This window comes from Hydrogenophaga taeniospiralis, assembly GCF_020510445.1.
Taxonomy (GTDB): domain Bacteria; phylum Pseudomonadota; class Gammaproteobacteria; order Burkholderiales; family Burkholderiaceae_C; genus Hydrogenophaga.
The window spans coordinates 2,063,382-2,116,898 of record NZ_JAHBAG010000001.1; the positions used below are offsets into that span (position 1 = coordinate 2,063,382).

63 protein-coding genes and 2 tRNA genes (2 of these 65 running past the window's edge) are annotated in these 53,517 nt (G+C 63.5%); 42 read left to right on the forward strand and 23 right to left on the reverse strand.

The features are described from left to right. The 14 genes from KIH07_RS09855 to hisF all read left to right on the forward strand — a co-directional run. Positions 1–527, forward strand: the 3' portion of a protein-coding gene (locus KIH07_RS09855; RefSeq protein ID WP_226491802.1) for a VacJ family lipoprotein. 229 nt of this gene lie to the left of the window's left edge; only the last 527 of its 756 coding nucleotides appear in the window; its start codon lies off the left edge, out of view; its stop codon occupies positions 525–527. A 121-nt stretch (positions 528–648) separates the two neighbouring features. Further along, on the forward strand, positions 649–1,272 hold the full coding sequence (locus KIH07_RS09860; protein ID WP_226491803.1) for a phospholipid-binding protein MlaC: 624 nt from the start codon (positions 649–651) through the stop codon (positions 1,270–1,272). Positions 1,273–1,276: 4 nt separating this feature from the next. Beyond that, positions 1,277–1,567, forward strand: coding sequence for a lipid asymmetry maintenance protein MlaB (locus KIH07_RS09865; protein ID WP_226491804.1), 291 nt, complete (start codon positions 1,277–1,279; stop codon positions 1,565–1,567). Between the two features lie 156 nt (positions 1,568–1,723). Beyond that, positions 1,724–2,653: an ABC transporter ATP-binding protein gene (locus tag KIH07_RS09870; protein WP_226491805.1), complete on the forward strand. Its 930-nt coding sequence runs from the start codon at positions 1,724–1,726 to the stop codon at positions 2,651–2,653. After that, positions 2,650–3,405, forward strand: coding sequence for an ABC transporter permease (locus tag KIH07_RS09875; RefSeq protein ID WP_226491806.1), 756 nt, complete (start codon positions 2,650–2,652; stop codon positions 3,403–3,405). The genes KIH07_RS09870 and KIH07_RS09875 overlap by 4 nt, the downstream gene beginning before the upstream one ends. Before the next feature lie 89 nt (positions 3,406–3,494). Beyond that, the gene (locus KIH07_RS09880; RefSeq protein ID WP_068174411.1) at positions 3,495–3,731 is read left to right on the forward strand and encodes a BolA family protein; all 237 of its coding nucleotides are present in this window, start codon (positions 3,495–3,497) and stop codon (positions 3,729–3,731) included. Positions 3,732–3,852: 121 nt separating this feature from the next. Beyond that, positions 3,853–5,133: a UDP-N-acetylglucosamine 1-carboxyvinyltransferase gene (gene murA, locus KIH07_RS09885; protein ID WP_226491807.1), complete on the forward strand. Its 1,281-nt coding sequence runs from the start codon at positions 3,853–3,855 to the stop codon at positions 5,131–5,133. Positions 5,134–5,248: 115 nt separating this feature from the next. Further along, entirely contained in the window at positions 5,249–5,902 is a 654-nt protein-coding gene (gene hisG, locus KIH07_RS09890; RefSeq protein WP_226491808.1) for an ATP phosphoribosyltransferase, read from the forward strand. Then, positions 5,899–7,242 (forward strand): histidinol dehydrogenase, encoded by a 1,344-nt coding sequence (gene hisD / locus KIH07_RS09895; RefSeq protein ID WP_226491809.1) that lies wholly within the window; start codon positions 5,899–5,901, stop codon positions 7,240–7,242. Before hisG ends, hisD begins: the two co-directional genes overlap by 4 nt. Further along, positions 7,239–8,339, forward strand: coding sequence for a histidinol-phosphate transaminase (hisC, locus tag KIH07_RS09900; RefSeq protein WP_226491810.1), 1,101 nt, complete (start codon positions 7,239–7,241; stop codon positions 8,337–8,339). The genes hisD and hisC overlap by 4 nt, the downstream gene beginning before the upstream one ends. 5 nt (positions 8,340–8,344) lie before the next feature. Continuing rightward, a complete protein-coding gene (gene hisB / locus KIH07_RS09905) occupies positions 8,345–8,959 on the forward strand; it encodes an imidazoleglycerol-phosphate dehydratase HisB (protein WP_226491811.1) in 615 nt (204 codons plus the stop codon). A gap of 13 nt (positions 8,960–8,972) precedes the next feature. Then, the gene (gene hisH / locus KIH07_RS09910; protein ID WP_226491812.1) at positions 8,973–9,635 is read left to right on the forward strand and encodes an imidazole glycerol phosphate synthase subunit HisH; all 663 of its coding nucleotides are present in this window, start codon (positions 8,973–8,975) and stop codon (positions 9,633–9,635) included. A 27-nt stretch (positions 9,636–9,662) separates the two neighbouring features. Beyond that, positions 9,663–10,403 (forward strand): 1-(5-phosphoribosyl)-5-[(5-phosphoribosylamino)methylideneamino]imidazole-4-carboxamide isomerase, encoded by a 741-nt coding sequence (gene hisA, locus KIH07_RS09915; RefSeq protein ID WP_068174404.1) that lies wholly within the window; start codon positions 9,663–9,665, stop codon positions 10,401–10,403. Between the two features lie 113 nt (positions 10,404–10,516). Next, a complete protein-coding gene (gene hisF, locus KIH07_RS09920; RefSeq protein WP_226491813.1) occupies positions 10,517–11,296 on the forward strand; it encodes an imidazole glycerol phosphate synthase subunit HisF in 780 nt (259 codons plus the stop codon). 16 nt (positions 11,297–11,312) lie between these two features. Here hisF and KIH07_RS09925 read toward each other — a convergent pair whose 3' ends face one another. Then, on the reverse strand, positions 11,313–11,807 hold the full coding sequence (locus KIH07_RS09925; protein WP_226491814.1) for a LapA family protein: 495 nt from the start codon (positions 11,805–11,807) through the stop codon (positions 11,313–11,315). 103 nt (positions 11,808–11,910) lie between these two features. Here KIH07_RS09925 and hisI point away from each other — a divergent pair, with 103 nt between their 5' ends. The 7 genes from hisI (at position 11,911) to tatC (ending at position 15,221) form a co-directional block, all read left to right on the forward strand. After that, positions 11,911–12,309, forward strand: coding sequence for a phosphoribosyl-AMP cyclohydrolase (gene hisI / locus KIH07_RS09930; protein ID WP_226494670.1), 399 nt, complete (start codon positions 11,911–11,913; stop codon positions 12,307–12,309). Between the two features lie 8 nt (positions 12,310–12,317). Further along, positions 12,318–12,704 carry a phosphoribosyl-ATP diphosphatase gene (locus KIH07_RS09935; protein WP_226491815.1) on the forward strand — a complete coding sequence of 129 codons (387 nt, stop codon included), beginning with the start codon at positions 12,318–12,320 and terminating at the stop codon, positions 12,702–12,704. Beyond that, the gene (locus KIH07_RS09940) at positions 12,701–13,090 is read left to right on the forward strand and encodes a DUF4870 family protein (RefSeq protein WP_226491816.1); all 390 of its coding nucleotides are present in this window, start codon (positions 12,701–12,703) and stop codon (positions 13,088–13,090) included. The genes KIH07_RS09935 and KIH07_RS09940 overlap by 4 nt, the downstream gene beginning before the upstream one ends. A 15-nt stretch (positions 13,091–13,105) precedes the next feature. Then, positions 13,106–13,468: a histidine triad nucleotide-binding protein gene (locus KIH07_RS09945; RefSeq protein ID WP_226491817.1), complete on the forward strand. Its 363-nt coding sequence runs from the start codon at positions 13,106–13,108 to the stop codon at positions 13,466–13,468. 125 nt (positions 13,469–13,593) lie between these two features. Continuing rightward, positions 13,594–13,836, forward strand: coding sequence for a Sec-independent protein translocase subunit TatA (gene tatA, locus KIH07_RS09950; RefSeq protein ID WP_226491818.1), 243 nt, complete (start codon positions 13,594–13,596; stop codon positions 13,834–13,836). A 93-nt stretch (positions 13,837–13,929) separates the two neighbouring features. After that, positions 13,930–14,430: a Sec-independent protein translocase protein TatB gene (gene tatB / locus KIH07_RS09955; protein ID WP_226491819.1), complete on the forward strand. Its 501-nt coding sequence runs from the start codon at positions 13,930–13,932 to the stop codon at positions 14,428–14,430. Further along, positions 14,430–15,221 carry a twin-arginine translocase subunit TatC gene (tatC, locus tag KIH07_RS09960; protein ID WP_226491820.1) on the forward strand — a complete coding sequence of 264 codons (792 nt, stop codon included), beginning with the start codon at positions 14,430–14,432 and terminating at the stop codon, positions 15,219–15,221. The genes tatB and tatC overlap by 1 nt, the downstream gene beginning before the upstream one ends. Before the next feature lie 59 nt (positions 15,222–15,280). On the opposite strand, the gene KIH07_RS09965 is transcribed toward tatC, so the two are convergent. Further along, positions 15,281–16,438, reverse strand: coding sequence for a Do family serine endopeptidase (locus tag KIH07_RS09965; RefSeq protein WP_226491821.1), 1,158 nt, complete (start codon positions 16,436–16,438; stop codon positions 15,281–15,283). Positions 16,439–16,631: 193 nt separating this feature from the next. On the opposite strand from KIH07_RS09965, the gene KIH07_RS09970 reads away from it, so the two are divergent. The 3 genes from KIH07_RS09970 to pdxA all read left to right on the forward strand — a co-directional run bounded on the left by KIH07_RS09970 (position 16,632) and on the right by pdxA (position 18,824). After that, positions 16,632–16,772, forward strand: coding sequence for a DUF3149 domain-containing protein (locus KIH07_RS09970; RefSeq protein WP_226491822.1), 141 nt, complete (start codon positions 16,632–16,634; stop codon positions 16,770–16,772). 160 nt (positions 16,773–16,932) lie between these two features. Then, positions 16,933–17,739, forward strand: coding sequence for a Nif3-like dinuclear metal center hexameric protein (locus KIH07_RS09975; protein WP_226491823.1), 807 nt, complete (start codon positions 16,933–16,935; stop codon positions 17,737–17,739). Positions 17,740–17,747: 8 nt separating this feature from the next. Further along, entirely contained in the window at positions 17,748–18,824 is a 1,077-nt protein-coding gene (gene pdxA / locus KIH07_RS09980) for a 4-hydroxythreonine-4-phosphate dehydrogenase PdxA (protein WP_226491824.1), read from the forward strand. Between the two features lie 63 nt (positions 18,825–18,887). On the opposite strand, the gene mscL is transcribed toward pdxA, so the two are convergent. Then, a complete protein-coding gene (gene mscL, locus KIH07_RS09985; protein WP_226491825.1) occupies positions 18,888–19,316 on the reverse strand; it encodes a large conductance mechanosensitive channel protein MscL in 429 nt (142 codons plus the stop codon). Positions 19,317–19,574: 258 nt separating this feature from the next. Here mscL and petA point away from each other — a divergent pair, with 258 nt between their 5' ends. The 6 genes from petA to KIH07_RS10015 all read left to right on the forward strand — a co-directional run bounded on the left by petA (position 19,575) and on the right by KIH07_RS10015 (position 23,839). Continuing rightward, positions 19,575–20,183: a ubiquinol-cytochrome c reductase iron-sulfur subunit gene (petA, locus tag KIH07_RS09990; protein ID WP_226491826.1), complete on the forward strand. Its 609-nt coding sequence runs from the start codon at positions 19,575–19,577 to the stop codon at positions 20,181–20,183. A gap of 49 nt (positions 20,184–20,232) precedes the next feature. Then, on the forward strand, positions 20,233–21,633 hold the full coding sequence (locus KIH07_RS09995; RefSeq protein WP_226491827.1) for a cytochrome b: 1,401 nt from the start codon (positions 20,233–20,235) through the stop codon (positions 21,631–21,633). A 32-nt stretch (positions 21,634–21,665) separates the two neighbouring features. Next, positions 21,666–22,421 carry a cytochrome c1 gene (locus tag KIH07_RS10000; RefSeq protein ID WP_226491828.1) on the forward strand — a complete coding sequence of 252 codons (756 nt, stop codon included), beginning with the start codon at positions 21,666–21,668 and terminating at the stop codon, positions 22,419–22,421. Positions 22,422–22,538: 117 nt separating this feature from the next. After that, positions 22,539–23,150: a glutathione S-transferase N-terminal domain-containing protein gene (locus KIH07_RS10005; RefSeq protein WP_159607845.1), complete on the forward strand. Its 612-nt coding sequence runs from the start codon at positions 22,539–22,541 to the stop codon at positions 23,148–23,150. A 52-nt stretch (positions 23,151–23,202) separates the two neighbouring features. After that, positions 23,203–23,742: a ClpXP protease specificity-enhancing factor gene (locus KIH07_RS10010; protein ID WP_226491829.1), complete on the forward strand. Its 540-nt coding sequence runs from the start codon at positions 23,203–23,205 to the stop codon at positions 23,740–23,742. 21 nt (positions 23,743–23,763) lie between these two features. Beyond that, positions 23,764–23,839, forward strand: a tRNA-Thr gene (locus KIH07_RS10015). Between the two features lie 39 nt (positions 23,840–23,878). On the opposite strand, the gene KIH07_RS10020 is transcribed toward KIH07_RS10015, so the two are convergent. Continuing rightward, a complete protein-coding gene (locus tag KIH07_RS10020) occupies positions 23,879–24,196 on the reverse strand; it encodes a DciA family protein (protein ID WP_226491830.1) in 318 nt (105 codons plus the stop codon). Between the two features lie 52 nt (positions 24,197–24,248). Here KIH07_RS10020 and KIH07_RS10025 point away from each other — a divergent pair, with 52 nt between their 5' ends. From KIH07_RS10025 to KIH07_RS10045, 5 genes are all read left to right on the forward strand, one after another. Continuing rightward, a complete protein-coding gene (locus KIH07_RS10025) occupies positions 24,249–25,199 on the forward strand; it encodes a M23 family metallopeptidase (protein ID WP_226491831.1) in 951 nt (316 codons plus the stop codon). 176 nt (positions 25,200–25,375) lie between these two features. After that, the gene (gene secA / locus KIH07_RS10030) at positions 25,376–28,120 is read left to right on the forward strand and encodes a preprotein translocase subunit SecA (protein WP_226491832.1); all 2,745 of its coding nucleotides are present in this window, start codon (positions 25,376–25,378) and stop codon (positions 28,118–28,120) included. A 58-nt stretch (positions 28,121–28,178) separates the two neighbouring features. Continuing rightward, positions 28,179–29,426: a bifunctional glutamate N-acetyltransferase/amino-acid acetyltransferase ArgJ gene (argJ, locus tag KIH07_RS10035; protein ID WP_226491833.1), complete on the forward strand. Its 1,248-nt coding sequence runs from the start codon at positions 28,179–28,181 to the stop codon at positions 29,424–29,426. 80 nt (positions 29,427–29,506) lie between these two features. Continuing rightward, complete coding sequence (locus tag KIH07_RS10040; protein ID WP_226491834.1) at positions 29,507–30,385, forward strand: ATP-binding protein; 879 nt, start codon at positions 29,507–29,509, stop codon at positions 30,383–30,385. Positions 30,386–30,456: 71 nt separating this feature from the next. Then, positions 30,457–30,909: an NUDIX domain-containing protein gene (locus KIH07_RS10045; protein ID WP_226494671.1), complete on the forward strand. Its 453-nt coding sequence runs from the start codon at positions 30,457–30,459 to the stop codon at positions 30,907–30,909. Positions 30,910–30,931: 22 nt separating this feature from the next. On the opposite strand, the gene KIH07_RS10050 is transcribed toward KIH07_RS10045, so the two are convergent. From KIH07_RS10050 to KIH07_RS10085, 8 genes are all read right to left on the reverse strand, one after another. Then, the gene (locus KIH07_RS10050) at positions 30,932–31,135 is read right to left on the reverse strand and encodes a DNA gyrase inhibitor YacG (RefSeq protein ID WP_226491835.1); all 204 of its coding nucleotides are present in this window, start codon (positions 31,133–31,135) and stop codon (positions 30,932–30,934) included. Positions 31,136–31,143: 8 nt separating this feature from the next. Continuing rightward, the gene (gene zapD / locus KIH07_RS10055) at positions 31,144–31,899 is read right to left on the reverse strand and encodes a cell division protein ZapD (RefSeq protein WP_226491836.1); all 756 of its coding nucleotides are present in this window, start codon (positions 31,897–31,899) and stop codon (positions 31,144–31,146) included. A 43-nt stretch (positions 31,900–31,942) separates the two neighbouring features. Then, positions 31,943–32,548, reverse strand: coding sequence for a dephospho-CoA kinase (coaE, locus tag KIH07_RS10060; protein WP_226491837.1), 606 nt, complete (start codon positions 32,546–32,548; stop codon positions 31,943–31,945). 7 nt (positions 32,549–32,555) lie between these two features. Further along, a complete protein-coding gene (locus KIH07_RS10065; protein ID WP_226491838.1) occupies positions 32,556–33,422 on the reverse strand; it encodes a prepilin peptidase in 867 nt (288 codons plus the stop codon). Continuing rightward, entirely contained in the window at positions 33,422–34,639 is a 1,218-nt protein-coding gene (locus tag KIH07_RS10070; RefSeq protein ID WP_226491839.1) for a type II secretion system F family protein, read from the reverse strand. The genes KIH07_RS10065 and KIH07_RS10070 overlap by 1 nt, the downstream gene beginning before the upstream one ends. 32 nt (positions 34,640–34,671) lie before the next feature. Then, entirely contained in the window at positions 34,672–36,408 is a 1,737-nt protein-coding gene (pilB, locus tag KIH07_RS10075; protein ID WP_226491840.1) for a type IV-A pilus assembly ATPase PilB, read from the reverse strand. Positions 36,409–36,575: 167 nt separating this feature from the next. After that, positions 36,576–36,652: transfer RNA gene (locus KIH07_RS10080), tRNA-Pro, on the reverse strand. A 53-nt stretch (positions 36,653–36,705) separates the two neighbouring features. Further along, positions 36,706–37,635, reverse strand: a complete 930-nt coding sequence (locus tag KIH07_RS10085) for a polyprenyl synthetase family protein (RefSeq protein ID WP_226491841.1) — start codon at positions 37,633–37,635, stop codon at positions 36,706–36,708. Positions 37,636–37,894: 259 nt separating this feature from the next. Here KIH07_RS10085 and rplU point away from each other — a divergent pair, with 259 nt between their 5' ends. The 4 genes from rplU to proB all read left to right on the forward strand — a co-directional run bounded on the left by rplU (position 37,895) and on the right by proB (position 40,887). Next, positions 37,895–38,206, forward strand: a complete 312-nt coding sequence (gene rplU, locus KIH07_RS10090) for a 50S ribosomal protein L21 (RefSeq protein ID WP_068174372.1) — start codon at positions 37,895–37,897, stop codon at positions 38,204–38,206. 13 nt (positions 38,207–38,219) lie between these two features. Continuing rightward, complete coding sequence (rpmA, locus tag KIH07_RS10095; RefSeq protein WP_068174371.1) at positions 38,220–38,477, forward strand: 50S ribosomal protein L27; 258 nt, start codon at positions 38,220–38,222, stop codon at positions 38,475–38,477. 123 nt (positions 38,478–38,600) lie between these two features. After that, positions 38,601–39,674 (forward strand): Obg family GTPase CgtA, encoded by a 1,074-nt coding sequence (gene cgtA, locus KIH07_RS10100; protein WP_226491842.1) that lies wholly within the window; start codon positions 38,601–38,603, stop codon positions 39,672–39,674. Between the two features lie 49 nt (positions 39,675–39,723). Next, positions 39,724–40,887 (forward strand): glutamate 5-kinase, encoded by a 1,164-nt coding sequence (gene proB, locus KIH07_RS10105; RefSeq protein ID WP_226491843.1) that lies wholly within the window; start codon positions 39,724–39,726, stop codon positions 40,885–40,887. A gap of 17 nt (positions 40,888–40,904) precedes the next feature. On the opposite strand, the gene KIH07_RS10110 is transcribed toward proB, so the two are convergent. Continuing rightward, positions 40,905–41,432, reverse strand: coding sequence for a CNP1-like family protein (locus tag KIH07_RS10110; protein ID WP_226491844.1), 528 nt, complete (start codon positions 41,430–41,432; stop codon positions 40,905–40,907). After that, complete coding sequence (locus KIH07_RS10115) at positions 41,429–42,073, reverse strand: RNA pyrophosphohydrolase (protein ID WP_226491845.1); 645 nt, start codon at positions 42,071–42,073, stop codon at positions 41,429–41,431. Before KIH07_RS10115 ends, KIH07_RS10110 begins: the two co-directional genes overlap by 4 nt. A gap of 187 nt (positions 42,074–42,260) precedes the next feature. Here KIH07_RS10115 and KIH07_RS10120 point away from each other — a divergent pair, with 187 nt between their 5' ends. Together KIH07_RS10120 and KIH07_RS10125 are read left to right on the forward strand one after the other, a co-directional pair. Beyond that, positions 42,261–44,006, forward strand: coding sequence for a proline--tRNA ligase (locus KIH07_RS10120; RefSeq protein ID WP_226491846.1), 1,746 nt, complete (start codon positions 42,261–42,263; stop codon positions 44,004–44,006). Between the two features lie 19 nt (positions 44,007–44,025). Then, entirely contained in the window at positions 44,026–44,703 is a 678-nt protein-coding gene (locus tag KIH07_RS10125) for a lytic transglycosylase domain-containing protein (protein ID WP_413465729.1), read from the forward strand. Between the two features lie 27 nt (positions 44,704–44,730). Here KIH07_RS10125 and KIH07_RS10130 read toward each other — a convergent pair whose 3' ends face one another. From KIH07_RS10130 to hemA, 5 genes are all read right to left on the reverse strand, one after another. Continuing rightward, a complete protein-coding gene (locus KIH07_RS10130) occupies positions 44,731–45,735 on the reverse strand; it encodes an AAA family ATPase (protein WP_226491847.1) in 1,005 nt (334 codons plus the stop codon). Between the two features lie 198 nt (positions 45,736–45,933). Then, positions 45,934–46,257: a Grx4 family monothiol glutaredoxin gene (gene grxD / locus KIH07_RS10135; RefSeq protein ID WP_226491848.1), complete on the reverse strand. Its 324-nt coding sequence runs from the start codon at positions 46,255–46,257 to the stop codon at positions 45,934–45,936. Between the two features lie 51 nt (positions 46,258–46,308). Then, positions 46,309–47,142: a peptide chain release factor N(5)-glutamine methyltransferase gene (gene prmC, locus KIH07_RS10140; RefSeq protein WP_226491849.1), complete on the reverse strand. Its 834-nt coding sequence runs from the start codon at positions 47,140–47,142 to the stop codon at positions 46,309–46,311. A gap of 133 nt (positions 47,143–47,275) precedes the next feature. Next, entirely contained in the window at positions 47,276–48,358 is a 1,083-nt protein-coding gene (gene prfA, locus KIH07_RS10145) for a peptide chain release factor 1 (protein ID WP_226491850.1), read from the reverse strand. 109 nt (positions 48,359–48,467) lie between these two features. Next, on the reverse strand, positions 48,468–49,760 hold the full coding sequence (hemA, locus tag KIH07_RS10150) for a glutamyl-tRNA reductase (protein ID WP_226491851.1): 1,293 nt from the start codon (positions 49,758–49,760) through the stop codon (positions 48,468–48,470). A 48-nt stretch (positions 49,761–49,808) separates the two neighbouring features. On the opposite strand from hemA, the gene KIH07_RS10155 reads away from it, so the two are divergent. Beyond that, the gene (locus KIH07_RS10155) at positions 49,809–50,075 is read left to right on the forward strand and encodes a hypothetical protein (RefSeq protein WP_226491852.1); all 267 of its coding nucleotides are present in this window, start codon (positions 49,809–49,811) and stop codon (positions 50,073–50,075) included. Positions 50,076–50,106: 31 nt separating this feature from the next. Here KIH07_RS10155 and ugpQ read toward each other — a convergent pair whose 3' ends face one another. The 4 genes from ugpQ to ugpA form a co-directional block, all read right to left on the reverse strand. Beyond that, entirely contained in the window at positions 50,107–50,928 is an 822-nt protein-coding gene (gene ugpQ / locus KIH07_RS10160) for a glycerophosphodiester phosphodiesterase (RefSeq protein ID WP_226491853.1), read from the reverse strand. Further along, positions 50,925–51,938 (reverse strand): sn-glycerol-3-phosphate ABC transporter ATP-binding protein UgpC, encoded by a 1,014-nt coding sequence (gene ugpC, locus KIH07_RS10165; protein ID WP_226491854.1) that lies wholly within the window; start codon positions 51,936–51,938, stop codon positions 50,925–50,927. The genes ugpQ and ugpC overlap by 4 nt, the downstream gene beginning before the upstream one ends. A 33-nt stretch (positions 51,939–51,971) precedes the next feature. After that, the gene (gene ugpE / locus KIH07_RS10170; RefSeq protein WP_226491855.1) at positions 51,972–52,823 is read right to left on the reverse strand and encodes a sn-glycerol-3-phosphate ABC transporter permease UgpE; all 852 of its coding nucleotides are present in this window, start codon (positions 52,821–52,823) and stop codon (positions 51,972–51,974) included. A gap of 62 nt (positions 52,824–52,885) precedes the next feature. After that, positions 52,886–53,517 carry the 3' portion of a sn-glycerol-3-phosphate ABC transporter permease UgpA gene (gene ugpA, locus KIH07_RS10175; RefSeq protein WP_226491856.1) on the reverse strand. 256 nt of this gene lie beyond the right edge of the window, so 632 of the gene's 888 nt are visible here — the last part of the coding sequence; its start codon lies beyond the right edge, outside the window — the gene reads right to left on this strand; it ends in the stop codon at positions 52,886–52,888.

A 53,517-nucleotide genomic window follows, 5' to 3' on the forward strand; every position in this document is an offset into this window, starting at 1 on the left:
GGGTGAGCAACTTCTTCGAGAACCTGCGCGACGCTTGGTCGTTCGTCAACGCGGCGCTGCAGTTGCGCCCGCGCGAGGCTTCGGAGAACTTCCTGCGCTTCAATGTGAACACCTTCTTTGGTCTGGCCGGTGTGCTCGACATCGCTTCCGAGATGGGTATCGAACGCACGCGGCTCGACTTTGGCCAGACCTTGGGGCGTTGGGGTGTTCCCTCCGGCCCTTATCTGGTGCTGCCGCTGTTCGGGCCGTCTTCGCTGCGGGACGCGGCCGGGTTCAGCATCGAGTCTCGCGGCGATCTGGTGATGGGCATTTCCGATGTGCCATTGCGTAACACGCTGTATGGATTGCGTGCGATCGAGACCCGGGCCAATCTGCTGCGAGCCAGCACCATGCTGGACGGTGCCGCGCTGGACAAATACAGCTTCACGCGGGACATCTACCTGCAACGGCGCGAGAGCCAGGTCGAGGATCTGATCGACAAGGGCATTGGCCTGAAGAATGGTTCCGGGGGCGAAAAGCCCGACTGACAGCATTTCGACACGAAACAATTACACACAGGACACATGCGCGGGGAACCGGTACCGTAGAGTCCTGTTCCAGCGGGTCGCTGCACATCGGTGTGCAAGCCCGTACCGAAAGGAAACCCAAATGATGCAACGACGCGAATGCCTTTCCCATCTGCTTGCCGCCGTGGCGCTGGTTGCCAGCCCCATGGCCTTTGCCGCCGACGAGGCGCCCGACGCCCTGGTCAAACGCATTTCCGGTGACGTGATGGCCGCTGTGAAGGCCGATCCGGCGATTCAGGGCGGTGATGTCAACCGCATCGTCGCCCTGGTCGACAGCAAGATCATGCCCAGCGTGAACTTCTCGCGCATGACCGCCTCCGCCGTGGGTCGCCACTGGCGGCAGGCCACGCCCGAGCAGCAAAAGCAGCTGCAGGACGAGTTCAAGACCTTGCTCGTGCGCACCTATTCCGGTGCCCTGGGCGAGGTCAAGGACCAGACGCTGAGTTTCCGTCCGCTGCGCGCCAAGCCCGAGGACACGGAGGTGGTGGTGCGTTCGGAAGTGCGTGGTCGGGGCGAGCCCATCCAGTTGGACTACCGCCTTGAAAAGACCGCCGACGGCTGGAAGATTTACGACCTCAACGTGCTCGGTGTGTGGTTGGTGGAAACTTACCGGACCCAGTTCGCACAGGAAATCAACGCCAAGGGCATCGACGGCCTGATCGCCACGCTGGTGCAGCGCAACAAGGCTGGAACCAAGGCGGGCTGACACGATGAACGACAGCAGTTCTGCACCGGTGGCCAGTTTGCCGCAGCGTCTGACCCTGGATGATGCGGTGGTGGCACTGGGGCAGCTCGAACGCGAGACGGCCTCGCAACCCGGCACCACCGCCTTGGTCGATGCGAGCACGTTGCAGGACTTCGACTCCTCGGCCGTCGCGGTGTTGCTGGAGCTGCGGCGCAGCCTCTTGGCGCAAGGCAAGACGCTGCAGGTCCGGCACTGGCCGCAGAGGCTGCGTGATCTGGTGGCGCTCTACGGTGTGGCCGAGCTGTTGCAGGCCTGAAGAGGTCGATCCCAGCCGTTTGCGGTGGCCCGGTTGGCGTTCGGACATGTCCCCCCATCGCGGTGGCGGGCAGGGCGGCGCTTAAAATAGCCCGTTCACCCGCCGTCATCAGATGTCCTGCGCGCGGTCGGTGATCCCAGCGATCCCGTAGCCGCAATGCCCGCAGTTTCCTTTCAGAACGTTTCCAAAGTCTATCTATCGGCGCACGGTGAATTGCACGCGCTCAAAGGGGTGTCGTTCGACATCGAACCGGGCGAGTTTTTCGGTCTGCTCGGACCGAACGGCGCAGGGAAAACGACCCTGATCAGTGTGCTGGCGGGTCTCACCCGCGCCAGTGCCGGTCGTGTGCTGGTGCACGGAAAAAACGTCCAGACCGACTACCAGGCCGCCCGCCGCCAACTGGGCGTGGTGCCTCAGGAGTTGGTGTTTGACCCGTTCTTCAACGTGCGCGAGGCGCTGAGATTCCAGTCGGGCTATTTCGGCGTGCGCCACAACGAAGCCTGGATCGACGAATTGCTCGAAGGTCTGGGTCTGGCCGACAAGGCCGGCGCTAATATGCGCCAGCTCTCGGGCGGAATGAAACGCCGCGTGCTGGTGGCGCAGGCGTTGGTGCACAAGCCTCCGGTGATCGTGCTCGACGAGCCCACCGCCGGTGTCGATGTGGATCTGCGCCAGACCCTGTGGCAGTTTGTCTCCGATCTCAACAAGCGCCAGGGCTGCACCGTGTTGTTGACCACGCACTACCTGGAAGAAGCGGAGGCGCTGTGTGGTCGCATCGCCATGCTCCGGCAGGGGCAGGTGGTGGCTCTGGAGTCCACCTCGGAGTTGTTGCACCGGGCCTCGTCCAACGTGCTGCGCTTCAAGACCGACCAGGTGCTGCCCGACGATCTGGCCGCCGTGGCCCGCGTCACCGGGCGTGTGGTGCAGCTGCCGGCGCACGATGCCCTGGAGGTCGAGCGCATCCTGGCGCGGGCGCGCGAGTCGGGCGTGCTGGCGCAGGACATCGAGATTCGCAAGGCCGATCTCGAGGACGTGTTCATCGATGTCATGGAAAACGCCGCCCATGCGCAGGGAGCCCTGGCATGACCGGATGGCAGACCCTGTTCTACAAAGAAATCCTGCGCTTTTGGAAGGTGGGTTTCCAGACGGTGGCGGCGCCGGTCATCACGGCCATTCTGTACATGATGATCTTCGGTCATGTGCTCGAAGGCCGTGTGCAGGTCTACGAGACGGTGAGCTACACGGCGTTTCTGCTGCCGGGCCTGGTCATGATGAGCGTGCTGCAGAACGCGTTCGCCAACAGCTCTTCGTCGCTGATCCAGAGCAAGATCATGGGTAACCTGGTGTTCCTGTTGCTCACGCCCCTGTCGCACCGCGCGTGGTTCGTGGCCTATGTGGGGTCCTCCGTGGTGCGTGGGCTGGCCGTGGGGATTGGGGTGATGCTGGTGACCTGGTGGTTTGCCCAGCCGCCTTTCGTGGCGCCGCTGTGGATCCTGGCCTTTGCCTTGCTGGGGGCAGCCCTGCTGGGGGCGCTGGGCCTGATCGCTGGGCTGTGGGCCGAAAAATTCGACCAGATGGCCGCGTTCCAGAACTTCATCATCATGCCCATGACCTTTCTGTCGGGCGTGTTCTACTCCATCCATTCCCTGCCCGACTTCTGGCAGCGCGTGAGCCATCTCAACCCGTTCTTCTACATGATCGACGGATTCCGGTACGGTTTTTTTGGGGTCAGCGACGTCTCGCCCTGGCTGAGTCTGGCCTTGGTGGTGGGGGCGCTGGCCGTGGTCAGTGCGGTGGCGCTGCACCTGCTGCGCATTGGCTACAAAATCCGGCATTGAGATGAAGACCAACCACGGTGCTTGCCCGCTTCGCATCGTCGCATGCCCCGTCCCGTTGCTTTCCGAAGTCCTTTTGCCCCGACACCGACATGACCGCTGACCAACTGCAACAACTCATCGCCGCAGGTCTGCCCTGTGAACACATCGAAGTCACGGGGGACGGCCGCCACTGGGCCGCCGTCATCGTGTCGCCCGAGTTCGAGGGCATGCGGGCCATTGCGCGCCACAAGCGCGTGTACGCCACCCTGGGTGCGCGCATCCAGAGCGATGAAGTGCATGCGCTGTCGATGAAAACCTACACGCCCGCCGAGTGGGCTGGAAAATGACCCCCTCTGCGCCGGCGTCATCTGCGGCCCGGCAGAGCTGGTGCTTGGTGACCTTGGCGCGTGCGTCCCGTGCGCTTTCGGCGGCGCTGACCGTCGTTGACAACTGAAAGACAACTGTTCCATGGACAAACTGCGAATCACCGGTGGCCGTGCGCTGCACGGCGAAGTGAACATCTCCGGCGCCAAGAATGCCGCCCTGCCCGAGCTTTGCGCCACCCTGCTGACGGCCGACCCGGTGACCCTGTTCAACGTGCCGCGCCTGCGCGATGTGGCCACCATGCGCCACCTGCTGGACAACATGGGTGTTCGGACCGAGACCCACGGCGAGCGCGGTGGCATGACCCTGCAAGCCGCCGATCCCATCCAGCCGGAGGCGCCCTACGAGCTGGTCAAGACCATGCGCGCGTCGGTGCTGGTGCTCGGGCCCCTGCTGGCGCGTTTCGGCCATGCCCGCGTGTCCTTGCCCGGTGGCTGCGCCATCGGTTCGCGACCGGTGGACCAGCACATCAAGGGCATGCAGGCCATGGGGGCCGACATCGAGGTGGAACACGGCTACATGGTGGCCAAGCTGGGCGCCGGCCGCAGCCGGCTGCGTGGTGCCCGCATCACCACCGACATGGTGACGGTGACCGGAACCGAGAACTTCCTCATGGCCGCCACGCTGGCCGAGGGCGAGACCGTGCTGGAAAACGCCGCCCAGGAGCCGGAGATCGGTGATCTGGCCGAGATGCTGATCGCCATGGGCGCGCAGATCGAGGGCCATGGCACCAGCCGCATCCGCATCCAGGGTGTGGAGCGCCTGCATGGCTGCAACCACCAGGTGGTGGCCGACCGCATCGAAGCGGGAACCTTTTTGTGCGCGGTGGCCGCCACGGGGGGCGACGTGTTGCTGCGCCACGGCCGAGCCGATCACCTGGATGCGGTGATCGAGAAGCTGCGCGAGGCGGGCGCCTTCATCGAAGGGGGCCGGGACAGCGACGGCGACTTCATCCGCGTGCGGGCTTCCGGGCGGCTCAAGGCGCAGAGCTTCCGCACCACCGAATACCCGGGCTTCCCGACCGACATGCAGGCCCAGTTCATGGCGCTCAACTGCATTGCCCAGGGCACCAGCACGGTCACGGAAACCATTTTTGAAAACCGGTTCATGCACGTCAACGAGCTGGTTCGCCTGGGGGCTCACATCCAGACCGATGGCAAGGTGGCGGTGATCGAAGGCATCGATCGGCTGTCTGGCGCCACGGTGATGGCGACCGACCTGCGCGCTTCCGCCAGTCTGGTGATTGCCGGTCTGGTGGCCGAGGGCGAAACCATCGTCGATCGCATCTACCACCTGGACCGCGGCTACGACCAGATGGAAGCCAAGCTGCGCGGCATTGGCGCAGACATCGAGCGCATCAAATGAAATACACCCCCGCCGCGCTTCGCGCGACCCCCTCGAGGGGGCAACACCTGCGGTCTGGCGAAGCCAGTCCCGCGGTGTTCTGGGGTTGCGGGGTCACGTCTGTTGGAGTGAAGTTTTGATCACCTTAGCCCTGTCCAAAGGCCGCATCTTCGATGAAACCCTGCCGCTGCTCGCGGCCGCGGGCATCGAGGTGCTGGAAGACCCGGAAACCTCGCGCAAGCTCATCCTCGCGACCAACCAGCCCGGTGTGCGCGTGGTGCTGGTGCGCGCCACCGACGTGCCCACCTACGTGGAGTACGGCGGTGCCGACCTCGGCGTGACCGGCCGGGACACGCTGATTGAACACGGCGGCCAGGGCCTGTACCAGCCGCTGGACCTGAAGATCGCCCAGTGCCGCATGAGCGTGGCTGTGCCGTCGGACTTCGACTACGCCTCGGCCGTGCGCCAGGGCTCGCGCCTGAAAGTGGCCACGAAATACACCACGATCGCGCGCGACTTCTTCGCCAGCAAGGGCGTGCATGTGGACCTGATCAAACTGTACGGCAGCATGGAGCTGGCGCCCCTGACGGGCCTGGCCGATGCCATCGTCGATCTGGTGTCCACCGGCAAGACGCTCAAGGCCAACAACCTGGTCGAGGTCGAGCAGATCATGGACATCAGCTCGCGCCTGGTCGTCAACCAGGCCGCGCTCAAGCTCAAGCAGGCGGCGATCCGCCCCATCCTCGACGCCTTCTCCAACGCCATCGAAAAAAACGCCGTACCGTCATGAGCCTCACCGCCGCGCCCGTCCGCCTGTCTACCCAATCGTCCGATTTCGAGGCGCGGTTCGCGGCGCGTTTGCATTGGTCGGCCGAGACCGACAGTGCGATCGAACAGCGCGTGGCCGACATCCTGGCCGACGTGCAGCAGCGCGGCGATGCGGCGGTGATGGCGTACACGGCGCGTTTTGATGGCCTGACGGTGGACACGCTGCAGCAGCTGGAGCTGACCCAGGCCGAACTCAAGGCCGCGTTCGACAGCCTGCCGGCCGCGCAGCGCGACGCGCTGGAGTCCGCCGCGCGCCGTGTGCGCAGCTACCACGAGGCGCAGAAACGCGCCAGCGGCGAAAGCTGGAGCTACCGCGACGAAGACGGCACGCTGCTGGGGCAGAAGGTCACGCCGCTGGACCGCGTGGGCATCTACGTGCCCGGTGGCAAGGCGGCCTACCCAAGCAGCGTGTTGATGAACGCCATCCCGGCCCACGTGGCGGGTGTGGCGGAAATCATCATGGTGGTGCCCACGCCGCGCGGCGAGAAGAACCCGTTGGTGCTGGCCGCTGCCTACGTGGCCGGTGTCACGCGCGCCTTCACCATCGGTGGCGCACAGGCCGTGGCGGCGCTGGCCTATGGCACGGCCACCGTGCCCAAGGTCGACAAGATCACCGGCCCGGGCAACGCCTACGTGGCCAGCGCCAAGAAGCGCGTGTTCGGCACCGTGGGCATCGACATGATCGCCGGCCCGAGCGAAATCCTGGTGCTGGCCGACGGCAGCACACCGGCCGACTGGGTGGCGATGGACCTGTTCAGCCAGGCCGAACACGACGAGCTCGCGCAGAGCATCCTGCTGTGCCCCGACGCCGCCTACATCGCCGCCGTGCAGGCCGCCATCGACCGCCTGCTGCCCACCATGCCGCGCGCGGCCATCATCGCCAAGAGCCTGAACGACCGCGGTGCGCTGATCCTCACGCGCGACATGGAAGAGGCCTGCGCCATCAGCAACCGCATCGCGCCCGAGCACCTGGAGGTGTCGAGCCGCGAGCCACACCGCTGGGAACCGCTGCTCAGGCACGCCGGCGCCATCTTCCTGGGCGCCTACACCAGCGAAAGCCTGGGCGACTACTGCGCGGGCCCCAACCATGTGCTGCCCACCAGCGGCACGGCGCGCTTCTCGTCCCCGCTGGGCGTGTACGACTTCCAGAAGCGCAGCAGCCTGATCGAGGTCAGCGCCGCGGGCGCCCAGACCCTGGGCACCATCGCCGCCGAGCTGGCGTATGGCGAAGGCCTGCAGGCCCACGCCCGCGCTGCCGAATTGCGCCTGACCAACGTCCCCCCGATGCGTGCATCCCCATGAACGCCATGAACACCCCGAACCCGCTGCGCTTCATTCGGCAGGACATCCAGTCCATGCACGCCTACGCCATCCAGGACTCGGCCGGCATGGTCAAGCTCGACGCCATGGAGAACCCGTTCGTGCTGCCGCCCGAGTTGCAGGCGGCGTTGGGTGCCCGCCTCGGGGCGGTGGCCATCAACCGCTACCCCGGCGCGCGCATCGAAGACCTGAAGCAGGCACTGGCCCGCTATGTGGACCTGCCCGCCGGCTGCGGCCTGATGCTGGGCAACGGCTCGGACGAACTGATCTCCTTGCTGGCCATGGCCTGCGACGTGCCCGGTACGTCCATCCTCGCGCCCTTGCCCGGTTTCGTGATGTACGCCATGAGCGCACAGCTGCAGGGCCTGGCTTTCCACGGCGTGCCGCTCACGGCCGAGTTCGAGCTGGACGAGGCCGCCATGCTGGCCGCGATGCGCGCGCACCAGCCCGCCATCACCTACATCGCCTACCCGAACAACCCCACCGCCAACCTGTGGGACGCGGCCGTGATCCGTCGCCTGATTGCCGAAGCGGCCACGTTTGGCGGGCTGGTGGTGATGGACGAGGCGTATCAGCCGTTTTCCAGCAAGACCTGGCTCGATGAGATTCGCGCCGACCCGGTGGCCAACGCCAACGTGCTGCTCATGCGCACGCTCTCCAAGTTCGGCCTGGCCGGTGTGCGCCTGGGCTACATGCTGGGGCCGCAGGCGTTGGTGCACGAGGTGGACAAGCTGCGCCCGCCCTACAACGTGAGTGTGCTCAATGCCGAGTGCGCCTTGTTTGCGCTGGAACACGCCGAGGTGTTCGCACAGCAGGCGGCGCAGATCCGCGAACAGCGGGCCGTGCTGACCGAGGCGCTGGCCCGGATGCCGGGTGTCACGCCCTTCCCGAGCGACGCCAACATGGTGCTGGCGCGTGTGCCCGATGCACAACGCAGCTTCGATGGCCTGAAGGCTCACGGCGTTCTGGTCAAGAATGTTTCTAAAATGCACCCATCGCTGACCAACTGCCTGCGCCTGACCGTCGGAACCCCCACGGAAAACGCGCAACTGATTGGCGCCCTGCAACAAGTTCTATGACCCCCATGTCCTCCGTTTCCCCCGCTGCCGCCGACCGCGTGGCCGACGTCCAGCGCAACACCGCGGAAACGCAGATCACCGTTCGTGTCAATCTGGATGGCACGGGAACGGCGAACCTGTCCACCGGCATCGGTTTCTTCGACCACATGCTCGACCAGATCGCGCGTCACGGCCTGATCGACCTCGACATCCAGGCCAAGGGCGACCTGCACATCGACGGTCACCACACGGTGGAAGACGTGGGCATCACGCTCGGCCAGGCCTTTGCCAAGGCCGTGGGCGACAAGAAAGGCATCCGCCGCTACGGCCATGCCTATGTGCCGCTGGACGAAGCCCTGTCGCGCGTGGTGGTCGATTTTTCGGGCCGCCCCGGCCTGCACATGCACGTGCCGTTCAAGAGCGGCATGGTGGGCGCCTTCGACACCCAGCTGGCGTTCGAGTTTTTCCAGGGTTTTGTGAACCATGCCGGGGTCACGCTGCACATCGACAACCTGAAGGGCGAGAATGCCCACCACCAGGCCGAGACCGTGTTCAAGGCATTTGCCCGCGCGCTGCGCATGGCGCTCGAACGCGATCCGCGCATGGGCGATGTGATCCCCTCGACCAAAGGCTCGCTCTGAGCATTCCTGTCCGATGAACCGCAAGACTGTCGCCGTGGTCGACTACGGCAGTGGGAATCTGCGTTCCGTCTCGCAGGCCGTGGCCCATGTGGCCGCCGCCAGCGGGGTGGACGTGAGTGTCACCTCCGATCCGAAGGCGGTGCTGGATGCCGAACGCGTGGTCCTGCCCGGGCAGGGCCACATGGGCGACTGCATGCGCGAACTCGCCGCCTCCGGCCTGCTGGACGCCGTGTTGCATGCGGCGGCCCACAAGCCCTTGTTCGGGGTTTGCGTGGGCATGCAGATGCTGCTGGACCGCAGCGAAGAGGGGCCCACGGAAGGTCTGGGCCTGATTCCCGGCGAGGTGGTGAGGTTCCGCCTGGAAGGGCGCTTGCAGGCCGATGGCAGCCGCTTCAAGGTGCCGCAGATGGGCTGGAACCAGGTGTTCCACGAGCTTGGCCATGGGCCAGCGCATCCCCTGTGGGCTGGCATCGAAGAGGGCGCCTACTTTTATTTCGTGCACAGTTACTACGCCCGTCCCTCCCATGTTCAACACTGTGTGGGCGAAGCCGACTACGGTGGCCGCTTCGCGGCAGCGATCGCACGTGACAATATCTTCGCGACCCAGTTTCACCCTGAAAAGAGTGCCGATCAGGGGCTCGCGCTCTACCGCAATTTCCTTCACTGGAACCCTTAAGTCCATCCGCCCTTCACTTAGACCATCATGTTGCTGATTCCTGCCATTGATCTGAAAGACGGCCAGTGTGTTCGCCTCAAACAGGGCGACATGGACCAATCCACGGTGTTTGGCGAAGACCCGGCCGCCATGGCGCGCGCCTGGGTCGACAAGGGTGCCCGCCGTGTGCATCTGGTGGACCTGAATGGGGCATTTGCCGGCAAACCCAAGAACGAGCAGGCCATCCGCGCCATCCTCAAGGAAGTGGGGTCCGAGGTGGACGTGCAGCTCGGTGGCGGGATTCGCGACCTCGACACCATCGAACGCTACCTGGACGCCGGTCTGCGCTACGTGATCATCGGCACCGCGGCGGTGAAGAACCCCGGTTTCCTGCAAGACGCCTGCACCGCGTTCGGCGGCCACATCATCGTGGGCCTGGACGCCAAAGACGGCAAGGTGGCCACCGACGGCTGGAGCAAGCTCACCGGCCACGAGGTGGTCGATCTGGGCAAGAAGTTCGAGGACTACGGCGTCGAAGGCATCATCTACACCGACATCGGCCGCGACGGCATGCTCAGCGGCATCAACATCGACGCCACGGTCAGGCTCGCGCAGGCCTTGTCGGTGCCGGTCATCGCCTCCGGCGGCCTGTCCAATCTGGACGACATTCGCGCCTTGTGCGATGTGGAAGACGAGGGCATCGAGGGCGTGATCTGCGGCCGCTCGATCTACAGCGGTGATCTGGACTTCGAGGCCGCGCAAAAGCTGGCCGACGACCTGAACGGTTGAACGCATGACCCAACTGTCCGTCGCCTCGTGCACGATGCCTTCCTGTGCGGGCCTGGGGTTGCCACGGCGCGCTTGGGGAACGGTTTGTCCGATCCATGGCGCAGGAGCGGTCCATGCTCGCTAAACGCATCATTCCCTGTCTCGACGTGACCGGTGGCCGTGTGGTCAAGGGCGTCAACTTTGTCGAACTGCGCGACGCGGGCGATCCGGTGGAGATCGCGGCCCGTTACAACGAGCAGGGTGCGGACGAACTCACGTTTCTGGACATCACCGCCACCAGCGACGGACGCGACCTGATCCTGCACATCATCGAGGCGGTGGCCTCACAGGTGTTCATTCCGCTCACGGTGGGCGGTGGGGTTCGCACCGTGGAGGACGTGCGCCGCCTGCTCAACGCCGGTGCCGACAAGACCAGTTTCAATTCTGCGGCCATCGCCAATCCGCAGGTGATCCGCGATGCGTCCGACAAATACGGCGCCCAGTGCATCGTGGTGGCCATCGATGCGAAGCGCCGCCATGGGGATGACCTGCTCCACCGGGGTGAAGGCTGGGACGTCTACAGCCACGGGGGCCGCAAGAACACCGGTCTGGACGCGGTGGCCTGGGCCAGGCAGATGGCCGACTTCGGCGCTGGCGAAATCCTGCTCACCAGCATGGACCGCGACGGCACCAAGGCCGGGTTTGATCTGGCGTTGACCCGCGCGGTGGCCGATGCCGTGGACGTGCCCGTGATCGCGTCGGGTGGCGTGGGCAACCTGGACCACCTGGCCGATGGCGTGCAACAGGGCGGTGCGGATGCGGTGCTGGCCGCCAGCATCTTCCACTACGGTGAATACACCGTGGCGCAGGCCAAGGCGCGCATGGCCGAGCGGGGCATTCCGGTCCGGCTCTGATCCGACCGGCGCTGATTCAGTTGGGCGTCTGCCGGATCGGCAACTGCCGCTCCAGTCGGTCCTCCAGTTCGCCGATGCTGGCCTCCAGACCGTTGCCAGACTGCTCGATCACCCGGGTCAGAATGGTCTGCAGCAGGTCGATTTTCTGGTGCATCTTGTCCGACAAGTCCCGCTCGCGCGCTGCCGTGGCCTGCATTTCCGTCTGCAGGTACTGCCGCAGTTCGGTGAATCGGGAGGCCTCGGCCTGATCGGCCAGGCGGCGCTGTTCGGCCACCTCGCGCGTGATGCGGCGCACCTCCATCAGGTGCATGGTCTGGTAGTACACCAGCGCGAGCAGGAACACCACCAACACCAGGGCCAGCATGCCCAGCAGCACCAAGCCCATGGGCGCTTGCACCTCGGAGAACCCGAAATGGAGCGTCGAAGGTTGCAGGATCTGTTCGAAATTGAGGGCCACGAACCCGGCAATCAGCAGGATGAACAGGATCAGGAGGAGTGTTCGAATTTTCATGGCGGTCTCTCTCGGGTAAGCCCGGTCCCGGAGTGGGGCTGGGGCGAAAACCATCGTACCGCCGTTCGGCCACAGACACTGTAAGGAGTCGCACACATGGTAGATTCCCTCCATGAACTGGTTGGATGACGTGAAATGGGATGCCCAAGGGCTGGTCCCGGTGATTGCGCAGGAAGCCGCGAGTGGTGACGTGCTGATGTTTGCGTGGATGAACCGCGAGGCCTTGCAGAAGACCGCCGAACTCGGGCGGGCGGTCTATTTCAGCCGTTCGCGCAACAGGCTCTGGTTCAAGGGCGAAGAATCCGGCCATGTGCAGACGGTGCACGACATCCGGCTGGATTGCGACAACGACGTGGTGTTGCTCAAGGTCACCCAACTGGGCCACGAGCCCGGCATTGCCTGCCACACGGGCCGCCACAGCTGCTTCTACCAGCGCCACGAAAATGGCCAGTGGCATGCGGTGGACCCGGTGCTGAAAGACCCCGAATCCATCTACAAATAGAACACCGCATGTCTTCCATTGATGCCCTGGCGCGCCTGGCCGCCGTGATCGAAAGTCGCAAACCCGTGAATGGCGGCGACCCCGAGAAGAGCTATGTGGCCCGGCTGCTGCACAAGGGGCCGGACGCCTTTCTGAAGAAGATCGGAGAGGAAGCCACCGAAACCGTCATGGCCGCCAAAGATATCGACCACGGGGGCGACAGTCAGAAGCTGGTCAATGAGGTGGCCGATCTCTGGTTCCACTGCATGATCGCGCTGGCGCACTACGGAAAGACGCCTGCGGATGTGGTGGGTGAACTGGTGCGCCGCGAAGGCCTGAGCGGGCTGGAAGAGAAAGCACTGCGCAAGGCGGTCGCGCGCGAGTCCGATCCCGCAAGCCCTGGAGGCGAGTCATGAGCGACATTGTCGATGTGGAAGCCGTGGACAGCGAGAAAGCGCAATCGCTCAAAAGCGTGGGCTGGCTCAGTTACATCCTGCATCTGATAGTCGCCGTGGCGGCGGTCGTGCCCGGTGCCCAGGTGGGCGCTGGCCTGTTGCTGGTGGCGCTGGTGATCGACCTGGTCAAAAAGGATGATGCGGAAGGGACTTGGCAGGTCAGTCATTTCCGATGGCGCATCCGCACCGTGATCTGGGCCGGCGTGCTTTACATCGTCACGCTCCCGCTGTGGTTTTTGCTGCTGCTGCCGGGAATGATCGCCTGGGCCGTGATCTCTATCTGGTTCCTCTACCGCATCGTCAAGGGCATGGTGCGCATGAATGCCAATCAACCCATGCCCGACTGATCAGATTCCCGAACCATGAGCGCACACGACCCGAACTGCATCTTCTGCAAGATCATTGCCGGACAGATTCCGTCAAAAAAAGTCTATGAAGACGAAGATATTTACGTTTTTCACGACATCCACCCTTGGGCCCCCGTGCATTTCCTCATGGTGCCCAGGCAACACATCCCGTCGCTGGCGCAGCTCACACCCGAGCACGAACGCCTGATGGGGCGCATGATGGTGCTGGCCCCCCGGCTGGCTGCGGAGCAGGGCTGCAACCCGTATCCCGATGGCGGGTTTCGCATGGTCTGCAACACCGGCGTTGAGGGGGGGCAAGAGGTGCACCACCTGCACCTGCATGTGATGGGAGGACCGCGCCCCTGGTTGCGCGGTTGACTGCGGTTCCGGCGTCCTTCTGCCCGTCCGGAAATTCCCGCTGGACGGGCTGCTGAACTCTTGCCCGGGCTTAGAATCCCACCCACAGCGTCAGGCGCACCACTTCTATATGTTTGGAGAAAATCATGGGTTCTTTCTCGATTTGGCACTGGTTGATCGTGCTGCTGATCGTTGTGATGGTTTTTGGCACCAAAAAGCTCAAAAACATCGGTTCGGATCTGGGCGGCGCCGTCAAGGGCTTCAAGGATGGCATGAAGGAAGGTGGTCAAAGCGCGGCGGATGCCACGTCCGCGCCTGCCGGTCAGGTGACGCAGGACACCCGCACCGACAAAAACACCATCGACGTTGAAGCCAAGCAGAAAAGCTGAGCTTCTGAGCCCGCCGGCGCAGCCCGTGCGCATTGCCCGGCGACCACTGGGCTTGATTCCAATGCCCGACCTTGCCCGCAGGATGGCTGATACATGATTGATCTGGGCATTTCGAAGCTCGCTCTGATCGGGGCGGTGGCGTTGATCGTCATCGGCCCGGAAAAATTGCCGCGCGTGGCGCGCACCGTGGGCGCCTTGCTGGGCAAGGCGCAGCGCTACGTGTCCGACGTGAAGGCCGAGGTCAGCCGGTCCATGGAGCTCGAAGAGCTCAAGAAAATGAAGGACTCGGTGGAGAGCGCTGCCCGCGATGTGGAAACTTCGGTGCAGAGCGGCGCCAGCGACTTCGAAAAATCCTGGTCCGAAGCCACCGCCGGCCTGGACGGCACGTCCTACGGTTCGGACAGCCATGACGCCATGGGCTCCATCGGGTCTTCGCTGTACCCGGTTTACAAACATCCGAAAAAGAACTGGCGCATCAAACAGAACGCCATGCCCCAATGGTTCAAGGCGCGCACCGGCGTGCGTACCCGAACCCAGTCCGGAGCGGCCCGTGTGGCCCGTTTCCGGCCCCGCTCTTCCTCCGCTCCCCGCTGATGTCCGATCCCAAAGATTCCACCGACGAACTCGCCGGTACCGAGCAGCCGTTTGTCCAGCACCTCATGGAGTTGCGAGATCGCCTGCTCTACGGGATGGCGGGGCTGGGTATCTGCATGGCCTTGCTGGCGATCTGGCCCGGCCCCAGTGGTTTGATCGATCTGATCGCGGTGCCCATCCGGGCACACATGCCCCCCGATGCCAAGTTGATCGCAGTGGGTGTTTTCTCTCCTTTTTTCGTGCCCATCAAGGTCTTGGCCATGGCCGCCCTGCTGCTGTCGCTGCCATGGTGGATGTACCAGATCTGGGCCTTTGTGGCGCCTGGCCTATACAGTCATGAGAAGCGGTTTGCCGTGCCGCTGATCGTTCTGGGCAGCTTGCTGGCCTATGTCGGTATTGCGTTCGTGCAGTTTTTCGTGCTCGACAAGATGTTTGGCTTCATCCAGCAGTTCACGCCCGCCAGTGTGGCCGCGACCCCCGACATTGCGTCGTATGTCGAAGCCATTCTTTCGCTTTACCTGGCGTTCGGTCTGGCGTTCCAGGTGCCTATCGTGGTGGTGCTGCTGGTCAAGATGAACATGGTCTCGGTGAAGCAGCTCAAGGAATTCCGGGGCTATTTCATCGTCGTGGCGTTCATCATCGCGGCTGTGGTCACGCCGCCCGATGTGATCTCTCAACTCGCCTTGGCCGGCCCCATGTGCCTGCTGTATGAGGTGGGCATCTGGGGGGCGCAATGGTTCATCAAGAGCACAGCGGCCCCTGAGCAGACGGCCGAGGACGCCGCCAAATAAGGCGAGCCCGCCGCGCACAAGGCTCGGCGGGTCCTATCCAATCGCGGCGCACGTGAATTTCAGCGCTGTTCCTGCACGGTGGGTTGTTGCGTTCGCTTGCCTGGTATGACGTCGATCCGGGTCTTGCCATCCTTGCGCACCACATCCAGTGTCGCGGCCTGCCCCGGTGTCAGGGCGGCCACGGCGGACAACAGCTGTGCCACGTTCCCCACGCTGCGTCCGGCCACGCTGGTGATCACGTCTCCCGGGCGGATGCCGGCCTTGGCGGCCGGACCGTTTTGCAGCACGCCGGTGATGATGACGCCAACGCCCGACTCGATGCCAAAGCTTTCGGCCAATTCGGCGGTGAGGTCCTGGGGTTCCACGCCGATCCAGCCGCGAGTGACCTGACCGTCCTTCACGATGGCGTCCAGCACGCTGCGCGCGGTGGAGGTGGGGATCGCGAAGCCGATGCCCATGGACCCCCCCGAGCGCGAGTAGATGGCGGTGTTGATCCCCATCAGATGCCCATTCACGTCCACCAGCGCCCCACCCGAATTGCCGGGGTTGATGGCCGCATCGGTCTGGATGAAGTTCTCGAAGGTGTTGATGCCCAACTGGGTGCGTCCCAGGGCGCTGACGATGCCGCTGGTCACCGTCTGGCCCACCCCGAAGGGGTTGCCGATGGCCAACACCTGGTCGCCGATGGACAGCGCGTCCGAGTCGCCCAGCGTGATGACGGGCAGGTCCTTCAGGTCGACCTTGAGAATGGCCAGGTCGGTTTCGGGGTCGGTGCCAATGACCTGTGCGGCGCTCTTGCGACCGTCGTTGAGAATCACCTCGATTTCATCGGCTTCTTCGATCACATGGTTGTTGGTGAGGATGTAGCCAGCGGGGCTGACGATCACCCCCGAGCCCAGCCCCGCCTGGGGCTGTGATGGATTCTGGTCACCAAAGAAAAAGCGGAACCATGGATCGGCGGCTTGCGGGTTGTTCTCAGGCGCCTTGCTGGTGTTGATGCTGACCACCGCGGGCGACGCGGCGCGCGCGGCCGCTCTGAAGCCGTTCGCTGCGATGTTCTCGTTGGCCGTGGCCGGGGTGGCGGACTCCAGCACCGGGACCACCGACGTGGTGAGCGCGCGCCGATCCAGCCAGTCGGGTTTGAGCGTGGCGATCACGAAAAATGCGGCCAGCAGCACGGTCACGGATTGGGCAAAAACCAGCCAGAGTCGTTTCATGTCAGATAGAGGTTGAGGGTTCTTGAGTGCTCGGGATGCCGGGCTCACAGCGGAAGATTCCTCGTCATTGTCCCGCATATGCCTCCCATATACCTCCGGATCTGCGGAGTTCAAGTGAATTGACGCAGGTCAATGCACCGGTGATGCCGCCGCAGTGCAATGGGCGCTCCTCAATGAAGAAATGGAGCAAGCGATGAAAGCCTTGGTGGACCTGTTTTCAACCGACTATGGTTTGTTCAGCATTGCAGGCATCGTCTTCATGATTGGCATGGTGATCTGGTTCTACCGGTTTTTCATGCGCAAGATGGACGAAGGCGAGCGCGCCCAACACTGAGGGTGCGACGACCCCATAGTCCGGTGGACAACCACCACCGGCTGTGTGGGGGGAGGCTGGGGGCGGCCCAAGGGGGCGGGTGTCAAAATGGGGTTCTGTGCCAGAGCCACGTCGGGCCTATGGGTTCGATGCCATTTGCCTCCAAAGGCTGTTTTTCCCCATGAGTTTTTCCGCACCCAAAGACCCTCAGAGCCCGCTGCCACCGCCCGCCGTCACGCGGGAAATGTTGCTGGGTGCGCTGGACGCACTGCTGCAACCAGCGCTGTACCGCGATTACGGCCCCAACGGGCTGCAGGTGGAAGGGCGTGGCCACATCCGCAAGTTGGTCACTGGTGTGACCGCCAGTCGGGCGCTGATCGACGCGGCCGTGAGTTCGGGGGCCGATGCCATCCTGGTGCACCACGGGCTGTTCTGGCGTGGGCAAGATGGCCGGGTGACAGGCTGGATGAAGCAACGTCTATCGCGCCTGCTGGCGAATGACATCAACCTGTATGCCTATCACCTGCCGCTGGACGGCCATGCGGCGTTGGGCAACAACGCGCAGCTGGCGCGGCAGCTGGGCATTGACTTGTATGAGGGGGAGCGTGGCCGTTTCGGTGAACAGTCGCTGGGCTTCATCGGGCGGTGGTCCGCACCCTCTGCGGGCGCCTTGGCGGCCCATGTCGGGCGCGTGCTGGGGCGGTCCGTGACGTTGGTGGCCGAGCCTGATCGCCCCATCGAACATGTGGCTTTGTGCACGGGTGGCGCACAAGGCTATTTCGAAAGCGCCATTGCGGCGGGTGCTGATGTGTTCATCACCGGCGAAATATCCGAACCCCAGGCGCACTACGCTCGCGAATGCGGCGTGGCTTACCTGGCCTGTGGACACCACGCGTCCGAACGTTACGGCGTACCCACGGTCGGTGCCCATGTGGCGGCCCAGCTGGGACTGGCGCATGAATTCATCGACATTGACAACCCTGCCTGAACGGTTCCATGAGCACGTTTCCCACATCGGCCGACTTGGTCGGCGCGCCAACCACTGTCGAATCACCGGTGATTCTGACCATGGGCGACCCGGCGGGCATCGGTCCGGAAATCGTCGTCAAAGCATTTCACGAGCGTCCCGAGTTGCTGCGGCAGGTCGTGGTGGCGGGTGACGTTGCGACGCTCAGGCGCGCAGCTCGTCTGGTGCAGGCGGATTCGGAGTCGGTTGCCGGGCGGTTGATGGTGGCGCAACTCGCCGTGGTGTCTGACTTTGGCCAGCTGCCACCGGGTTGCATGGCGGTGGTGCAGGCATGTGATCTGCCGCTGCCGGTGCCGCTGGGATGCATCAGCGCAGCCGCTGGGCGGGCGGCGGCAGATTGCATTCTTTATGGCGCTCAAGCCGCGCTGGATGGCCGAGCCCGCGCCTTGGTGACCGCGCCGATTCACAAGGAGGCGCTGGCCGCGGCCGGTGTGACACATCCTGGGCATACCGAGATGCTGCAGGCCTTGGCGGCTGAGCACCTGGGGCTGGGTGTGACGGAGCTTCCCGTTCGCATGATGTTGAGTTGCCCGGGCCTGCGCACGGTGCTGGTCAGCATCCATGTGTCGCTGCGGCAGGCGCTGCAGGCCGTGACACTGGATCAGGTGTTGCAAACGCTTCGGATCACCCATCGTCATTTCAACGCGGTGGGCTGGCCCCATCCACGGATCGCCGTCGCGGGGTTGAACCCGCATGCCGGCGAGGGCGGTTTGTTTGGCCTTGAAGAAATCGAGGTGATCGAGCCGGCGGTGCGCCAGGCGCGGGAAGAGGGCATCGATGCGAGTGGCCCACATGCGCCCGACACGGTCTTCATGCGCGCACGCCAGGGCGCATTCGATGTGGTGCTGGCGATGTACCACGACCAGGGTCTGATTCCCGTCAAGCTGCTGGGGCTGGAGCATGGTGTGAACACCACGCTGGGGCTGCCTTTCGTGCGCACCAGCCCCGATCACGGCACCGCGTTCGACCTGGCCGGCACGGGCCGAGCCAGCGCCGCGAGTCTGCTGGCCGCTGTCGACGCGGCGCTGTCGGCCACGCGGCGCTGAATCTGCGCTCAACGGCGCCCCCGATTCGCAAAAGTGGATGCGGCCGTTCGGACGGCGGCCGAGCTACTTTTTCAGGCTGTCGCGGATTTCACGCAGCAGCAACACATCTTCGGGCGGTGCTGCGGGGGCCGCCGGTGCGGGCGCTTCGGTCTTCTTCAGGCGATTGATCTGTTTGACCATCATGAAGATGATGAACGCCAGGATGAGGAAGTTGAGCGCAACGCTGATAAAGCTGCCATAGGCCAGCGTAGGGATGCCGGCGGCTTTCATGGCGGCCAGCGTCGGTGCCGTGCCCTCGGGAACCTTGCCGAGAGCCAGGTACAGGTTGGAGAAATCGAGGCTGCCGAAGATCGATCCGACGATGGGCATGATCACATCATCGACCAGCGATCCCACGATCTTGCCGAAGGCGCCACCGATGATCACACCGACCGCCAGGTCGATCACATTGCCCTTGACGGCAAACTCCTTGAACTCTTGCATCATGCCCATGGGGGTCCTCCGGATCGTATTGGGTTGGTTGTCATGAAGTCGGCTTGAGCGCAAAGGCCTGTATTGCCGGTGCCAACAGCGATTCTCACGCACGCGACCGGAGTATTTTGGTTGGCTGACGAAAGTCAAATGCGCGCGCGGCATGGCTTGTGACAATGTCTGGTGGGCCGCCTCGGCAAGCCAAAGTGGGGGCCATGAGCTCCAGTACAATGCCGGGTTGTCCCTAGTATCCCCCTCGAAACTGATTGAAAGATCCCCATGAGTGAAGCAACCGTCGATGCGACCGTCGATAGCAGCCGCCGAACCTGGCTGATCACATCCTGCGCCATGGGTGGCGTGGGTGCAGCCGCGGTCGCCGTTCCCTTCGTGAGCAGTTTTCAGCCGTCCGAGCGGGCCAAAGCGGCCGGCGCCGCGATCGAGGTGGATATCTCCACTCTGCAGCCTGGTGAAAAGCGGGTGGTCGAGTGGCGCGGCAAGCCGGTGTGGATCATGCGGCGTACCCCCGAGCAACTGGCGGCACTGGAAAAGCAGGAAGATCAATTGGCTGATCCGAACTCGGATCGCAAGACCTACCCCACGCCTGAGTACGCGAAAAACCGCCATCGCTCCATCAAACCCGAAGTGCTGGTTGCCGTGGGCATCTGCACCCACCTGGGCTGTTCCCCTGGTGACAAGTTCACCCCCGGTCCCCAGCCTTCTCTGCCGGATAACTGGCAGGGCGGTTTCCTTTGTGCCTGCCACGGTTCCACGTTCGATGTGGCCGGGCGTGTTTTCAAGAACAAGCCAGCGCCGGACAACCTCGAAGTTCCCCCGCACTACTACCTGTCCGACACCACCCTGTTGGTCGGCGAAGAGAAAAAAGCCTGACCCGCTGCACCGCACAGTGCACGCAGTCTACTGACCACAGAGGCATTCCATGGCTGAATTCAAAGAAATCTCCCCCGACGCACCCCTGGGCCAAAAGGCACTGAATTGGGTTGACAACCGGTTCCCGCTCTCCAAGCTCTTCAATGAGCACATGGCCGAGTACTACGCGCCGAAAAACTTCAACTGGTGGTACATCTTCGGTTCGCTGGCGCTGCTGGTGCTGGTGATCCAGATCGTGACGGGCATCTTCCTTGTGATGCACTACAAGCCCGACGCGACCACGGCGTTCGCTTCGGTCGAGTACATCATGCGCGATGTGCCGTGGGGCTGGCTGATCCGCTACATGCACTCCACCGGGGCTTCGGCCTTTTTTGTGGTGGTGTACCTCCACATGTACCGTGGCCTGATCTACGGCTCGTATCGCAAGCCGCGCGAACTGGTTTGGGTCTTCGGTTGTGCCATCTTCCTGGTATTGATGGCGGAGGCTTTCATGGGCTATCTGCTGCCGTGGGGTCAGATGTCGTACTGGGGCGCCCAGGTGATCGTCAACCTGTTCTCGGCCATTCCCTTCGTTGGCCCCGATCTGGCGTTGTTGATCCGTGGCGATTTCGTGGTGGGCGACGCCACCCTCAACCGCTTCTTCAGCTTCCACGTGATTGCCGTGCCGTTGGTCTTGCTGGGTCTCGTGGTGGCTCACATCATTGCGCTGCACGAAGTGGGCTCCAACAACCCTGATGGTGTTGAGATCAAGGCCACCAAGGATGACAAGGGCATTCCGTTGGACGGCATTCCGTTCCATCCGTACTACAGCGTGCACGACATCTTCGGCGTGTCGCTGTTCCTGATGGTGTTTTCCGCCATCGTGTTCTTTGCTCCCGAGTTTGGTGGCTACTTCTTGGAGTACAACAACTTCATTCCGGCCGACCCGCTGGTCACGCCGCTGCACATCGCGCCAGTCTGGTACTTCACGCCGTTCTACTCCATGCTGCGTGCCATCACCAGCGAGATGATGTACGCCCTGATCGCCTGCGTGTTGCTGGGTGCTCTGCTGGGCGTGGTCAAGGCCCGGCTCAACATGGTCATGAAGGGCGCGGTTGTGGGGAGTGCGGTGGTGCTGGTGGCCCTGATGCTGGCCATCGATGCCAAGTTCTGGGGTGTGGTCGCCATGGGTGGCGCCGTCGTGATTCTGTTTTTCCTGCCCTGGCTGGACAACAGCCCTGTCAAGTCGATTCGCTACCGTCCAAGCTGGAACAAGTGGCTCTACCTGGTGTTCGTGATCAACTTCCTGATCCTGGGCTACCTGGGCGTGCAGCCGCCGTCGCCCGTCGGCGAACGTGTCTCGCAAGTGGGCACGCTGTTCTATTTCGGCTTTTTCCTGCTGATGCCCTGGTGGAGCCGCCTGGGCGAATTCAAGCCGGTACCCAGCCGTGTCACCTTCCACCCCCATTGAGCCCATACGAGCCATTCCGGAGAGTCAAGCAAATGAAAAAAATCCTTATGGGCTTTGCGCTGGCCCTGGGCCTGTCGGGTTCGGTCCTGGCCGCTGGCGGTGGGTTCCCGCTGGACAAGGCGCCCAATCGCACCAACGACATGGCCGCTCTTCAAAACGGCGCCAAGCTGTTTGTCAACTACTGCCTGAGCTGCCATTCGGCGGCCTTCATGCGCTACAACCGCCTGCGTGACATCGGTTTGAACGACAAGCAGATCGCGGAAAACCTGACTTTTGCCACCGACAAGATCGGTGACACCATGAAGTCGGCGATCGATCCGCGTCAGGCGAAAGCCTGGTTTGGCGCCAATCCTCCCGATCTGACGGTGATCGCCCGTTCGCGCTCCAGCCACGCCGGGACCGGCGCCGATTACATCTACACGCTGCTGCGCACTTATTACCGCGATGAATCCAAGCCCACCGGCTGGAACAACATGGTGTTCCCGAACATCGGCATGCCCAACCCTTTGTGGCAACTGCAGGGTGAACGCAAACCGGTTCACGAAAAAGTGGAAAGCCACGGCCATGAGGTGGAGCTGCTCAAAGGCTGGGAACAAGTCAAGCCGGGCACGCTCAGCGAGGCTGAATACGACCAGAATGTCGGCGATCTGGTGGCTTATCTGCAGTGGATGAGCGAACCAGCCCAGAACAGCCGCGTGCGCATTGGCGTGTGGGTGTTGTTGTTCCTCTCCGTCTTCACGCTGGTCGCCTGGCGCCTGAACGCGTCTTACTGGAAAGACGTCAAATAATTCGATTCGGGTTGAGGTATGCCAGCGTTGCTGGCGTACCCATCCGTCCCACAGTGGATTGCAGCGCCGGCATGGTGTTTTGCAATCCACTGTTTTTTGCTTTAAGGAGACTCCCTCATGATGGTCTTGTACTCGGGCACCACCTGCCCCTATTCCCACCGTTGCCGTTTCGTCCTGTTCGAGAAGGGCATGGACTTTGAAATCCGGGACGTGGACCTGTACAACAAGCCCGAAGACATCAGTGTCATGAACCCGTATGGCCAGGTGCCGATCCTGGTCGAACGCGATCTGATCCTGTACGAGTCGAACATCATCAACGAATACATTGATGAGCGCTTCCCCCATCCTCAGCTCATGCCGGGCGACCCGGTGGACCGCGCTCGCGTGCGCCTGTTTCTGCTGAACTTCGAAAAGGAATTGTTCACGCATGTGTCCATGCTGGAATCGCGCAGCACCAAGGGCAATGAGAAGGCCCTGGAAAAGGCCCGCGCTCACATCCGCGACCGTCTGACACAGCTGGCCCCGGTGTTCCTCAAGAACAAGTTCATGCTGGGAGACAACTTCTCCATGCTGGATGTCGCCATTGCACCGCTGTTGTGGCGTCTGGACTTTTACGGCATTGAGCTGAGCAAGAATGCGGCCCCATTGCTCAAGTACGCCGAGCGCATTTTCTCGCGCCCGGCCTATATCGAGGCGCTGACGCCATCTGAAAAAGTGATGCGCAAGTGAGGACGTCGCAGTTCGAGCCCGGCTGGGTGACGGGGCATTGACGGGGTTTCAGATGAGTTCCATCGAGCAGGAGACCCCCTCCACCCGTCCGTACCTGATCCGCGCACTGCATGAGTGGTGTGTTGATCACGGGTTTTCGCCCTATATCGCCGTGCAGGTGGATGCTTCGGTGCAGGTGCCGATGGAGTTTGTCCAGCATGGGGAAATTGTGCTCAATGTCAGCTTTGATGCCACCAGCTCCTTGCGGCTGGGCAACGACTTCATCGAGTTCAAGGCGCGGTTTGGTGGCGTTGCCAGAGAGATCGTGGTGCCCGTGAGCCATGTGGTGGCGATCTATGCGCGCGAGAACGGGCAAGGCATGGCCTTTCCTCCGCCATCGCTGGCTGCAAGCCCTGCCGAGCTGGAGAGCGAAGCACTGAAGAGCGACGCTGTCACGCCGGATTCAACCCGCTCCCCGAATGTGCAAGACCGTGGGACGCTGCGTGCCGTTCCGAACGAGGGTGCTCCCACCGAGTCGACCGATCCCCTTGAGCCGCCACCAGACGGTCCATCGCGCGGAAGTGGGCGACCCCAGCTCAAGCGCGTCAAGTAAAATCCGGCTCCCGGTTTCAGTGCCGCTTTAGCTCAGTTGGTAGAGCAATCGCCTTGTAAGCGATAGGTCGTCTGTTCGAGTCAGACAAGCGGCACCATCGTCTGCTCCGTGTGGGCGGAGCTCCCCAAGCCTGGCTTCACTGCCCCGGGATTTGGACTTTGATGCGAATTGAGTTAACCTGCGCCCCATTTTGGGTCAGGGTTTGTTGCAGGCTGGGCAGCAACTGGCGGAGCTTGGTCGATGCGGCCGCGCTGCCAACCAGAAGGCACCATTCGGTGTCCTGAATGGGGCCAGCTTTGACATGCCGACGCAGACTGATCGGGATCAGGTGTTGCACCTGTTCCATGCACTGCTGGGATGCTCGAATCCGTTCCTGCAGTGCGGCGAGCGAGGGTGCTGCTCCGACCGCCTGCTCCAGGCTGAGCATGGTGTGAAATCGTGGGGCGGTGCTCATGCGATGTTGGGGCTTCGGGTTTGAAGCCGGTGCCATCACGAAAGGTTGGATTGTGCACATCATTATCACGGATGCCTGGCTGGCCAAGAGTCGGGCGCTGCATCTGGACAGCCTGAAACTGCTGGCGGCAGGGGTGGTGGCGTCGGTGTTGCTGATGCTGGGGTCCGTGGCCGCCTACCACTGGGTGTTTCTCGAAGGTGTGCGCCAGGGGTGGCCGGGTTTTGGACCGGTGGCCCGGTTGGTCAGCCAGGGTGAAGTGGATTCGAAAGATGTCTACATGCGCGAGAACCTGGACGCCATGGCGCGCAAACTCGGAGAAATGCAGGCGCGCATGCTGCAGATCGAGTCCCTGGGTGAGCGCGTAGCCGGTCTGGCCGGGCTCAATCCGCAGGAGTTCAGAACCCACCAAGGGGCGGGTGGGGCACTGATTTCGGGACGCGATCTGACGCTGGAAGAGTTGACACAGGCGTTGGATCAGCTGGATACGGCCAGTGGTTCGCGGGTCGACTGGCTGACGGTGGTGGAGTCTCGTCTCTTTGATCAGAAAATCCAGCGCACCATGGTGCCGACCGAACAACCGGTGACCGGTGGGCGTGTGGGGTCACCATTCGGTTTTCGCATTGATCCGATCAATGGGCGCTCTGCCTTGCACACCGGACTCGACTTTCCGGCCGACCCTGGAACGCCCATCCTGGCGGCGGCCGGCGGCATCGTGGTGGTGCAGGAATTTCACCCTGCGTACGGCAACATGGTTGAAGTCGATCACGGCAACGATCTGATCACCCGATACGCGCACTCATCAAAGGTGCTCGTGAAGAAGGGGGACATCGTCAAACGCGGGCAGAAGATTGCCGAAGTGGGCTCAACGGGTCGTTCGACCGGTCCTCATCTGCATTTTGAAGTCTGGGTGTCCGGGGTGCCTCAGGATCCCCAGCGGTTCCTTGCCGCAGGCGAGTCCATGGCGACTGCCAACCTGCAGACTGGCAAGACCCGCCTGCGCTGACCCGGCCTCGAGCGCCGGGTAAAATCAACACTTTGCTCTTGAAAGCACAGCGTTCGTCGGCAGATCACGGGTACCTTCCCCCGGCGTTTTGCCTCGATCCGTTGGCTGAGAGCCCACCGATTCCATTTAGCCCGGCCGGCACGCGCTAGTCGCATGTACGGTACAGGCCTGCACGTATGGCCACAAACTTCCTCACCAAAATATTTGGTAGCCGCAACGACCGCTTGCTCAAGACCTACCGCAAAACGGTGGAGCGCATCAACGGCCTTGAACCCCAGTTTGAAAAGCTCAGCGACGACGAGTTGAAGGCGCTGACCGACGTCTTCAAGCGCCGCATTGCCGACGGCGAAGCCCTTGAGGCCATCCTGCCCGAGGCATTTGCGGTGGTTCGCGAGGCCAGCAAGCGCGTCATGAAGATGCGCCACTTCGACGTACAGCTCGTCGGTGGCCTGGCGCTGCACCATGGCAAGGTGGCCGAAATGCGCACTGGCGAGGGCAAGACGCTGACCGCCACGTTGCCCGTGTACCTGAACGCGCTCACCGGCAAAGGTGTGCACGTGGTGACGGTGAACGACTACCTGGCGAGCCGTGACGCGCAGTGGATGGGTCGGCTGTACAACTTTCTCGGTCTCACGGTGGGCATCAACCTGCCACAAGCGCCGCGCGAAGAGAAGCAGGCTGCCTACCGGGCCGACATCACCTACGGCACCAACAACGAATACGGTTTTGACTATCTGCGCGACAACATGGTCTATGAGTCGGGTGACCGCGTGCAGCGGGGCCTGAACTACGCCATCGTCGATGAGGTGGACTCCATTCTGATCGACGAGGCGCGCACGCCGTTGATCATCAGCGGTCAGGCCGACGATCAGACCGAGGTGTACCTGGCGATCAAGCAGCTGGTGCCCCATCTGGTGCGACAGGAAGGCGAGGCCGATCCCCGCACGGGTGAGGGTGTCATCAAGCCCGGCGACTTCACCTTGGATGAGAAGGCGCACTCCATCCACATGACCGAGCAGGGGCATGAAAACGCCGAGCGCCTGCTGAGCCAGGCCGGTTTGCTGCCCGATGGCGCTTCGTTGTACGACCCGGCCAACATCGCCCTGCTGCACCACCTGGTGACGTCGCTCAAGGCCCACCATCTTTACCACCGCGACCAGCACTATGTGAACCAGAACGGCGAGATCGTCATCGTCGACGAGTTCACAGGTCGTCTGATGTCCGGGCGCCGCTGGAGCGATGGCCTGCACCAGGCCGTCGAGGCCAAGGAAGGCGTGGCGATCCAGCCGGAAAACCAGACCCTGGCATCGATCACGTTCCAGAACTATTTCCGTCTCTACGGCAAGCTCTCTGGCATGACCGGCACGGCCGATACCGAGGCCTACGAGTTCCAGGAGATCTACGGTCTGGAAACCGTGGTGATTCCGCCCAACCGGCCCAGCAAGCGCGAGGACCAGCTCGACCGCGTGTACAAGACCACCAACGAAAAGTACGTGGCCGCGATCGAAGACATCCGCGAATGCCATGAGCGTGGACAGCCGGTGCTGGTGGGCACCTCGTCGATCGAGAACTCGGAAATCATTGCCGGCCTGCTGACGAAAGAGAATCTGCCGCACGAGGTGCTCAACGCCAAACAGCACGCCCGCGAGGCCGACATCATCGTGCAGGCGGGCCGCCCCGGCGCCATCACCATCGCGACGAACATGGCCGGTCGTGGGACCGACATTGTGCTTGGTGGCAACCTGGAGAAGATGAGTGCCGCCATTGAGGCCGACGAGTCCCTGGACGCAGCGACCAAGGCAGCACGACTCGAAACCCTGCGCCAGCAGTGGCAGCTGGACCATGAGAAGGTCAAGGCCTTGGGTGGTTTGCGCATCATCGCCACCGAACGCCACGAATCGCGGCGCATCGACAACCAGTTGCGCGGCCGTTCGGGCCGCCAGGGCGACCCGGGTTCGTCTCGCTTCTATCTGAGTCTGGACGACTCCCTGATGCGCATCTTCGCGGGGGACCGCGTGCGCGCCATCATGGACCGGCTGAAGATGCCCGAAGGCGAAGCCATCGAGGCGGGCATTGTCACGCGCAGCATCGAAAGTGCGCAACGCAAGGTGGAGGCGCGCAACTTCGACATCCGCAAACAGCTGCTCGAATACGACGATGTCTCCAATGATCAGCGCAAGGTGATCTACCAGCAGCGCAACGACATCCTCGATGCGCAGAGCCTGCGTGCCCAGATCGATTCCTTGCGCGATGGCTGCTTCACCGATCTTGTGCATCAGTTCGTGCCCGAAGGCAGTGTCGAAGAGCAGTGGGACCTGCCGGCGCTGGAGCGTGTGCTGCGTGAGGAGTGGTCGGTGGATGCGCCGGTGGCCTCCTGGGTGTCGGATGCCGAGGCGATCGACGGGGAGGAAATCGTCGAGCGCGTGCTGGCCGCGGCCAAGGCGGTGTTTGACGGCAAGGTGCAGACCGTGGGCGAAGAGAACTTCACCCAGTTCGAGCGCGTGGTGCTGTTGCAGACCATCGACAGCCAATGGCGCGAGCATCTGTCGGCGCTTGATTACCTGCGCCAGGGGATTCACCTGCGCGGCTACGCACAGAAACAACCCAAACAGGAATACAAGCGCGAAGCCTTCATGCTTTTCGGTCAGCTGCTCGACAGCGTCAAGAACGACGTCAGCCGCATTCTGATGAACGTGCGCGTGCAGTCGGCCGAACAGATGTCGGAAGTCGCGGAACAGCTGGAAGATCGTGCCGAGCGCATCACCAACGTGACCTATACCGCACCCACCGAAACGGGTGAGGCCCAGAGTACCACCGACCTGGACACGGCGGTGGCTACCATGCCCCGGGTCGGTCGCAACGATCCCTGCCCCTGCGGCAGCGGTAAAAAGTACAAACACTGTCACGGCAAGCTGGACTGAACCCTTCCGGTGGTGACCAGCGGTCGCCGCCGGGTGGTCGGACCATCCAAGGAGTCTCATGCCTGTTCTTCTCAATCCTCCCCAGGCCGGGGATCTGCTGGCCATCCCCGGTGTGCGCATCGGTGTCGCTCAGGCCGGCATCCGCAAAGCCAACCGCAAGGATCTGACGGTCTTCCTGCTCGATGAGGGCAGCGCCGTGGGTGCGGTGTTCACCCAGAATCGCTACGCCGCAGCGCCTGTGCAGGTGTGCCGTGAGCATCTGGGATCTGGCAGCGCGATCCGGGTCATGGTCATCAACACAGGCAACGCCAATGCCGGCACCGGCGAGTCTGGGCTCGCCCATGCCCGCCAGACTTGTTCCGCGCTAGCGCTGGCGCTGGGTGTGCAGCACGAGCAGGTGCTGCCGTTTTCGACCGGTGTGATCATGGAGCCGCTGCCGCTGGAGCGGCTGCTGTCCGGCCTGCCCGCGGCGCTTGAAAGCGCGGCACAGGCTGCCGTGACGGGCGGCGAGCAGTGGCTGTCGGCCGCGGAAGGCATCATGACCACCGACACTTTGCCCAAGGCGGTCAGTCGTCAGGCCACGGTGGGTGGGCGCACAGTCAGTGTCACCGGTATCGCCAAGGGGGCCGGCATGATCCGGCCCAACATGGCCACCATGCTCGGTTTCGTGGCCACGGATGCCTGCGTCGATCCCGGGCTCATGAATGCCCTGGCACGCCGTCTGGCCGATGTGTCGTTCAACCGTGTGACCGTGGATGGCGACACTTCCACCAACGATTCGTTCGTGGTCGTGGCCACCGGTCAGGCGGGCAACGCCGCCGTGACCGATCTGGACGGCCCGGACGGGCTGGCCTTGCTGGCAGCACTCACGCCGGTGGCGCAGCATCTGGCACATGCCATCGTCCGTGATGGCGAGGGGGCCACCAAGTTCATCACGGTGCAGGTCGAAGGGGGAGGCACGGCGGCGGAGTGTCTGCAGGTGGCCTACGCGGTGGCGCATTCACCCCTGGTGAAGACGGCTTTCTTCGCCAGCGATCCGAACCTGGGGCGCATCCTCGCCGCTGTGGGCTACGCTGGCATTGCCGACCTGGATGCGACAAAGATCGAGCTGCATTTGGGCGATGTGCACGTGGTCACCGCTGGTGGCCGCCATCCGGCCTATCGCGAGGAAGATGGCCAACGCGTGATGAAGGAAGCCGAGATACTGGTGCGCATCGGGTTGGGTCGTGGAACCGCCACCGAAACGGTCTGGACCTGTGATTTCAGCCACGACTACGTGACGATCAACGCCGACTACCGGTCATGAGGGCGCATGTCTTCCGCAAGCGGGCCGTTGCATACCCAAGGCTGTGGCTTTCCTGGCTGGGCTGAGTTGCGGGACCTGACATGAATCCGAATTTCGAACGTTTGCTGGAGCGGGCGGAGCAACTGATCTCGCGCATCGAGTCCGTGTTGCCGCAGCCGTTGGGGGCCCCTGACTGGTCGGCTTCGGTCGCGTTTCGCTACCGCAAACGCAGCAGCGGCCATGGGGTGCTGGAGCCGGTGCGCCATGTGGGTGCGATGCGTCTGGCCGATCTGCAGGAGATCGATGGTCAGAAGGACAAGATCCGGCGCAACACCGATCAATTCGTGCAGGGGCGGCCGGCCAACAACGTGCTGCTGACCGGCGCGCGTGGCACCGGCAAGTCGTCACTGGTCAAGGCCTGTCTTCACGAGTTCGCTGCGCAAGGGCTGCGATTGATCGAGGTGGACAAAGCCGATCTGGTGGATTTGCCCGATATCGTGGACGTGGTGGCGGAGCGTCCCGAACGCTTCATCGTGTTCTGCGACGATCTGAGCTTCGAGGACGGTGAGCCGGGCTACAAGGCCCTGAAATCCATCCTGGACGGTTCGGTGTCGGCCGCCGGCCCGAATGTGCTGATTTACGCCACCAGCAACCGGCGCCATCTGCTGCCGGAGTACATGAAGGAAAACCTCAGCTACACCCACACCACCGATGGCGAAGTGCATCCTGGCGAGGTGGTGGAGGAGAAGATTTCGTTGTCCGAGCGCTTTGGCTTGTGGGTGAGTTTTTATCCTTTCAGCCAAGACGAGTATCTGGTTATCGTGGCTCAGTGGTTGTCGTCCTTTGGCGTGCCTGCGGACGAAATCGAAGCGGCCCGTCCGCTGGCCCTGGTCTGGGCCTTGGAGCGGGGATCGCGCAGTGGCCGGGTGGCCTACCAGTTCGCGCGTGACTACGCAGGGACACATGCGGCGCGAGGCTGACATGTTGGCCCTTGTGGCGCCAATGGACCACCATTGCCTTCCTGGCAAGGGGTTGGTTCGGGGCAATTGCCATGGGTGATGGGGTTCTGGTGGTCGATGCCGACCGCCAGCGCAGCGATCCCGAGGGCCGGCTGGTGGTGGAGGTGGCGGTGGGGATCTTGATCAGCCCGACCGGTGAATTTCTGCTGACGTCCAGGCCCGAAGGCAAGGTCTATGCGGGCTATTGGGAGTTTCCGGGAGGCAAGCTCGAAGCCGGCGAGAATGTGGAGCAGGCCCTGCGGCGCGAGTTGCAGGAAGAAATCGGGGTGACGATAGGCATCGTGCACGCCTGGAGGGAATCGCTCGTGGACTATCCGCATGCTTTGGTGCGGTTGCATTTCTGCAAGGTGTTCGACTGGACAGGCACACTGCACATGCATGAGGGGCAGCAGTTCAGCTGGGAGCGTCTGCCGGTTCGCTGTCGTCCGGTGCTGGCCGGAACGGTGCCGGTTCTCGAATGGCTGGCCGCCGAACAGGCCGTTTGAGCACGGTCCCGCAAAAAATCTTTCAGCTCTGTTCGAAATCCGGATCGGTGTTGGGCAACTGCTCAGGCAGTTTGAAGCGTTCGCTGGCCCAGGCGCCCAAATCCATGTTCCTGCAGCGTTCACAACAGAACGGGCGGAACCGGTTGCTCGGACCGTACACGCTGGGTCCTCCACAGCCAGGGCAACGCACGGTCTTGATCGGGGCCTCGTGGGCCGTGTTCACCATGGGCCGCCTCAAGCGCAGAGGGTCAGTTCGAAGGCGGCATCTTCCTGCGCCGGGTGCAGTCGGTCGTCATCCCCTTGGCGCATCAGCCGCACTGAAAGCATCAAACGGTTGCCGCTGATTTCGGGTATCAAACCCTGCGAGGGATCGATGCGCAAACGCAGCAATTGGAAGCTGCGACCTTGCGGCAGGTTCTGCTGGAACTGACCAGCCGGCGCCACCACTTTTTGCGGTGATCCAGAGTCTCTGAGCATCTTCAGGAGCAGCACAATGGATTCGGCCAACGGTGCCAGCGGCTCGGACCAGCGCTGTAGATCGGCTTGGCGCTGTTCCGTGCCGTGGTGCTGCCAGTCGAAGTAGGCCGGCAAATCGAACTCACAGGTCCCCCCGGGGATGCCGATGCGACTGCGGATGCTCATGAGCCAGTCGTTCTCGGTCAGAGACTGGCCCGTTTTGCCTGCGAGCTGGTTGAGCCGGGTGAAGCAACCGTCCAGCTGGGCAATGACACCGTCCAGCACCTGCTCCGCAATTGCCGGGTTGCCCCGGTAGCTGTTGAGCTGCTGTTTCTGCCGCTCGATGTCCTTGAGCACGTCGGACTTCATGTCGGCGCGTGAGGCGACGTCCATGATTTCGAAAATGGTCTGGATGGCGTAGTGATGATCCAGCGCGTGGCTGCGTGGTACCAACTCGGCCAGGCGGCGGAACAACTGCTCCAGCCGCAGGTAGGTTCGTATGCGTTCGTTGAGAGGGTATTCGTACAGGATCACAGCGGCGGAGCTTCGCAGGGAAAGGCGTCGGGCGGGGCTTTCATCATAGCCCGAACTCATCGGCGAGCAGACCAACCAGACGCCGCAAGGGTTCGATCTGGTAACCATCGTTGAAGATCACCATATCGGCGGCCAGCAGTCGCTGTGCGCGCGGACACTGGCTGCGCAAGACGGCTTCTATGGTGTCGCGGTCCCAGCCATTGCGTTCGGTCACGCGGCGGATTTGCGTTTCCTCTGAACAGTCCACCACCAGCACACGGTCTAGCTGCTGGCGCCACTCCGCCGATTCGACCAGCAGCGGCACGTCAAATACCAGGCATGGTGAGCTGGATGCGGCCGCCAGTCGCCGGATTTCGGCTCGCACCAAGGGGTGGACGATGGCCTCAAGGGCTTGTCTGGCCTCGGGATGGGTGAACACATGGTCGCGCATGCGTGGGCGATCCAGTGCCCCATCCGGGGTGATGAAATCCTGACCGAAAGTCTGAGCGATGGCGGGGATGGCCGAGCCATTTTCAAGCGTGCAGGCACGGGAAATGGCATCGGCATCGATCACGGAGGCTCCCCGGTCCTTCAGCAAGTGGGCCACGGTGCTCTTGCCGCTGCCGATGCCTCCCGTGAGTCCCAGGCGCAGGATGGTGCGCGCGGTCATGGCTCGGTCAGAGGCCGATGAAGGACACGATGGCCGACGGACCAAAGATCATTGAAGTCAGGCCCGCCACTGCCAGGAAGGGACCGAAAGGGACATAGCCACCTTCACGCAATTGGCCCAGGAGTTTGATGGTTATGCCAACCGCAGCACCAACGACAGACGCCATGAGAATGACCGGGATCAGCGCTTGCCAGCCAAACCAGGCGCCAAAGGCTGCGAACAGTTTGAAGTCGCCATAGCCCATGCCTTCTTTGCCGGTCACCAGCTTGAAGGCCCAGTACACCAGCCACAGCGAGAGATAACCAGCGACTGCGCCCCAGAGGGCATCGGGCAGGGCGGTGTCGGTCAGACGCAGGCCTGCCGCGCACAGGCCCGCCCAGAGCAGGGGCAGGGTGATGTCATCGGGCAGCAGGGTGGTGTCCCAATCGATACAGGCGAGTGCGAGGACGGCAGCCGAAAAGCCGCACCAGGCCAGGGCCTCCGCGGTCAGGCCCCAATTCCAGCCGCACCATGCAAACAATGCCGCGCCGACCAGCTCCACCATCGGATACCGCAGGCTGATAGGGGCCGCACAGCTTCGGCATTTGCCCCGCAATGCCAGGTAGCTGAGCACCGGGATGTTCTCAAACCAGCGGATCGTGTGACCGCAGTGCGGGCAACGGGAGCGCGGAACAAGCAGGTTGAATGGCTCGGGGTCAGCGCTCTGGGCCTGCTGCACCGGGTCCGCAGATGAGGGATGCAGCTCCGCGCATTCGGCCGTCCAACGCAGCTCCATCATCTTGGGCAGACGGTGGATGACCACATTGAGAAAACTGCCCACCAACAAACCCAGCACACCCAGAAGCGCTGCGTCCAGCACGCCCGCATCCGGCATCAAACCACCTGGCCCAGCTTGAAGATGGGCAAGTACATGGAAACCACGATGCCACCAATGATGGTGCCCAGAATCACGATGATGATGGGCTCCATCAGGCTGGACAGACCGGCCACCATGTCATCCACTTCCGCTTCGTAAAAGTCGGCAGCCTTGCCCAGCATGTGGTCAATGGAGCCCGACTCTTCGCCAATGGCGCACATCTGCAGCACCATGGACGGGAAGAGGTTGGCATTGGTCATGGCGTTGGTCAGGCTGGTGCCGGTTGAAACTTCCTGCTGGATTCTCTCGGTTGCAATGGCATAGACCGAGTTGCCGGAAGCTCCTCCCACCGAGTCCAAGGCTTCGACCAGAGGCACGCCCGCCGCGAACATCGTTGCGAGCGTGCGGGTCCAGCGGGCAATGACCGCTTTCTCCACCAGCGCGCCAAAGATCGGCATCTTTAGCATGAGGCGGTCCATGAACATCTGGACCTTTTCATTGCGGCGCCACGCCTGCATGAAAAAGTAGAAACCGCCACCGAGGCCGCCAAAAATCAGCCACCAGTACTCGGTGAAGAACTCGCTCATGGCGATCACAAACAAGGTGGGCCCGGGCAAGTCGGCACCGAAAGAGGTGAACACTTGCTTGAACGAGGGAATCACGAAAATCATGATCACCGCCACCACGACAAAGGCCACGATGATCACCGAGATGGGGTACATCAACGCCGACTTGATCTTGGACTTGATGGCCTCGGTCTTCTCCATGTAGACCGCGAGACGGTCGAGCAACTCTTCCAGAATACCGGCCGCTTCACCCGCTTCCACGAGGTTGCAATAGAGACTGTCGAAGTAAAGCGGGTTCTTGCGGAAGGCCGCGCTGAGCGACGTGCCCGTTTCCACGTCGCTGCGGATGTCGTTGAGCAGCTTGGTCACGCTGGGGTTGGGGTTGCCGCGACCGACAATGTCGAAGGCCTGCAGCAGGGGTACACCGGCCTTCATCATGGTGGCCAGCTGGCGCGTGAAAATCGCGATGTCCTTGGGTTTGATTCTCTTGCCGGAAGACGTGCGCCGCTTTTTCACCTTGCCTGGCACGATCCCCTGCCGGCGCAGCGCCGCCAACACCTGGTTCTCGCCGGCCGCCCGGGTCTCGCCCCGAACCGTCTTGCCATTGCGGTCCTTGCCTTCCCACTCGAAGACGAAGTCCTTGATACCTTTGGATGCAGCAGTTGCCATGGTGTTTTCGGATTCCTGTGTCTAGCGTGAACTCATTCGTTGGTAACGCTCAGAACTTCTTCCAGCGAGGTCATGCCTTGTCTGACCTTAAGCAGTCCCGATTCGCGCAGGGTGCGCACACCTTCGGCGCTGGCCTGCTTGGCAATGTCCAGCGCGCTTCCGCCCCGCAAAATGATGCGCTGGATTTCTTCGGAAATTGGCATGACCTGATAGATACCGACGCGCCCCTTGTAGCCGTTGTTGCATGCTGAGCAACCCACCGGTTTGTAGGGCGTCCAGGTGCCGTCCAAGTCTTCGCTTTTGAACCCGGCATCCATCAGAGCCTTGCGAGGAACGTCCAACGGTGCCTTGCAGGTGGCGCACAACCTGCGCGCCAGACGTTGTGCCGTGATCAGGATCACGCTGGAAGCGATGTTGAACGTGGGAATGCCCATGTTCATCATCCGCGTGAGCGTGGTCGGCGCATCGTTGGTGTGGAGGGTCGAGAGCACCATGTGGCCCGTCTGAGCCGCCTTGATGGAGATATCAGCGGTCTCCAGATCGCGAATCTCACCAACCATGATCACGTCGGGATCCTGGCGCAGGAATGCCTTGAGGGCCGCCGCAAAGGTCAGCCCTGCTTTTTCGTTGACGTTGACCTGATTGACGCCCGGCAGGTTGATTTCGGAGGGGTCCTCGGCCGTCGAGATATTGATGCCCGGTTTGTTGAGTATGTTCAGGCAGGTGTAAAGCGACACCGTCTTGCCCGAGCCGGTGGGTCCGGTCACGAGCACCATGCCGTAGGGCCGGCTGATGGCGTTCATCAACCGCGCCTTCTCCTCCGGTTCATAGCCCAGCGCGTCGATGCCTACCTTGGCGCTGCTCGGGTCCAGAATACGGATCACGATCTTCTCGCCGAACAGCGTCGGCAATGTGCTGACCCGAAAATCGATCACCCGATCAGGCCCCACCTTGAGCTTCATGCGCCCGTCCTGGGGCACCCGCTTTTCGGAGATGTCCATGCGGGAGATCACCTTGATACGGGAAGCCAGCTTGTCCTTGATCGCAATCGGAGGGGAGGCAATCTCCCGCAACTCACCATCGACACGAAAACGTACCCGGTAGTTGTGTTCGTACGGCTCGAAATGCAGATCGGAGGCGCGCATGTTGAACGCGTCGAGCAGCATTTTGTGCAGAAACTTGACGACTGGCGCGTCGTCGACTTCTGAAGCCTTGTCGTTTGCGTCGGCCACCACCGTATCGGTGACCATGTCGTCGAACTCGAAATCGCTGCCTCCGATGATGTTGTCCATCGCTTCGTTGGCGGTGGTGGTCTGGACTTCCACCAGTTTGCTGAGCTTGTCGTACTCTGCGATCACCCAGTCCACACCCATCTGGGTCGCGAACTTGATCTTTTCGGCCGCTTGCTGGTCTGCAGGGTCGGCCGTGGCCACCATCAGGCGGTTGTTCCGCTTGCTCAGGACGACGATACGGTAGTCAGCGCAGATTCGCGCATCCAGCAAACCTTTGGGCAATCGCTCGACGTCAATGGCATCCATATCCAGCAGCGGGGCGGCGAAAGCCGTGGACATGGTGTGGGCCAAGTCCGCTGCGGAAACCGAGCCTGAGCCGATCAGTTCTGCGATAAAACTGCTACGGCTGCTCTGCGCTTTCTTGTACAGGTCTTCGGCGGCCTTCTGCCCCAATTTTCCCGCCGACACCAGCGCACGACCAAGGCCGGGCAGGGCCATGGAAGGGGTCTCTTGGATCACCGTGTCGACAGATGCCATAAACCTGTAATCTAACGTAAATCAACGACTTGGCCGCCACTATTCAGGCAACTTGTGTCGAAAATGCGCATCCGCGCGCATTTGGCGTTGTATGGAGGTTGCGGAACGGTAGGGCCATGCCCTCTTTGGGGCGCCCACGGCCCGCAGTTTCGCGAAATGGGAAAATCTGGTCGGGGTGAGAGGATTCGAACCTCCGGCCTCTACGTCCCGAACGTAGCGCTCTACCAGGCTAAGCTACACCCCGATGGGCCTTGGTGGCCAATCTTTTTGGAGGCCGTGAAGGTCTCCAAGAACTCTTTAGGAGCGTCGCTCCAGCAGTCCAGCCGCCAATTGTAGCAAAGCCTCGGTGTAGGCATTGGCGGGAAGCTGACGGGCTGCATCAATGGCCCTTTGCGCCTCGGTCATGGCGCTGTTGCGGGCCGATGTGAGAGCCCCGGTTCGCACAATGATGGAGAGGATGTCGTCCAGATGGGTGAGATCTCCATGCTGAATGGCCTGTTGAATCAAGGCGCGTTCTGCTTCCGGGGCGGTGCGCAGCGCGCAGATGATCGGCAGGGTGACCTTGCCTTCACGCAGGTCGTCCCCCAGATTCTTGCCCAGTTCGCCGGCGCTGCCTTCATAGTCCAACACGTCGTCGATCACCTGAAAGGCTGTGCCCAGCGCTTGGCCGTAGGTAGCACAGATGGCCTCAATGTGCGGGTCGGAGCCCATCAATATGGGGGCCAGTCGGGCGCTGGCCTCGAACAGCTTGGCGGTTTTTGAGCGGATCACACGTAGGTAGGCGGCTTCGTCCAGCGAGGTGTCGTGCATGTTCATGAGTTGCAGCACCTCGCCTTCCGCGATCACATTGGTGGCGTCGGACAGCACCTGCATCACCCGCATGTCGTTGACATCCACCATCATCTGAAAGGCGCGTGAATACAAAAAGTCGCCCACCAGCACGCTGGCGGCGTTTCCGAACCGTTCATTGGCCGTCTCCCGGCCGCGGCGCAAGGTCGACTCGTCCACCACATCGTCGTGCAGCAGGGTGGCGGTGTGGATGAATTCAACAACCGCCGCCAAGGCGTGGCGGTGTGGGCTCTGACTGCCCAATGCGCCGCTGACCAGCAGGAGCAGCGCAGGGCGCAGACGTTTGCCGCCCGCTGAAATGATGTATTGGGCCACTTCGCGGACCAGAGGAACCTCGGTGGTCAGTCGTTCGCCGATCACCTGATCGACCCGTTGCATGTCTGGATGGATCAAATCCAGAGGGGAGGATGTGGGGTGTGAGGTGGAGGTCAAGATGCGAGCGGTCTGAGGAGGGGTGTCTGGGGCGCAGGCCGCGATTATAGAAAGCCGGTGTGGGCGGCTCAGGGTGCGCGCACTCCATGAAGCCGGCGGCGGACTGCTGCGACTTGATGCGGTATTCTGGTCGTGCTAAAATTAGAGGTTCAGCGGAATTTGGTCTGCTGAATATCCATTCGTGGATTTTTTACAAGAGGTTCATATGTACGCGGTCATAAAAACCGGTGGCAAACAGTATCGTGTTGCTGCTGGCGAAAAAATTAAAGTAGAACAGATTGCTGCGGATGTGGGCCAAGAGATCGTGTTTGACCAGGTTCTGGCTGTCGGCAACGGCACCGAAATCAAGGTTGGCACTCCCTTGGTTTCCGGCGCAACGGTCACGGTCACGGTGTTGGCGCATGGCAGGCACGACAAGGTCAGCATCTTCAAGATGCGCCGTCGCAAGCACTACCAGAAGCGTCAAGGTCACCGTCAGAATTTCACCGAACTGCAGATTTCGTCGATCGCAGCCTGAGGAGTAAGTCAACATGGCACAGAAAAAAGGCGGCGGCTCTACGCGAAACGGGCGCGATTCCAAGCCCAAGATGCTCGGCGTGAAAGCGTTCGGTGGTGAGCTGGTCAGCGCAGGCTCGATCATCGTTCGTCAGCGGGGCACGAAGTTTCACCCCGGGGTGAACGTGGGTCTGGGCAAGGACCACACCCTGTTTGCCACGGCTGACGGGCATGTCACTTTCGCCGTCAAAGGCGAACTGAACCGCCACGTGGTGAGCATCACGCCCGTCTGAGACGGGGCGCTGTGCCGCTGCCGGATTCCTTGAATCGGCGCAGCAACGCACGGGTGATGTCTTGATTGCAAAAGGCCCGCCTATGCGGGCCTTTTGTGTTGGTTTTTCCTGAGAATACATGTCATGAAATTTGTAGACGAAGCCACGATCGAAGTCGCTGCGGGCGATGGTGGCAATGGCTGCGCCTCGTTCAGGCATGAGAAATACAAAGAATTTGGCGGCCCCGATGGTGGAGACGGTGGCCGTGGCGGCCACGTGTACGCGGTGGCGGATGCCAGCCTGAATACTTTGGTGGACTTTCGCTACACGCGGCGTTTCGAGGCTCATCGTGGCGAGCATGGCAAAGGCTCAGACATGTTCGGTGTCAAGGGCGACGACATCGTGTTGAAGATGCCCGTGGGCACTATCATCGCGGATGCCGAAACCGGCGAGGTGCTGCACGAGCTGCTGCAGCCTGGCGAGCAGATCACCATCGCCAAGGGTGGCGATGGCGGCTTCGGCAACATGCACTACAAGAGCTCGACCAACCGCGCGCCGCGTCAGAAGACGCCTGGCTGGGCGGGGGAAAAGCGCACGCTCAAGCTGGAGCTGAAGGTGTTGGCCGATGTGGGCCTGCTGGGCATGCCCAACGCGGGCAAGTCCACGCTGATCGCCGCCATTTCCAATGCCCGACCGAAGATTGCCGACTACCCATTCACCACGCTGTATCCCAATCTTGGCGTGGTGCGGGTCGCGCCTGAGAAGAGTTTTGTGGTGGCCGATGTGCCGGGGTTGATCGAAGGTGCTTCGGAGGGCGCGGGGCTGGGGCACCAGTTTCTGCGTCACCTGCAGCGCACCCGGTTGCTGCTGCATATGCTCGATGTGGCGCCGTTCGACGAAGGTGTGGACCCCGTGGTGCAAGCCAAGGCCATCGTGGCGGAGCTCAAGAAGTTTGACCAGAAGCTGTACGACAAGCCGCGCTGGCTGGTGCTCAACAAGCTGGATATGGTGAGCGCCGATGAGCGCGAAACCCGTGTCAAGGACATCGTCAAGCGACTGAAGTACAAAGGGCCGGTGTTCGAGATATCTGCCCTGACCCGCGAAGGCTGTGAGCGGCTGGTGCAGTCGGTCTACGAATACCTGTCCAAGGAATTCCAGTCGCATCAGCAACCGGTGGATGTGGACCCGCGTTTCGTGGACGACCCGCGCGGCGTCTGATGACCGCTGCGCGCAGGGCAGAAACCCTCTGTACAAGACAAACAATCCCATGGGCGATGTGGTGACGAATCCAAATGGCGTGGTGGACCAGGCCGGCGTGCTAAAGACCGCGCGCCGCATTGTGGTCAAGGTCGGGTCGAGCCTGGTGACCAACGAAGGCCGGGGCCTGGACGAAGAGGCGATTGGACAATGGTGTGAGCAGCTTGCTGCGCTGGTCCAGCAGGGGCGCGAGCTGATCATGGTCAGCAGCGGTGCGGTGGCCGAGGGCATGAAACGCCTGGGCTGGACGGTGCGGCCCAAGGAAATCAATGAGCTGCAGGCGGCGGCGGCTGTGGGGCAGATGGGTCTGGTGCAGATGTACGAGACCAAGTTGCGCGGGTGTGGTGTGGGCAGTGCGCAGGTGTTGCTCACCCATGCCGACCTGGCCGACCGCGAGCGCTACCTCAATGCCCGCTCGACCCTGCTCACGCTGTTGCAGTTGGGCGTGGTGCCGGTGATCAACGAAAACGATACGGTCGTCAACGACGAAATCAAGTTTGGCGACAACGACACGCTGGGCGCGCTGGTGGCCAATCTGGTGGAAGCCGATGTGCTGGTGATCCTGACCGATCAGCGGGGGCTGTACACGGCCGATCCGCGTCGTGATCCGAGCGCGACGTTTGTGCACGTCGCGCGTGCGGGAGATGCCCAGCTCGAAGCCATGGCCGGCGGCGCGGGCTCGGGCATCGGCAAGGGCGGCATGATCACCAAGATTCTGGCGGCCAAACGGGCGGCGGGTTCGGGCGCCTCCACCGTCATTGCCTGGGGGCGTGAGCCTCAGGTCCTGCAGCGCCTGTGCGAGGGTGAAGCCATTGGCACCTGCCTGCTGGCTCAGACACCGAAGAACCAGGCAAGAAAGCGCTGGATGGCCGACCACCTGCAACTGCGGGGGGCCGTCACGGTCGACGCGGGTGCGGCAGGCAAGATCATGGGGGAAGGCAAGAGCCTGCTGCCGATCGGCATGACCGCCGTGGAGGGCGAGTTTTCGCGCGGGGATGTGATCGCTGTGCGTGATCCGGCCGGGGCAGAAATTGCCCGCGGGCTGGCCAACTACGCAAGTTCAGAGGCACGGCTCCTGTGCCGCAAATCCTCCAGCGACTTCGAGCGCCTGCTCGGCTATGTCGCCGAACCGGAAATGATCCACCGCGACAACCTGGTGCTGGCACGCGGTTGAGCGCGCGCCGTTGTATCTCAACGTTCAGGCGCGCTGCCGCGCTTCAAGGTTCGAAGGATGTTGGATGCATCACCGTTGGGGGTGGGGCCGTCGCACACCGCCGCGCGCGCCAGGCTCATCGCGTGACGGGTCGAACCGGAGGATGACAGGGGGCGCCACTCGGCGGCTTCGTCAATGTTCCAGGCCGAACGGTTGTCCCAGCGCGCGTAGGTGATCAACTCGGCCGTCTGGCACCGGATGCCTTCGTACAGGACGTTGAGCGCACCGCTGGCGCTGCGGGCCACCAGCACATACCGCACCACGCCCTGGTTGTCCACGACGAGGGTGGCCGGATCGATGCCATAGACCAAAGCCGAGCCGGGTGAGGCCTCAAAGGTCTGCAGGCGTTGCACATTGAACGATGGTGGGGTCGCCGTCAGGGCCTGCGGAGCTTCTGCGAACGGCTTTTGTGCCATGGCCGGGCAGGCCAAGGCGGCAAACGCCATGCAACAGGCGCGAACGATGCCCAGCGCGCCGCGGCGCGCTGGTTTGGGTAGCGGATTCATTTGTGTGTGACGCCCTGTGGGCGCATGTCGGTCTGTGGGTCGGGGTCGAAGCATGCGCCGGGGGGCAACTCCAGCCCAGCGGGTACGCCGGTACAAGGCATCGACGCAGACATTTCTTCGATCGTGCGGTGGCGCACGCCCCCCCGCAGATAGCGGTTGCGGTTGTCGTTCTTGGGCAGGTAGCGGGCCAGTTCGGTCAGCGCCATCTCGTACACGCCCCGCTTGAACTCCACCACCACGTCCAGCGGCACCCAGTAGTCATGCCAGCGCCAGGCGTCAAACTCGGGATGGCTGGTGGCGCGCAGGTTCAGATGCCAGTCCTGTGCCACCAGGCGCAACAGGTACCAGATCTGCTTCTGGCCTTTGTAATGACCGCGCGCGTCGCGGCGAATGAAACGGTCCGGCACCTCGTAGCGCAACCAGTCCCGTGTCCGGGCAACGATGCACACGTGTTCGGGCTGAAGGCCCACTTCCTCGTGCAGCTCGCGGTACATCGCCTGTTCGGGCGTTTCGCCCCGGTCGATGCCACCTTGCGGAAACTGCCAGGAGTGCGAGCGAATCCGCTTGCCCCAAAACACCTGGTTTCTCTGGTTGAGCAGAATGATGCCGACATTGGGCCTGAAGCCTTCTCTGTCAAGCATAATCAACCCCAATTTTTTGAACTGTCTGGATTATGCATCGCCCTCTGCGGCTTGCGAAGTGATTGCCCACCTGTTGACGCGCAGGGAGGGGTAAATCCCGATGTCGGGGCACAACCTGGCATCGACCGGACGTTCAGCCGATTCCCCTTTTTTGATCCGACCCATCCTGCCTCAGGCAGCCGTTTCCATGAAAGCCTCCCAGTTTTTCATCTCCACCCTCAAGGAAGCCCCGGCCGATGCCGAGGTGGTCAGCCACCAACTCATGACGCGTGCCGGCATGATCAAGAAACTGGGCGCCGGCATCTACAGCTACATGCCCATGGGGTTGCGGGTGATCCAGAAAGTGGAGGCCATCGTGCGCGAGGAGATGAGTCGCGCCGGCGCGGTCGAACTCACCATGCCGGTGGTGCAGCCGGCCGAACTCTGGCAGGAAACCGGGCGCTTCGAGAAGATGGGGCCCGAGTTGCTGCGCATCAAGGACCGGCACGACCGCGACTTCGTGGTGCAGCCCACCAGCGAAGAGGTGGTGACCGACATCGCTCGCCAGGAGTTGCGCAGCTACAAGCAGCTGCCGAAGAATTTTTACCAGATCCAGACCAAGTTCCGCGACGAGCGCCGTCCACGGTTTGGCTTGATGCGCGGGCGCGAGTTCATCATGAAAGACGCCTACAGCTTCGACCGCGACGAGGCCGCCGCCAAGGCCAGCTACCAGGTCATGGCCGCCGCTTACCGCCGCATCTTTGACCGTTTCGGCTTGCGCTACCGCGCCGTGGCGGCCGACAGCGGCGCCATCGGTGGCGACCTGAGCGAAGAGTTCCAGGTGATCGCCGCCACCGGGGAGGACGCCATCGTCTACTGCCCGGGCAGCGCCTACGCGGCCAACATGGAAAAGGCCGAAGCACTGGCGCCCGCGGGCCCGCGCCCGGCGGCGGCCAACGCCATGGCCAAGACGCCCACGCCGGGCAAGAGCACCTGCGCCGGCGTGGCCGAACTGCTGGGTGTGCCGCTGGCCACGACCGTGAAGTCGCTCGTGCTGGCCACCGACTCGCTCAACGAGGCGGGCGAGATCTTGAAGAGCCAGGTGTGGCTGCTGCTGCTGCGCGGCGACCACGACATGAACGAGGTCAAGGTGAGCAAGGTGCCCGGGTTGGGCGCCGGTTTCCGCTTTGCCACGGTGTCCGAGATCGACGCCCACTTCGGCTGCAAGCCGGGCTACCTGGGGCCCATCGGCTTGAAGCTGCCGGTGAAGCTGGTGGTGGACCGCGAGGTGGCGGTGATGGCCGACTGGATCTGCGGTGCCAACGAGCCCGATTTCCACATGACGGGCGTGAATTGGGGGCGTGACCTGCCCGAGCCCGATCAGGTGGCCGACCTGCGCAATGTGGTTGAAGGCGATGCCTCGCCCGACGGACAGGGTGCGTTGGCGATTGAACGTGGCATCGAGGTGGGCCATGTGTTCTACCTTGGCAGCAAATACAGCCAGGCCATGAACGCCACCTTCCTTGGCGAAGACGGCAAACCCGCGCATTTCGAAATGGGCTGCTACGGCATCGGCATCACGCGACTGCCGGCCGCCGCCATTGAACAGAACCACGACGAGCGCGGCATCATCTGGCCCGACGCGATTGCGCCGTTCACGGTGGTGATCTGCCCCATCGGCATGGACCGCAGTCCCGAGGTGAAGGCCGCCGCCGAACAGCTGCACGAACAACTGGTGGCCGCCGGCGTGGACGTGCTGCTGGATGATCGCGGCGAGCGTCCGGGCGCCATGTTTGCCGACTGGGAACTCATTGGTGTGCCGCACCGCGTGACGATTGGCGACCGTGGCATCAAGGAAGGCCAGGTCGAGTACCAGCACCGCCGCGATGCCGCGGCGACCAAGGTGGCCGTGGCCGAGATTCTGGGGTTCCTGAAGGGCCGGATCGGCACATGACCGTGGGGAGATGCGTCCGGTGAACAGGTTCGACCACGGTACCTTGCGACGCCGCGACTGGTTGACCAGCGCCGGCGCGCTGGGGCTGGGCAGCCTGGGTCTGGTGGTGGCACCGGGCAGTGCATGGGCCGGTCGCCAGGCGGAAGAGCCTCTGGCCGACTCCGTGCGTTCGGTGCTCAGTGCCGCCATCGCCAGCAGTGCGCCGCCGGTGCCCGAGTTTGCCGACACCGAAAAGCGCCTGGCCCACCTGCGCTGGCTTGGTGTCATGAGCGAGCGCTTGAAGAAGCGCAAACCGGACTTCCAGACCCGCATCGAGTTCCTGCAGACCGTCTGGTACGAAACGCGCCGCGCCGGGCTGGACACCACCCTGGTGCTCGGCCTGATCCAGGTCGAGAGCGCGTTCCGCAAATTCGCCATTTCCCGTGTGGGCGCGCGGGGCTACATGCAGATCATGCCGTTCTGGGCGCGGCTGATCGGCGATGGGGATGCCTCACGCCTGTTCAATATGCAGACCAACCTGCGTTTTGGCTGTGTGATCCTGCGTCACTACCTGGACCGCGAACGCGGGGACACCTATATGGCGCTGGGGCGCTACAACGGTAGCCGGGGGCGGCCCGAATACCCCAATGCGGTGTACGCTGCGGCCCGCAACTGGATCCTCCCGGAGCTTGCGCCAGGCCCGCTCCCGAAAGTGTGAAAAACCGTTCGCACTGCGCAAACGGGTCTACTGCAGAAACCCGATGCGCGCCTTTCCAGCACCCGCTCTGGGGAGGTCGTCCGCCTCAACGCGGTAGCGGTCGTCCAGCCGGGCATTGCCGAACGCCGTGACGAGGGCCCGGCGCATTTCGCGCGGGGCCAGGGTCGCCAGCGCGTCCAGCACATCGTCGGCGGGTTCGGGCTCGAAGCGCTGGCCCCAGTCGTGTTCGCCACGGATCGACTGGTACAGGTGGTGAGCGATCCGGCGGGCCGCCTCGGGTGAGGGCGCCGCAATCTCGAACACGTTCATGCGGTTGAGGATGGGTTCGGGAATCGCGCGCTCGTCGTTGGCGGTGGTGATCCAGATCACCTGGCTGGCGTCGATCGGCACGTCGGCGAACTCGTCCACGAAGTTCTGCGCGGTGTCGTGCTCCAGCAGGCTGTAGAGCGCGCCCAGCGGGTCGTACTGCGCGTCGGCGCTGGCCTTGTCGATTTCGTCGACCACGATCACCGGGTTGGCGTACTGGCCGTCCACCAGCGCCTCGAACACCTTGCCGGGTTTGGCGCCCTTCCACTGCGACGAGGAGCCCGAGAGCAGCCAGCCGGCCGTCATCGAGCTCATCGGGACCAGGCTCATGCTCGTGCCCAGCAGGTCGGCGATCTGTTTGGCGAAATGAGTTTTGCCCACGCCGGGCGGGCCGAGCAGCAGGATGGGGGTGACTTCCAGGCTGTCGCGGCTGTCCTGGCTGAGCGCGACGTGGCGCTTCACGTCGTCGAGCACCTCACCAAAATTGGGCAGCAGGTCGTACAGCGGAGCCATGTCGGGCACGCCCGAGGGTTTGACGGCGAAGCGCTGCGGGCCGCGCTCGAGCATGCGCTGGTAGGTGTTGCGCAAGGTTTCGTACTCGCGTTCGTTGCCGCTGGCCTGCAGGTGGGCCAGCTTGCGCTCGACCTCGTCGGCGCTGAACACGCTGCGCATCCGGGCGATGGGCAGTCCGAGGGAGGGTGAAGCGACCAGGCTGCGTGAGCTCATGCGGTTCTCCTTGTGGGGGTTCGGCGGCGTTTTCATTCAAGCACAAGACGTGCCCGACCTCAATGCCGAAAAGCCCGGCAAAAAGCCCGCAGTTGCGCGCAACGGCTGGGGGTGTGCGAAAAGACGCACCGGCACGGGGCCATGTGCCGGAAAAGACAAAGCCGCCCGCAGGCGGCTCGGGTTGGAACGAGGGAGGCTTCAGGCCTGGCCGTTGATGGTCTGCTGCAGCTCACCCGACTCGTACATCTCCATCATGATGTCGGAGCCGCCGATGAACTCACCTTTGACGTACAGCTGCGGGATGGTGGGCCAGTTGCTGTATTCCTTGATGCCCTGGCGGATCTCGTCGTCGTCGAGCACATTGACGGTTTTCACCGTTTTGGGGTCGACACCGCAGGCCTTGAGGATCTGGATCGCGCGGCCTGAGAAGCCGCACATGGGGAAGCTCGCGTTGCCCTTCATGAACAGCACGATGTCGTTGGACTTGACCAGTTGGTCGATACGGGTCTGGGCGTCGCTCATGGCAAATACTCCTGATCGGGACGGGTCGTTGCGACCCGGAAACAGCGCCGATTATCGCTGCTGTGGCCAGCGGGCGCCGCTGCAGCGCTCAATGCCCGCAAGGTCGGTGCGACTGACCGCGGCCTCAAAGCCCTGCTGATCGAGCAGGCCGCGCACGGCTTGCGCCTGGTCGTGGCCGTGTTCCAGCAGCAGCCAGCCCCCCGGGCGTAGGGCGTGGTGGGCGTGCGCGATGATGGTGCGCATGTCGTCGAGTCCGTCGGCACCGGCGGTCAGGGCGCTGAGGGGTTCGTGCCGCAGCGCGGGCAGGTGCGGGTCGCCCTCGGCGATGTAGGGCGGGTTGCTCGTGATCACGTCGAAGCGTTGCCCAGGCACCGCTGCCAGCCACGAGCCCTGGTGAAAGTCCACCGCCAGCCCCAGGCGTTCGGCGTTGGCACGGGCCACGGCCAGGGCGTCGGCGCTGGCGTCGGTGGCGGTCACGGCCACGTCGGGCCGCTGAGCTTTCACCGCCAGCGCGATGGCGCCGCTGCCGGTGCCGAGATCCAGAAAGCGGGCCTGGACGGGCGGTGGCGCCAACGTGTCCAGCGCCCACTGCACCAGGGTTTCGGTGTCGGGCCTGGGGACGAGCACGCGCGGGTCCACCTGCAGATGGAGACCGAAAAACGCCTTGGCACCCGCCAGGTAGGCCACCGGTTCGCCGGCCAGGCGCCGGTGCACCAGGTCGGCGTATCGCGTGGCGGCTTCGGCGGGCAGGGGGTCGGTGTCGTGCGCCAGCAGCCAGGCGCGGTGATTCAGGTCACGGTCCAGCGCCAGCAGCAGCAGCATCTGGGCGTCCAGCCGGTCCAGGCCGGCGGCCGCAGCCCGTCGAAGGGCGTCGGTCAACGTCATTTCAATCGTCGCCGAAAAGCGCCCATGGTGCTGGAATGAGGAAGCGCCCTCCAGGGCACCCGTGGAACCGGCTTCGCCGGGCCACAGGGTGCGTCCTCCCTGTGGGGGGAAGACGCGAAGCGGCGCAGGGGGGTCATGCCTTCCCTTCCAGCTCGGCCAGCAGCTCGGTGCCGCGCGCGACCTGCAGGGCATGGATCACGTCGCCCAGGTCGCCCTCCATCACCTGCAGCAGTTTGTAGAGCGTGAGGTTGATGCGGTGGTCGGTGAGGCGACCCTGCGGGAAGTTGTAGGTGCGGATGCGGTCGCTGCGGTCGCCCGTGCCCACCAGGCCTTTGCGCGTGGCGGCTTCCTTGGCGGCGCGTTCGCTGCGGTCCTTTTCCTGCAGCCGCGCGGTCAGCACCTGCAGGGCCTTGGCCTTGTTGCTGTGCTGGCTGCGGCCGTCCTGGCATTCGGCGGTGATGCCGGTGGGCAGGTGGGTGACGCGCACGGCCGAGTCGGTCTTGTTGATGTGCTGTCCGCCCGCACCGCTGGCGCGGTAGGTGTCGATGCGCAGCTCGCTGGGGTTGAGCTTGACGGCCTCGGTCTCGTCGGGTTCGGGCATCACGGCCACGGTGGCGGCGCTGGTGTGGATGCGTCCCTGCGTTTCGGTGACCGGCACGCGTTGCACGCGGTGGCCACCCGACTCGAAGCGCAGCTGCCCGTAGACACCGTGGCCGGCGATACGCAGCACCACTTCCTTGTAGCCCCCCAGTTCGCTGGGCGACTCGCTCACGATCTCGGTTTTCCAGCCCTGGGTATCGGCGTAGCGGGTGTACAGGCGCGCCAGATCGCCCGCGAACAGGGCCGACTCGTCGCCACCGGTGCCAGCGCGGATTTCGACAAAGGCGTTGCGTTCGTCGTCCGGGTCTTTGGGCACCAGCAACTGCTGCAGCTCGGCGTTGAGTTGTTCCAGTTCGACCTTGGCGCCGGCGATTTCTTCCTGGGCCATCTCGGCCATCTCGGGGTCGCGCAGCAGATCCTCGGCCGAGGCGCGGTCGGCCTCACGCTGCAGGTAGTGGTTGAACACCGCCACGATGGCGCCCACCTCGGCGTGTTCACGGCTCAGGGCGCGAAAGCGCTCCATGTTGTCCACCACGTCGGGTGCGGCCAGCAGCGCGTCGAGCTCGTGCAGTCGGGCGCGCTGTCGCATCAGGGTGTCGCGGACAAAAGGTTTCATGCGTGGAGGAGAGCAGGGGGAACGGAGCGGGTTGCCGGCGCGGACAGCGGAAAGGGTGGGTGCCAGCGGCTGGCAGGGGCGCGCGACCGCGGCGGGCGGGCCAGCGGCCCTAGGAATCCCGGGTGGGTTTCGGCGCTTCCTCGCGCAGGAACAGGCGCGAGACGGTCTGCGCGGTGGCTGCGCGCGTGTGGGCGTCGCCCGATCGCAACTCGGCCAGGGTGCCGTGCAGCATCTTTTGCGTCAGGCCACGTGAGAGGGCTTCGAGCACGGCTTCCACCGGTTCTCCCCGGGCCAGAAGCTTGCGCGCGCGCGCCATCTCGGCGCTGCGCCATTGATCGGCCTGGGCGTGGATCTGCTGGATCAGGGGCACCATGCCGCCAGCGGGGTCACGCTGCTCCATCCAGTGCATGAAACTCAACACACCCGCGTCGATGATGGCCTCGGCCTGGGCCACGGCCGCCTGGCGGTTGTCCTTGCCGGTCTGCACCACAGCGGCGAGATCGTCCACCGTGTAGAGGTAGACGTCGTCCAGGGCCTTGACTTCGATTTCGATGTCGCGCGGCACGGCCAGATCGACCATGAACATGGGGCGGTGCTTGCGCTTTTTGAGCGCCCGCTCGACCGCGCCCAGACCGATGATGGGCAGGGTGCTGGCGGTGCAACTGATGACGGCATCGAACTCGTGCAGGCGCTCGGGCACCTCGGCCAGGCGCATCACCTCGGCACCGAAGCGGCTCGCGAGTTTTTCGCCGCGCTCCAGCGTGCGGTTGGCGATGGACATGCTGCGCGGGGTCTTGGCGGCGAAGTGGGTGGCCGCCAGTTCGATCATTTCCCCGGCGCCGACGAACAGCACGCGGATGTCCTTGATGTCCTCGAACAGCTGGGAGGCCAGCCGCACGGCGGCGGCGGTCATGCTGATGGAGTGCGCACCGATCTCGGTGGAGGTGCGCACCTGCTTGGCGACCGCGAACGAGCGCTGGAACAGCTGGTGCAGCGTGGTGCCCAGGGCGCCGGCGTCGTTGGCGGCGCGCACCGCGTCTTTCATCTGACCCAGGATCTGGGGCTCGCCCAGCACCATGCTGTCGAGCCCACTGGCCACGCGAAACGCGTGGCGCGCCGCCTGGTCTTCGCGCAGCACGTAGGCGTGGTCGCGCAGCACCTCGGTGCTCACGCCGCCGGTGTGCGCCAGCCACTCCAGGGTGGGTTCCACCGCGGCCTGATCGCCCGCGCCGTACAGCTCGGTGCGGTTGCAGGTGGAGAGCAGGGTGGCTTCGGGTTGGCGCGCCAGGCTCTGGCGGTAGCCGTGCAGCGCGGGCTGGATCTGGTCGAGTGCGAACGCAAAGCGGCCCCGCAAATCGAGCGGAGCCGTGTGGTGGTTGATGCCGAGCGTCCAGACAGACATGGTCCGATTATAAAATTGATCCCTTATTGACGGCCCATTGGACATTTCATGACATTTCTCGCTCTGCTGGGGCACATTGCCGGCCTGCTGGCGCCGGCCTTTGCCGTGGCCGTGATGCTCTGGATCTTGATGCTCAGGCGAGGTGCGCGCACTTCGGGCTGGGGTGCCCGGGCGGGTCTGTGGGCGCTGATGGGGGTGGGTGCGCTGGTGCTGCTGGCCGGGCTGTTGTACTTTGGCCGCGACGGCAAGATGGCCACCTACACCGCGCTGGTGCTGGCGCAAGGCTCCATGGCCTGGTGGCTGCGCCGCCGCTGAGCCTGTGGCTGCGTTGCGGCGGTCCGGGGGCTCAGGCCGCGGGTGAAAACAGATCGACCCGGTCGGTGATGATGCCGTCGATCCCCAGCGCCAGCAGTCGCTGAACCGAAGCTTTGTCGTTGACCGTGTAGGCCAGGGTGCGCAGGCCCTCGCGGCGCGCCTGGGCCACGCTGGTGGCATCCCACAGATCCTGGTCGCAGACGATGGCTTCGCAGCGCAGTGCGAGCGCGGCCTCCAGCCACCCGCTCCACAGCGTTTCCAGCAACAGACCCCGTGGCAACTCGGGTGCGGCCTCCAGGGCCGCCTTGAGCGATTCGGGCTGGAACGAGGTGAGCAGCGGTGGCACCGCGCCAGGCGCGGGCGCAGCGGTGGCGCCATCGCCCACAGGCCGGCCCCAGAGCCGCGCCGCAGCCTGGGCCACGGCGCGGCCGGTGTCGAACTCCAGGCCGGTGGTGGGCTTGATCTCGATGTTCAGCAAGGCGTGGTTGGCTTGGCAAAAGTGCGCCACCGCTTCGAGCGTTGCCAGTGGCTCGCCCGCGAACTGGCGCGAATGCCAGCTGCCGGCGTCGAGCTGGCTGAGGGCGGCCCAGGGCAACTCGCCACCGATGCCGTGGCCGTTGGTGGTGCGGTCCAGCGTGTCGTCGTGCAGCAGGAACACCACGCCGTCGGCGCTGAGCTTGGCATCGCATTCGAACATGCGGTAGCCGTGGGAGGCACCGAGGCGAAAGGCGGCGAGCGTGTTTTCGGGGGCGTGTTTGCCCGCGCCACGGTGGGCGATCCAGCGCGGGTAGGGCCAGGGCGACCGGGCCGTGGGGCGGCTCGCGTCGGGGGGCGGTGTGTGGGGTGTCGTCATGCCCCGGATTGTCGCTGGCCGGTCTGTGCGTCGAACCAGTGCATGCGGTCTTCGCGCGGCCGGGCGTGGATGGTGCTGCCGATGGCCGGCGCACCCTGGTCTTCGTGGGCGCGGATGATGAGCATTTCGTCGCCCAGGCGCGCGTGCACCAGGCGTTCGGCCCCCAGCAGTTCCACCGTTTCCACCTGGAGCGCCCAACCGCTGTCGCCGATGTCGATGTGTTCGGGGCGGATGCCCAGCAGGCTGCCGGGTCGCCCGCCCGGCGCGTGCTGAAGCAGGTTCATGGGCGGGGACCCGATGAAACTGGCCACGAAGGTGGTGGCCGGGCGTGTGTAGACCTCTTCGGGGGTCCCGAACTGTTCCATCTTGCCGGCGTTCATCACGATCATGCGCTGCGCCAGCGTCATGGCCTCCACCTGGTCGTGTGTGACGAACAGCGAGGTGATGCCGAGTTCCCGGTGCAGTTTCTGGATCTCCAGCCGGGTCTGGGCGCGCAGCTTGGCGTCCAGGTTGGACAGCGGTTCGTCGAACAGGAACACCTGAGGCTGGCGCACGATGGCACGGCCCATGGCTACGCGCTGGCGCTGCCCACCCGAGAGCTCGCGCGGCTTGCGCGTCAGCAGATGGCCCAGCTCCAGGATGCCGGCGGCCTTGTCCACGCGCTGCTTGATCTCGGCGATCGGCACCTTCTTGATCTTCAGGCCATAGGCCATGTTGTCGAACACCGTCATGTGCGGGTAGAGCGCGTAGTTCTGGAACACCATGGCGATGTCGCGCTCGGCCGGCTCCAGCGTGTTGACCACGCGCTCGCCAATGCGGATGTCGCCGCCGCTGATCTCTTCCAGACCGGCCACCATGCGCAGCAGCGTGGATTTGCCGCAGCCCGAAGGGCCGACGATGACGATGAACTCGCGGTCCGCGATCTCGGCGTTCACGCCGTGAATCACTTGCAACTCGGTCTTGCCGGTGCGGTAGCGTTTGACCACGTCGCGCAGGGAAATGGATGCCATGGGAATCTCTGTTGTTGTTCGTTGAAGCGGGGCTTATTTCTCGGTGTCCACCAGGCCCTTGACGAACCAGCGCTGCATGAGCATGACGACCAGCGCGGGCGGGATCATGGCCAGCACGGCGGTGGCCATGACGATGTTCCAGTCGGTGGCCGCGTCGCCGCCGCTGATCATGCGTTTGATGCCGATCACCACCGGGTACATGCTCTCTTCGGTCGTCACCAACAGCGGCCAGAGGTACTGGTTCCAGCCGTAGATGAACTGGATCACGAACAACGCGGCGATCGAGGTGGTGGACAGCGGCAGCAGCACGTCCTTGAAGAAGCGCATCGGGCCCGCGCCGTCCATGCGCGCGGCCTCCACCAGCTCGTCGGGCACGGTCAGGAAGAACTGGCGGAACAGGAAGGTGGCGGTGGCCGAGGCGATCAGCGGCACGGTGAGGCCGGCGTAGGTGTTGAGCATGCCGAGGCTGGCCACCACCGCGTAGGTCGGCCCGATGCGCACCTCCACCGGCAGCATCAGGGTAACGAAGATCGCCCAGAAGAACAGCATGCGGAACGGGAAGCGGAAATACACGATGGCAAAGGCCGACAGCAGCGAGATGGCGATCTTGCCGATGGCGATGACCAGCGCGGTGATCAGGCTGACCATCATCATCCGGCCCACGGGCGCGTTCGACGCCGCGCCCATGCCGGTGCCTTTCAGCGCCGCTGTGTAGTTCTCGATCAGATGGCTTCCTGGCCACATCGACATCGGTGCCTGCAGGATTTCGGAGGCGGTCTGCGTGGAGGCGACAAAGGTCACGTACAGGGGGAAGGCCACCAAGAACACGCCCAGGATCAGGACCGTGTGCGAGAGCACGCGCAGCAGGGGATTGCGTTCGACCATTCAGTGGCCTCTGTTCGGCTGACAGCGCATGCGCCGGGGTCGGGACGTGTGACACCACATCATCAGTACTGCACTTTCTTCTCGACGAAACGGAACTGGATGATCGTCAAGACGATGACGATCACCATCAGCACCACGGACTGGGCGGCCGAGCCACCGAGGTCGAGGGCCTTGAAGCCGTCGTAGTAGACCTTGTAGACCAGGATGGCGGTGTCCCGCCCTGGCCCGCCCTCGGTGGCCGCGTCCACGATGGCGAAGGTGTCGAAGAAGGCGTAGACCACGTTGATCACGAACAGGAAGAAGGTGGTGGGCGACAGCAATGGGAACTGGATGGTCCAGAAGCGGCGCCACGGCCGCGCGCCATCGATGGCCGCTGCTTCAATCAGCGACTTGGGAATGCTTTGCAGACCGGCCAGGAAGAAGAGAAAGTTGTAGGAAATCTGTTTCCAGACCGCGGCGATCACGATCAAAGCCATGGCGTGGTCGCTGTCGAGCAGGTGATTCCACTCGAAGCCCAGGCCGCGCAACGCGTGGGAGACGATGCCGATGGACGGCGCGAACATGAACAACCACAGCACACCGGCCACGGCGGGTGCCACGGCGTAGGGCCAGATCAGCAGCGTGCGGTAGATCAGCGTGGCCTTGACCACCCGGTCGGCGAACACCGCGAGCAGCAGCGAGATACCGATGCCCA

What these genes read in the sequence shown, in the direction of transcription:
- KIH07_RS09860 (WP_226491803.1), top strand. Translation starts at nt 649, where the DNA reads ATGATGCAACGACGCGAATGCCTTTCCCATCTGCTTGCCGCCGTGGCG.
- KIH07_RS09865 (WP_226491804.1), top strand. Translation starts at nt 1,277, where the DNA reads ATGAACGACAGCAGTTCTGCACCGGTGGCCAGTTTGCCGCAGCGTCTG.
- KIH07_RS09870 (WP_226491805.1), top strand. Translation starts at nt 1,724, where the DNA reads ATGCCCGCAGTTTCCTTTCAGAACGTTTCCAAAGTCTATCTATCGGCG.
- KIH07_RS09875 (WP_226491806.1), top strand. Translation starts at nt 2,650, where the DNA reads ATGACCGGATGGCAGACCCTGTTCTACAAAGAAATCCTGCGCTTTTGG.
- KIH07_RS09880 (WP_068174411.1), top strand. Translation starts at nt 3,495, where the DNA reads ATGACCGCTGACCAACTGCAACAACTCATCGCCGCAGGTCTGCCCTGT.
- murA (WP_226491807.1), top strand. Translation starts at nt 3,853, where the DNA reads ATGGACAAACTGCGAATCACCGGTGGCCGTGCGCTGCACGGCGAAGTG.
- hisD (WP_226491809.1), top strand. Translation starts at nt 5,899, where the DNA reads ATGAGCCTCACCGCCGCGCCCGTCCGCCTGTCTACCCAATCGTCCGAT.
- hisC (WP_226491810.1), top strand. Translation starts at nt 7,239, where the DNA reads ATGAACGCCATGAACACCCCGAACCCGCTGCGCTTCATTCGGCAGGAC.
- hisB (WP_226491811.1), top strand. Translation starts at nt 8,345, where the DNA reads ATGTCCTCCGTTTCCCCCGCTGCCGCCGACCGCGTGGCCGACGTCCAG.
- hisH (WP_226491812.1), top strand. Translation starts at nt 8,973, where the DNA reads ATGAACCGCAAGACTGTCGCCGTGGTCGACTACGGCAGTGGGAATCTG.
- hisA (WP_068174404.1), top strand. Translation starts at nt 9,663, where the DNA reads ATGTTGCTGATTCCTGCCATTGATCTGAAAGACGGCCAGTGTGTTCGC.
- hisF (WP_226491813.1), top strand. Translation starts at nt 10,517, where the DNA reads ATGCTCGCTAAACGCATCATTCCCTGTCTCGACGTGACCGGTGGCCGT.
- KIH07_RS09925 (WP_226491814.1), bottom strand. Translation starts at nt 11,807, where the DNA reads ATGAAAATTCGAACACTCCTCCTGATCCTGTTCATCCTGCTGATTGCC.
- KIH07_RS09935 (WP_226491815.1), top strand. Translation starts at nt 12,318, where the DNA reads ATGTCTTCCATTGATGCCCTGGCGCGCCTGGCCGCCGTGATCGAAAGT.
- KIH07_RS09940 (WP_226491816.1), top strand. Translation starts at nt 12,701, where the DNA reads ATGAGCGACATTGTCGATGTGGAAGCCGTGGACAGCGAGAAAGCGCAA.
- KIH07_RS09945 (WP_226491817.1), top strand. Translation starts at nt 13,106, where the DNA reads ATGAGCGCACACGACCCGAACTGCATCTTCTGCAAGATCATTGCCGGA.
- tatA (WP_226491818.1), top strand. Translation starts at nt 13,594, where the DNA reads ATGGGTTCTTTCTCGATTTGGCACTGGTTGATCGTGCTGCTGATCGTT.
- tatB (WP_226491819.1), top strand. Translation starts at nt 13,930, where the DNA reads ATGATTGATCTGGGCATTTCGAAGCTCGCTCTGATCGGGGCGGTGGCG.
- tatC (WP_226491820.1), top strand. Translation starts at nt 14,430, where the DNA reads ATGTCCGATCCCAAAGATTCCACCGACGAACTCGCCGGTACCGAGCAG.
- KIH07_RS09965 (WP_226491821.1), bottom strand. Translation starts at nt 16,438, where the DNA reads ATGAAACGACTCTGGCTGGTTTTTGCCCAATCCGTGACCGTGCTGCTG.
- KIH07_RS09970 (WP_226491822.1), top strand. Translation starts at nt 16,632, where the DNA reads ATGAAAGCCTTGGTGGACCTGTTTTCAACCGACTATGGTTTGTTCAGC.
- KIH07_RS09975 (WP_226491823.1), top strand. Translation starts at nt 16,933, where the DNA reads ATGAGTTTTTCCGCACCCAAAGACCCTCAGAGCCCGCTGCCACCGCCC.
- pdxA (WP_226491824.1), top strand. Translation starts at nt 17,748, where the DNA reads ATGAGCACGTTTCCCACATCGGCCGACTTGGTCGGCGCGCCAACCACT.
- mscL (WP_226491825.1), bottom strand. Translation starts at nt 19,316, where the DNA reads ATGGGCATGATGCAAGAGTTCAAGGAGTTTGCCGTCAAGGGCAATGTG.
- petA (WP_226491826.1), top strand. Translation starts at nt 19,575, where the DNA reads ATGAGTGAAGCAACCGTCGATGCGACCGTCGATAGCAGCCGCCGAACC.
- KIH07_RS09995 (WP_226491827.1), top strand. Translation starts at nt 20,233, where the DNA reads ATGGCTGAATTCAAAGAAATCTCCCCCGACGCACCCCTGGGCCAAAAG.
- KIH07_RS10000 (WP_226491828.1), top strand. Translation starts at nt 21,666, where the DNA reads ATGAAAAAAATCCTTATGGGCTTTGCGCTGGCCCTGGGCCTGTCGGGT.
- KIH07_RS10005 (WP_159607845.1), top strand. Translation starts at nt 22,539, where the DNA reads ATGATGGTCTTGTACTCGGGCACCACCTGCCCCTATTCCCACCGTTGC.
- KIH07_RS10010 (WP_226491829.1), top strand. Translation starts at nt 23,203, where the DNA reads ATGAGTTCCATCGAGCAGGAGACCCCCTCCACCCGTCCGTACCTGATC.
- KIH07_RS10020 (WP_226491830.1), bottom strand. Translation starts at nt 24,196, where the DNA reads ATGAGCACCGCCCCACGATTTCACACCATGCTCAGCCTGGAGCAGGCG.
- secA (WP_226491832.1), top strand. Translation starts at nt 25,376, where the DNA reads ATGGCCACAAACTTCCTCACCAAAATATTTGGTAGCCGCAACGACCGC.
- argJ (WP_226491833.1), top strand. Translation starts at nt 28,179, where the DNA reads ATGCCTGTTCTTCTCAATCCTCCCCAGGCCGGGGATCTGCTGGCCATC.
- KIH07_RS10040 (WP_226491834.1), top strand. Translation starts at nt 29,507, where the DNA reads ATGAATCCGAATTTCGAACGTTTGCTGGAGCGGGCGGAGCAACTGATC.
- KIH07_RS10045 (WP_226494671.1), top strand. Translation starts at nt 30,457, where the DNA reads ATGGGTGATGGGGTTCTGGTGGTCGATGCCGACCGCCAGCGCAGCGAT.
- KIH07_RS10050 (WP_226491835.1), bottom strand. Translation starts at nt 31,135, where the DNA reads ATGGTGAACACGGCCCACGAGGCCCCGATCAAGACCGTGCGTTGCCCT.
- coaE (WP_226491837.1), bottom strand. Translation starts at nt 32,548, where the DNA reads ATGACCGCGCGCACCATCCTGCGCCTGGGACTCACGGGAGGCATCGGC.
- KIH07_RS10065 (WP_226491838.1), bottom strand. Translation starts at nt 33,422, where the DNA reads ATGCCGGATGCGGGCGTGCTGGACGCAGCGCTTCTGGGTGTGCTGGGT.
- KIH07_RS10070 (WP_226491839.1), bottom strand. Translation starts at nt 34,639, where the DNA reads ATGGCAACTGCTGCATCCAAAGGTATCAAGGACTTCGTCTTCGAGTGG.
- pilB (WP_226491840.1), bottom strand. Translation starts at nt 36,408, where the DNA reads ATGGCATCTGTCGACACGGTGATCCAAGAGACCCCTTCCATGGCCCTG.
- KIH07_RS10085 (WP_226491841.1), bottom strand. Translation starts at nt 37,635, where the DNA reads ATGCAACGGGTCGATCAGGTGATCGGCGAACGACTGACCACCGAGGTT.
- rplU (WP_068174372.1), top strand. Translation starts at nt 37,895, where the DNA reads ATGTACGCGGTCATAAAAACCGGTGGCAAACAGTATCGTGTTGCTGCT.
- rpmA (WP_068174371.1), top strand. Translation starts at nt 38,220, where the DNA reads ATGGCACAGAAAAAAGGCGGCGGCTCTACGCGAAACGGGCGCGATTCC.
- cgtA (WP_226491842.1), top strand. Translation starts at nt 38,601, where the DNA reads ATGAAATTTGTAGACGAAGCCACGATCGAAGTCGCTGCGGGCGATGGT.
- proB (WP_226491843.1), top strand. Translation starts at nt 39,724, where the DNA reads ATGGGCGATGTGGTGACGAATCCAAATGGCGTGGTGGACCAGGCCGGC.
- KIH07_RS10110 (WP_226491844.1), bottom strand. Translation starts at nt 41,432, where the DNA reads ATGAATCCGCTACCCAAACCAGCGCGCCGCGGCGCGCTGGGCATCGTT.
- KIH07_RS10115 (WP_226491845.1), bottom strand. Translation starts at nt 42,073, where the DNA reads ATGCTTGACAGAGAAGGCTTCAGGCCCAATGTCGGCATCATTCTGCTC.
- KIH07_RS10120 (WP_226491846.1), top strand. Translation starts at nt 42,261, where the DNA reads ATGAAAGCCTCCCAGTTTTTCATCTCCACCCTCAAGGAAGCCCCGGCC.
- KIH07_RS10130 (WP_226491847.1), bottom strand. Translation starts at nt 45,735, where the DNA reads ATGAGCTCACGCAGCCTGGTCGCTTCACCCTCCCTCGGACTGCCCATC.
- grxD (WP_226491848.1), bottom strand. Translation starts at nt 46,257, where the DNA reads ATGAGCGACGCCCAGACCCGTATCGACCAACTGGTCAAGTCCAACGAC.
- prmC (WP_226491849.1), bottom strand. Translation starts at nt 47,142, where the DNA reads ATGACGTTGACCGACGCCCTTCGACGGGCTGCGGCCGCCGGCCTGGAC.
- prfA (WP_226491850.1), bottom strand. Translation starts at nt 48,358, where the DNA reads ATGAAACCTTTTGTCCGCGACACCCTGATGCGACAGCGCGCCCGACTG.
- hemA (WP_226491851.1), bottom strand. Translation starts at nt 49,760, where the DNA reads ATGTCTGTCTGGACGCTCGGCATCAACCACCACACGGCTCCGCTCGAT.
- KIH07_RS10155 (WP_226491852.1), top strand. Translation starts at nt 49,809, where the DNA reads ATGACATTTCTCGCTCTGCTGGGGCACATTGCCGGCCTGCTGGCGCCG.
- ugpQ (WP_226491853.1), bottom strand. Translation starts at nt 50,928, where the DNA reads ATGACGACACCCCACACACCGCCCCCCGACGCGAGCCGCCCCACGGCC.
- ugpC (WP_226491854.1), bottom strand. Translation starts at nt 51,938, where the DNA reads ATGGCATCCATTTCCCTGCGCGACGTGGTCAAACGCTACCGCACCGGC.
- ugpE (WP_226491855.1), bottom strand. Translation starts at nt 52,823, where the DNA reads ATGGTCGAACGCAATCCCCTGCTGCGCGTGCTCTCGCACACGGTCCTG.